56 protein-coding genes and 1 riboswitch are annotated in these 56,385 nt (G+C 67.1%); of the genes, 29 read left to right on the top strand and 27 right to left on the bottom strand.

Annotation, left to right across the window (positions count from 1 at the left end):
* The first annotated feature begins 485 nt into the window (after nt 1-485).
* A complete protein-coding gene (sepH, locus tag OSB52_RS15625) occupies nt 486-1,463 on the top strand; it encodes a septation protein SepH (protein ID WP_235725899.1) in 978 nt (325 codons plus the stop codon).
* Between the two features lie 8 nt (nt 1,464-1,471).
* A complete protein-coding gene (locus OSB52_RS15630; RefSeq protein ID WP_266062712.1) occupies nt 1,472-2,263 on the top strand; it encodes a DUF6928 family protein in 792 nt (263 codons plus the stop codon).
* Nucleotides 2,264-2,285: 22 nt separating this feature from the next.
* Here the strand turns inward: OSB52_RS15630 and OSB52_RS15635 are convergent, their stop codons facing one another.
* Together OSB52_RS15635 and OSB52_RS15640 are read right to left on the bottom strand one after the other, a co-directional pair.
* A complete protein-coding gene (locus tag OSB52_RS15635; RefSeq protein WP_235725902.1) occupies nt 2,286-2,576 on the bottom strand; it encodes a DUF2537 domain-containing protein in 291 nt (96 codons plus the stop codon).
* A gap of 175 nt (nt 2,577-2,751) precedes the next feature.
* Nucleotides 2,752-3,600, bottom strand: coding sequence for a TrmH family RNA methyltransferase (locus tag OSB52_RS15640; RefSeq protein WP_266062633.1), 849 nt, complete (start codon nt 3,598-3,600; stop codon nt 2,752-2,754).
* 110 nt (nt 3,601-3,710) lie between these two features.
* On the opposite strand from OSB52_RS15640, the gene OSB52_RS15645 reads away from it, so the two are divergent.
* Nucleotides 3,711-4,955, top strand: coding sequence for a GNAT family N-acetyltransferase (locus tag OSB52_RS15645; protein ID WP_266062634.1), 1,245 nt, complete (start codon nt 3,711-3,713; stop codon nt 4,953-4,955).
* Between the two features lie 41 nt (nt 4,956-4,996).
* On the opposite strand, the gene OSB52_RS15650 is transcribed toward OSB52_RS15645, so the two are convergent.
* On the bottom strand, nt 4,997-5,464 hold the full coding sequence (locus tag OSB52_RS15650; protein WP_235725896.1) for a MarR family transcriptional regulator: 468 nt from the start codon (nt 5,462-5,464) through the stop codon (nt 4,997-4,999).
* 159 nt (nt 5,465-5,623) lie between these two features.
* Nucleotides 5,624-7,087: an NCS2 family permease gene (locus tag OSB52_RS15655; RefSeq protein WP_235725895.1), complete on the bottom strand. Its 1,464-nt coding sequence runs from the start codon at nt 7,085-7,087 to the stop codon at nt 5,624-5,626.
* A gap of 160 nt (nt 7,088-7,247) precedes the next feature.
* On the opposite strand from OSB52_RS15655, the gene OSB52_RS15660 reads away from it, so the two are divergent.
* Nucleotides 7,248-7,496: a DUF2530 domain-containing protein gene (locus OSB52_RS15660; protein WP_266062635.1), complete on the top strand. Its 249-nt coding sequence runs from the start codon at nt 7,248-7,250 to the stop codon at nt 7,494-7,496.
* A gap of 147 nt (nt 7,497-7,643) precedes the next feature.
* On the opposite strand, the gene OSB52_RS15665 is transcribed toward OSB52_RS15660, so the two are convergent.
* Both OSB52_RS15665 and OSB52_RS15670 read right to left on the bottom strand, forming a co-directional pair.
* Entirely contained in the window at nt 7,644-8,498 is an 855-nt protein-coding gene (locus tag OSB52_RS15665) for an aldo/keto reductase (RefSeq protein ID WP_266062636.1), read from the bottom strand.
* A gap of 28 nt (nt 8,499-8,526) precedes the next feature.
* Entirely contained in the window at nt 8,527-8,922 is a 396-nt protein-coding gene (locus OSB52_RS15670; protein ID WP_266062637.1) for a (R)-mandelonitrile lyase, read from the bottom strand.
* A 98-nt stretch (nt 8,923-9,020) separates the two neighbouring features.
* Between OSB52_RS15670 and OSB52_RS15675 the strand changes: the two genes are divergently transcribed.
* Entirely contained in the window at nt 9,021-9,680 is a 660-nt protein-coding gene (locus OSB52_RS15675; protein ID WP_266062638.1) for a TetR/AcrR family transcriptional regulator, read from the top strand.
* 2 nt (nt 9,681-9,682) lie between these two features.
* On the opposite strand, the gene OSB52_RS15680 is transcribed toward OSB52_RS15675, so the two are convergent.
* The 3 genes from OSB52_RS15680 to OSB52_RS15690 all read right to left on the bottom strand — a co-directional run bounded on the left by OSB52_RS15680 (nt 9,683) and on the right by OSB52_RS15690 (nt 11,520).
* Complete coding sequence (locus tag OSB52_RS15680; protein WP_266062639.1) at nt 9,683-9,880, bottom strand: hypothetical protein; 198 nt, start codon at nt 9,878-9,880, stop codon at nt 9,683-9,685.
* On the bottom strand, nt 9,870-10,283 hold the full coding sequence (locus OSB52_RS15685; RefSeq protein ID WP_266062640.1) for a TetR/AcrR family transcriptional regulator: 414 nt from the start codon (nt 10,281-10,283) through the stop codon (nt 9,870-9,872). The genes OSB52_RS15680 and OSB52_RS15685 overlap by 11 nt, the downstream gene beginning before the upstream one ends.
* A 133-nt stretch (nt 10,284-10,416) precedes the next feature.
* The gene (locus OSB52_RS15690) at nt 10,417-11,520 is read right to left on the bottom strand and encodes an oxygenase MpaB family protein (protein WP_266062641.1); all 1,104 of its coding nucleotides are present in this window, start codon (nt 11,518-11,520) and stop codon (nt 10,417-10,419) included.
* 77 nt (nt 11,521-11,597) lie between these two features.
* On the opposite strand from OSB52_RS15690, the gene OSB52_RS15695 reads away from it, so the two are divergent.
* From OSB52_RS15695 to OSB52_RS15715, 5 genes are all read left to right on the top strand, one after another.
* Nucleotides 11,598-12,389, top strand: coding sequence for an enoyl-CoA hydratase-related protein (locus OSB52_RS15695; RefSeq protein ID WP_235725888.1), 792 nt, complete (start codon nt 11,598-11,600; stop codon nt 12,387-12,389).
* Nucleotides 12,390-12,433: 44 nt separating this feature from the next.
* Nucleotides 12,434-13,183 carry an SDR family NAD(P)-dependent oxidoreductase gene (locus OSB52_RS15700; protein WP_235725887.1) on the top strand — a complete coding sequence of 250 codons (750 nt, stop codon included), beginning with the start codon at nt 12,434-12,436 and terminating at the stop codon, nt 13,181-13,183.
* Between the two features lie 38 nt (nt 13,184-13,221).
* A complete protein-coding gene (locus OSB52_RS15705; RefSeq protein WP_266062642.1) occupies nt 13,222-14,904 on the top strand; it encodes a class I adenylate-forming enzyme family protein in 1,683 nt (560 codons plus the stop codon).
* Between the two features lie 268 nt (nt 14,905-15,172).
* The gene (locus tag OSB52_RS15710; RefSeq protein WP_266062643.1) at nt 15,173-16,318 is read left to right on the top strand and encodes an acyl-CoA dehydrogenase family protein; all 1,146 of its coding nucleotides are present in this window, start codon (nt 15,173-15,175) and stop codon (nt 16,316-16,318) included.
* 4 nt (nt 16,319-16,322) lie between these two features.
* The gene (locus OSB52_RS15715) at nt 16,323-17,000 is read left to right on the top strand and encodes a TetR/AcrR family transcriptional regulator (RefSeq protein WP_266062644.1); all 678 of its coding nucleotides are present in this window, start codon (nt 16,323-16,325) and stop codon (nt 16,998-17,000) included.
* Here OSB52_RS15715 and OSB52_RS15720 read toward each other — a convergent pair.
* On the bottom strand, nt 16,987-17,571 hold the full coding sequence (locus OSB52_RS15720) for a TetR/AcrR family transcriptional regulator (RefSeq protein ID WP_266062645.1): 585 nt from the start codon (nt 17,569-17,571) through the stop codon (nt 16,987-16,989). The genes OSB52_RS15715 and OSB52_RS15720 overlap by 14 nt on opposite strands.
* 70 nt (nt 17,572-17,641) lie before the next feature.
* Here OSB52_RS15720 and OSB52_RS15725 point away from each other — a divergent pair, with 70 nt between their 5' ends.
* A complete protein-coding gene (locus OSB52_RS15725; protein ID WP_266062646.1) occupies nt 17,642-18,493 on the top strand; it encodes an alpha/beta fold hydrolase in 852 nt (283 codons plus the stop codon).
* A gap of 33 nt (nt 18,494-18,526) precedes the next feature.
* Here the strand turns inward: OSB52_RS15725 and OSB52_RS15730 are convergent, their stop codons facing one another.
* The 4 genes from OSB52_RS15730 to OSB52_RS15745 form a co-directional block, all read right to left on the bottom strand.
* Nucleotides 18,527-19,273 (bottom strand): DJ-1/PfpI family protein, encoded by a 747-nt coding sequence (locus tag OSB52_RS15730; RefSeq protein WP_266062648.1) that lies wholly within the window; start codon nt 19,271-19,273, stop codon nt 18,527-18,529.
* Nucleotides 19,270-19,929, bottom strand: coding sequence for a hypothetical protein (locus tag OSB52_RS15735; RefSeq protein ID WP_266062649.1), 660 nt, complete (start codon nt 19,927-19,929; stop codon nt 19,270-19,272). Before OSB52_RS15735 ends, OSB52_RS15730 begins: the two co-directional genes overlap by 4 nt.
* Before the next feature lie 117 nt (nt 19,930-20,046).
* Nucleotides 20,047-21,123: a phosphotransferase family protein gene (locus OSB52_RS15740; protein ID WP_266062650.1), complete on the bottom strand. Its 1,077-nt coding sequence runs from the start codon at nt 21,121-21,123 to the stop codon at nt 20,047-20,049.
* 144 nt (nt 21,124-21,267) lie between these two features.
* Nucleotides 21,268-21,879: a phosphatase PAP2 family protein gene (locus tag OSB52_RS15745; protein ID WP_266062651.1), complete on the bottom strand. Its 612-nt coding sequence runs from the start codon at nt 21,877-21,879 to the stop codon at nt 21,268-21,270.
* 142 nt (nt 21,880-22,021) lie between these two features.
* Here OSB52_RS15745 and OSB52_RS15750 point away from each other — a divergent pair, with 142 nt between their 5' ends.
* Both OSB52_RS15750 and OSB52_RS15755 read left to right on the top strand, forming a co-directional pair.
* Nucleotides 22,022-24,178 carry an MMPL family transporter gene (locus tag OSB52_RS15750; protein WP_266062652.1) on the top strand — a complete coding sequence of 719 codons (2,157 nt, stop codon included), beginning with the start codon at nt 22,022-22,024 and terminating at the stop codon, nt 24,176-24,178.
* Nucleotides 24,179-24,280: 102 nt separating this feature from the next.
* The gene (locus tag OSB52_RS15755; RefSeq protein ID WP_266062653.1) at nt 24,281-25,012 is read left to right on the top strand and encodes a hemerythrin domain-containing protein; all 732 of its coding nucleotides are present in this window, start codon (nt 24,281-24,283) and stop codon (nt 25,010-25,012) included.
* A gap of 10 nt (nt 25,013-25,022) precedes the next feature.
* Here the strand turns inward: OSB52_RS15755 and OSB52_RS15760 are convergent, their stop codons facing one another.
* Nucleotides 25,023-26,165, bottom strand: coding sequence for an acyl-CoA dehydrogenase family protein (locus OSB52_RS15760; protein WP_266062654.1), 1,143 nt, complete (start codon nt 26,163-26,165; stop codon nt 25,023-25,025).
* A gap of 61 nt (nt 26,166-26,226) precedes the next feature.
* On the opposite strand from OSB52_RS15760, the gene OSB52_RS15765 reads away from it, so the two are divergent.
* Entirely contained in the window at nt 26,227-26,814 is a 588-nt protein-coding gene (locus OSB52_RS15765) for a TetR/AcrR family transcriptional regulator (RefSeq protein WP_266062655.1), read from the top strand.
* On the opposite strand, the gene OSB52_RS15770 is transcribed toward OSB52_RS15765, so the two are convergent.
* Nucleotides 26,783-29,557, bottom strand: a complete 2,775-nt coding sequence (locus OSB52_RS15770; protein WP_266062656.1) for a sacsin N-terminal ATP-binding-like domain-containing protein — start codon at nt 29,555-29,557, stop codon at nt 26,783-26,785. The genes OSB52_RS15765 and OSB52_RS15770 overlap by 32 nt on opposite strands.
* Before the next feature lie 38 nt (nt 29,558-29,595).
* Complete coding sequence (locus OSB52_RS15775) at nt 29,596-30,390, bottom strand: DUF3027 domain-containing protein (RefSeq protein ID WP_235725872.1); 795 nt, start codon at nt 30,388-30,390, stop codon at nt 29,596-29,598.
* Nucleotides 30,391-30,491: 101 nt separating this feature from the next.
* On the opposite strand from OSB52_RS15775, the gene OSB52_RS15780 reads away from it, so the two are divergent.
* Both OSB52_RS15780 and OSB52_RS15785 read left to right on the top strand, forming a co-directional pair.
* Nucleotides 30,492-32,456, top strand: a complete 1,965-nt coding sequence (locus OSB52_RS15780; protein WP_266062657.1) for an MFS transporter — start codon at nt 30,492-30,494, stop codon at nt 32,454-32,456.
* A 3-nt stretch (nt 32,457-32,459) separates the two neighbouring features.
* Nucleotides 32,460-33,035: a DUF2771 family protein gene (locus OSB52_RS15785; RefSeq protein ID WP_235725870.1), complete on the top strand. Its 576-nt coding sequence runs from the start codon at nt 32,460-32,462 to the stop codon at nt 33,033-33,035.
* Here OSB52_RS15785 and OSB52_RS24855 read toward each other — a convergent pair.
* Nucleotides 33,013-33,426: a cold-shock protein gene (locus OSB52_RS24855; protein ID WP_287017065.1), complete on the bottom strand. Its 414-nt coding sequence runs from the start codon at nt 33,424-33,426 to the stop codon at nt 33,013-33,015. The two genes, OSB52_RS15785 and OSB52_RS24855, sit on opposite strands and share 23 nt — an antisense overlap.
* Nucleotides 33,427-33,662: 236 nt before the next feature.
* Between OSB52_RS24855 and OSB52_RS15795 the strand changes: the two genes are divergently transcribed.
* The 5 genes from OSB52_RS15795 (at nt 33,663) to OSB52_RS15815 (ending at nt 36,846) form a co-directional block, all read left to right on the top strand.
* Nucleotides 33,663-33,872, top strand: a complete 210-nt coding sequence (locus OSB52_RS15795) for a hypothetical protein (RefSeq protein ID WP_235725869.1) — start codon at nt 33,663-33,665, stop codon at nt 33,870-33,872.
* Nucleotides 33,873-33,886: 14 nt separating this feature from the next.
* Nucleotides 33,887-34,417 carry a flavin reductase family protein gene (locus OSB52_RS15800; RefSeq protein WP_266062713.1) on the top strand — a complete coding sequence of 177 codons (531 nt, stop codon included), beginning with the start codon at nt 33,887-33,889 and terminating at the stop codon, nt 34,415-34,417.
* Nucleotides 34,414-35,502 (top strand): GTP 3',8-cyclase MoaA, encoded by a 1,089-nt coding sequence (gene moaA / locus OSB52_RS15805; protein ID WP_266062658.1) that lies wholly within the window; start codon nt 34,414-34,416, stop codon nt 35,500-35,502. The genes OSB52_RS15800 and moaA overlap by 4 nt, the downstream gene beginning before the upstream one ends.
* Nucleotides 35,503-35,504: 2 nt before the next feature.
* On the top strand, nt 35,505-35,753 hold the full coding sequence (locus tag OSB52_RS15810; RefSeq protein WP_235725867.1) for a MoaD/ThiS family protein: 249 nt from the start codon (nt 35,505-35,507) through the stop codon (nt 35,751-35,753).
* Nucleotides 35,754-36,014: 261 nt separating this feature from the next.
* Nucleotides 36,015-36,189, top strand: a riboswitch (cyclic di-AMP (ydaO/yuaA leader).
* Between the two features lie 6 nt (nt 36,190-36,195).
* Nucleotides 36,196-36,846: a transglycosylase family protein gene (locus OSB52_RS15815; RefSeq protein ID WP_235725866.1), complete on the top strand. Its 651-nt coding sequence runs from the start codon at nt 36,196-36,198 to the stop codon at nt 36,844-36,846.
* Between the two features lie 203 nt (nt 36,847-37,049).
* Here the strand turns inward: OSB52_RS15815 and OSB52_RS15820 are convergent, their stop codons facing one another.
* Genes OSB52_RS15820 through OSB52_RS15840 form a run of 5 tightly spaced genes read right to left on the bottom strand, consistent with a single transcriptional unit; the run spans nt 37,050 to nt 39,182 of the window.
* The gene (locus OSB52_RS15820; protein ID WP_266062659.1) at nt 37,050-37,553 is read right to left on the bottom strand and encodes a DUF6328 family protein; all 504 of its coding nucleotides are present in this window, start codon (nt 37,551-37,553) and stop codon (nt 37,050-37,052) included.
* A complete protein-coding gene (locus OSB52_RS15825) occupies nt 37,550-37,999 on the bottom strand; it encodes a molybdenum cofactor biosynthesis protein MoaE (protein WP_235725864.1) in 450 nt (149 codons plus the stop codon). The genes OSB52_RS15820 and OSB52_RS15825 overlap by 4 nt, the downstream gene beginning before the upstream one ends.
* Entirely contained in the window at nt 37,996-38,496 is a 501-nt protein-coding gene (locus tag OSB52_RS15830; RefSeq protein ID WP_266062660.1) for a MogA/MoaB family molybdenum cofactor biosynthesis protein, read from the bottom strand. Before OSB52_RS15830 ends, OSB52_RS15825 begins: the two co-directional genes overlap by 4 nt.
* Nucleotides 38,489-38,959, bottom strand: a complete 471-nt coding sequence (moaC, locus tag OSB52_RS15835; protein WP_266062661.1) for a cyclic pyranopterin monophosphate synthase MoaC — start codon at nt 38,957-38,959, stop codon at nt 38,489-38,491. Before moaC ends, OSB52_RS15830 begins: the two co-directional genes overlap by 8 nt.
* A gap of 34 nt (nt 38,960-38,993) precedes the next feature.
* Nucleotides 38,994-39,182 carry a hypothetical protein gene (locus OSB52_RS15840; RefSeq protein WP_235725861.1) on the bottom strand — a complete coding sequence of 63 codons (189 nt, stop codon included), beginning with the start codon at nt 39,180-39,182 and terminating at the stop codon, nt 38,994-38,996.
* A 78-nt stretch (nt 39,183-39,260) separates the two neighbouring features.
* Between OSB52_RS15840 and OSB52_RS15845 the strand changes: the two genes are divergently transcribed.
* The 3 genes from OSB52_RS15845 (at nt 39,261) to OSB52_RS15855 (ending at nt 44,710) form a co-directional block, all read left to right on the top strand.
* A complete protein-coding gene (locus OSB52_RS15845; RefSeq protein ID WP_266062662.1) occupies nt 39,261-41,600 on the top strand; it encodes a helicase-associated domain-containing protein in 2,340 nt (779 codons plus the stop codon).
* A 134-nt stretch (nt 41,601-41,734) separates the two neighbouring features.
* A complete protein-coding gene (locus OSB52_RS15850) occupies nt 41,735-42,931 on the top strand; it encodes an RtcB family protein (protein ID WP_235725859.1) in 1,197 nt (398 codons plus the stop codon).
* Nucleotides 42,932-43,042: 111 nt separating this feature from the next.
* The gene (locus tag OSB52_RS15855) at nt 43,043-44,710 is read left to right on the top strand and encodes a DNA repair helicase XPB (protein ID WP_328713204.1); all 1,668 of its coding nucleotides are present in this window, start codon (nt 43,043-43,045) and stop codon (nt 44,708-44,710) included.
* 55 nt (nt 44,711-44,765) lie between these two features.
* Here OSB52_RS15855 and OSB52_RS15860 read toward each other — a convergent pair whose 3' ends face one another.
* A complete protein-coding gene (locus tag OSB52_RS15860) occupies nt 44,766-45,875 on the bottom strand; it encodes an LppU/SCO3897 family protein (RefSeq protein ID WP_266062663.1) in 1,110 nt (369 codons plus the stop codon).
* Nucleotides 45,876-45,928: 53 nt separating this feature from the next.
* Between OSB52_RS15860 and OSB52_RS15865 the strand changes: the two genes are divergently transcribed.
* Nucleotides 45,929-47,131 carry a pyridoxal phosphate-dependent aminotransferase gene (locus OSB52_RS15865; protein ID WP_235725856.1) on the top strand — a complete coding sequence of 401 codons (1,203 nt, stop codon included), beginning with the start codon at nt 45,929-45,931 and terminating at the stop codon, nt 47,129-47,131.
* Nucleotides 47,132-47,159: 28 nt separating this feature from the next.
* Here OSB52_RS15865 and OSB52_RS15870 read toward each other — a convergent pair whose 3' ends face one another.
* The gene (locus OSB52_RS15870; RefSeq protein ID WP_235725855.1) at nt 47,160-48,143 is read right to left on the bottom strand and encodes an LLM class F420-dependent oxidoreductase; all 984 of its coding nucleotides are present in this window, start codon (nt 48,141-48,143) and stop codon (nt 47,160-47,162) included.
* Between the two features lie 109 nt (nt 48,144-48,252).
* Here OSB52_RS15870 and OSB52_RS15875 point away from each other — a divergent pair, with 109 nt between their 5' ends.
* Nucleotides 48,253-48,909: a TetR/AcrR family transcriptional regulator gene (locus OSB52_RS15875; RefSeq protein ID WP_266062664.1), complete on the top strand. Its 657-nt coding sequence runs from the start codon at nt 48,253-48,255 to the stop codon at nt 48,907-48,909.
* A 27-nt stretch (nt 48,910-48,936) separates the two neighbouring features.
* Here the strand turns inward: OSB52_RS15875 and OSB52_RS15880 are convergent, their stop codons facing one another.
* The gene (locus OSB52_RS15880) at nt 48,937-50,583 is read right to left on the bottom strand and encodes a GMC oxidoreductase (protein WP_504925958.1); all 1,647 of its coding nucleotides are present in this window, start codon (nt 50,581-50,583) and stop codon (nt 48,937-48,939) included.
* A 320-nt stretch (nt 50,584-50,903) separates the two neighbouring features.
* On the opposite strand from OSB52_RS15880, the gene OSB52_RS15885 reads away from it, so the two are divergent.
* From OSB52_RS15885 to OSB52_RS15895, 3 genes are read left to right on the top strand one after another with little or no spacing between them, the layout of a single operon-like run.
* Nucleotides 50,904-51,482: a TetR/AcrR family transcriptional regulator gene (locus OSB52_RS15885; protein ID WP_266062665.1), complete on the top strand. Its 579-nt coding sequence runs from the start codon at nt 50,904-50,906 to the stop codon at nt 51,480-51,482.
* Nucleotides 51,472-53,013 (top strand): flavin-containing monooxygenase, encoded by a 1,542-nt coding sequence (locus tag OSB52_RS15890; RefSeq protein ID WP_266062666.1) that lies wholly within the window; start codon nt 51,472-51,474, stop codon nt 53,011-53,013. Before OSB52_RS15885 ends, OSB52_RS15890 begins: the two co-directional genes overlap by 11 nt.
* Nucleotides 53,010-54,710, top strand: coding sequence for an FAD-dependent oxidoreductase (locus OSB52_RS15895; RefSeq protein ID WP_266062667.1), 1,701 nt, complete (start codon nt 53,010-53,012; stop codon nt 54,708-54,710). Before OSB52_RS15890 ends, OSB52_RS15895 begins: the two co-directional genes overlap by 4 nt.
* A gap of 230 nt (nt 54,711-54,940) precedes the next feature.
* Here OSB52_RS15895 and OSB52_RS15900 read toward each other — a convergent pair whose 3' ends face one another.
* On the bottom strand, nt 54,941-56,188 hold the full coding sequence (locus OSB52_RS15900; RefSeq protein WP_266062668.1) for an HNH endonuclease: 1,248 nt from the start codon (nt 56,186-56,188) through the stop codon (nt 54,941-54,943).
* Nucleotides 56,189-56,385: the final 197 nt, after the last annotated feature.

Raw genomic sequence — 56,385 nt, forward strand, 5'->3', positions numbered from 1 at the left:
CCGCGAGCCACCGTCCCGCTGATCGGGTAGCCCGCGAGCCACCGTCCCGCTGATCGAGTAGCCCGCGAGCCACCGTCCGGCTGATCGAGTAGCCCGCGAGCCACCGTCCCGCTGATCGAGTAGCCCGCGAGCCGCTAGGCGAGCGGGCGTATCGAGATCCCTTGCATCGCGCCGGGTCTCGATACGTTGCCTCGCCTAGCGGCTCGGCAACTACTCGACCAGCAGGGAGAGCGGCGGCCCACCGGCGGGGAGGCGCGGCCCACCGGCGGGGAGGCGCGCCCACCGGCGGGGCTGGCGGTCGCCGGTCGGCCGGAGCTCACAGACCGTGAGTATCCCTGTTATCACCTGTAGCCTGTGCCCCATGGGTAACATCTGCCACAACCTTGCTGATCTGCGGTTTTACCGCGTGTCAGACAGTTCGGCAGGCGAGGTCTGGATTAACCTGACCCCAATGCCCGCACTCGTGGTCACCGGAGGAGGAGCAGATGCGTGAGCTTCGCGTCGTCGGCGTGGAGGCCGACGGCACCCATGTGATCTGTCAGGATCCCGAGTCGGGTGAGAAGTACCGGATGGCCGCCGATGAACGGCTCCGGGCCGCAGCACGCGGCGACATCTCACGATTGGGGCAGATCGAGATCGAAATGGAAAGCACACTACGGCCCCGAGAGATCCAGGCACGCATCCGCGCGGGCGCCACCGTCGCCGAGGTCGCGGCGCTGGCCGGCGTACCCGTCGACAAAGTCGAACGCTTCGCCCACCCGGTTCTGCTCGAGCGCGCCCGCGCCACCGAACTCGCCTCGATGGCCCACCCGATCCGCGAAGACGGCCCTGCTGTCTCCACCCTCGGCGAGGTGGTCGGTGAGGCCATGACCGCGCTGGGTCACAACAACCAGGACGTGGACTGGGATGCCTGGAAGGGCGACGACGGCTACTGGGTCGTCCAGGTGTCGTGGCATGTCGGCCGCACCGACAACCATGCGCACTGGCGGTTTCAACCGGGTAGCCATGGCGGCACCGCCGACCCGCTCGACGACCTCGCCGACGAGCTCACCCATCCCGAGATGATCACGCCGCGTCGGCGGTTGACCCCGGTTGCCACCCCCGACCTCGCGCCGACACCCGCGGTCGAGCACGAGCCCGAAGGCCACGACGAGGTCACCTTCGACGCCGACCGACTCATCGATGCACAGCGCACGCGAACGGGCCAGATCCCGCCGAGCCACGACGAGCATGGGACAGTTGCCATCGACTTCGGCACGCCAGACTCCGACTCGACACCCTCCGGTTCGACCGATCAATCCGGCGACGACCGCGAGCCGGACTCGGCGGTCACCACCGCATCCGGTGAGCAGGCCACCGACGATGCGGCGACGAACGGCAAGCCCCGCCGTCGGTCCCGCAAGCCCGCGGTGCCTGCGTGGGAGGACGTTCTGCTCGGCGTCCGCAGCAACGGCAACGGCTGATCGCTGACGTGTCGGCCCGCGCAGTCACTCTGTGGTTCATCGACAGTGACGATCCCATCGCACAACTGTCCGCCGATCCCCTCAACGATGTGGTCGCCGCGCAGAAACTCGCCGCGACGATCTACGGCGACCGGGTGCTGGTCCCCGTCGCCGACACCGATCTCGCCACTGCGGCCGCTGCGGCCGACGCGCATGTCTATGCCGGCTGGTATGGACGTTTGTCGGTGTTGTGCTGTTCTCTCTTCGACACCACCGAACCGTCCACGCTGACCCGGACACTGGCGTCGATCCGGCCCAGTTCGGCCGCGACGCTGCTGGTCACCGACCCCGACCGGTCGGCCGGAGCCTTCGCCCGGTGGGAGCACGGCGAGCTGCGCCGGTCCTTCGCGGCCGACCCGGTGACGATCTTCGAGGACTCCGGCCTGCCCTACCCGTTCGAGCGGCCGTTCTGGGCGGGCGAACACCCCCTTCGCTATGCGCCGGGGGTACCCGCCGAACCGCTCGCGCTGCCGTTCCATCCGCAAGAACTCGCCGAACAGGCCAACCGGGAATGGCTGGGCTTCCGGTTCACCACCCCGCTGGCCGACACCGATCTCGATCCAGCCCGAATCCCGGTCACCGCGTTCGCGATTCACCCCGCCGACTATGTTCCTGCCGAGGAGGACTGGGCTCGATACCAGGGCAATCTGACCGTCTCGGGCAGTGCCGTGGCCGACGACGGCGCAGACGCGGCGTCAGGATCGCCCGCGCCGCCACCCAAACGCCGCGGGCGCCTCGCGCGCTACTTCGGCTTCGGCTGACCCGGTTGCCGGGCGCCGGTGGTCAACGCCCCAGCGCCAACAGCACAATCGACGACCCGAGGCCGGCCAGCAGGCCGATCAGCGCACCCCAGACGATCCAGCGCCATACCGGGCGTTCGCGCAGGTCCCACAACGTCCACCCCATCCCGAGCGCGACGACGAGCACCGCAGCCAAGCCGAGCCAGGTCACCAGCGACCCGATCAGTTCGTAGACGCCGACGAGGAGCAACGTCGCGAACACCGCGCTGATCAGGGTCACCAGCAGCCCCAGCACCCAAGGTGTCGGCTCGTCGACAACCCGATCATCGACCATCGGGCCATCGCTGGTTCGTGGACCCGCGCCCGGTCGACGGACGAGCCGCGACCTGCGCCACCGGGACTCGTCATGTTCGTCCGACCTCATCGCCTCATTGTTCCCGACGCCGCTCGCAACTGCGCGGAAGCCCCCGCACCGCATCGTGATCCCCGAGCACGCTCGCCTGTCGACCTCAGGTCGTCAGCGAGCGTTCACGCTCGTAAAACGCGATCGCCGCGGCCGTGGCCACGTTGAGTGAATCGGTGCCGCGGCTCATCGGGATACGGGCGCGCACATCACTGGCTCGCATGATGGTTTCGGACAACCCCGGGCCCTCCGCGCCGACGAGGAATGCCACCTTGGGGGCGTCAACGGTCTCCGACAGCGGTTTCGACCCCTCTCCCGGGGTCAGGGAAATGGTCCGGAAGTCGTTGTCGCGCAACACCGACAGCCCGCGCGGCCAGTCGTCGAACCGGGCGAAGGGCACCAGCAGCGCGTGACCCATCGAGACTCGCACACAGCGGCGATAGAGCGGGTCGGCACATCCGGCCCCGAACAGAACCGCATCCACGCCGAGTCCGGCCGCGTTGCGGAAGATGCTGCCGATGTTTTCGTGGTCGTTGACGCCCTCGAGGACGGCGACCGTCTGTGCCGATTCGATCGCCTCACCCACCGACAGCGCGTCGGGACGCCGAGCTGCACCCAGCACGCCGCGGTTGAGGTGAAATCCCACCACCTCGGCCATCACCTCTGCTGATGCCCGATAGAACGGCACCCCCTGCACCGACGGGACGGTGAGAGCATCAGTGAGCTCGCCGAGCCGCTTGTCGACGCCGAGGAAGGCGTGCGGGGTGAACCGGGAGGCGATCATCCGCTGCGCCACCAACACGCCCTCGGCGATCACCAGCCCCTTGCCGACGCGCCCGCCCGGCAGGGCAGGGAGATCGGGTCGTCGGTCGACGGAATTGAGGTCACGGAAGTCATCGACGCGCTGGTCGGCGGGGTCGTCGATGTCGATCACGTCGACACAGATGCTGGACACGTGACCAGTCTGCCAACCCGGGCCGTCGTCGCCGGCGGTGGCCCGCCGGCCTGATCGGGAAAGGCGGGGCTGATCGCTCGCACAAACCCGCACTGTGAAACGGTTGACCGGTGAGTATCTCGCAAGCCACCTCGTCCGATCTCACCCTGGCGCGTGCCACCGACGCCGATTGGGACGAGATCTTCGCGACGGATGCCCGGGCGTTCCTGATGACCGATCCGCTGTCGGCGGCAGAGCAGGCCGACTTGCGCGGCAAGGTCGACAACCGCGACGTCGTGCTGGTCCGTGACCCGCAGGGACTGGTGGGGGCGCCGCTGGTGGGCGTGTCGATGTTCTACCGGATGGCGATGACGGTGCCCGGCGGCGGCCAGACGCCTGCGGCCGGTTTGTCGTGGGTGTCGGTCGCGGCCACCCATCGTCGGCGGGGCATCCTGCGCACGATGATCACCGAGCTGTTCGACCAGTGGGAATCCGAGGATCAGGTGTTCGCCATCCTCACCGCCAGCGAGGCGACCATCTACGAACGCTTCGGGTTCGGACCCGCCTGTCATGCGCACGACGTCTCGATCGATCTCGGGGCCGCGAAGATGCGGCATCGGGCCGACAAGCACATCTCGCCGGTGAACTACGCCTCCGGTGAGGACGTGGCTCGCCGAGTTCCCGAGATCCATGCTCGATGGGCGGCGACGCGGCCCGGCGCACTGAGCCGCCCGGCGTCCTGGTGGGAGCCGATTCTCGCCGACCGCCGATCGCAGCGGCCCGCGCAGACCAGCGGCCTGCATTACCTGCTGCATGCCGACGGTTACGCCAGCTACCGGATCAACACCTCGGTGGAGCCCGCGCGGGGTGACATCTCGGAGGTGGTCGCCGTGACCGAGGCGGCACACACCGATCTGTGGCGGGTCCTGGTCGGCCTGGACCTGATGTCCTCGGTGACCGCATCGATTCCCGCCGACGACCCGTTGCCGGAAAAGCTCACCGATCACCGGGCGGTGTCGGTGACCGGGGTGCACGACAAGATGTGGCTGCGCATCCTCGAGGTCGAGCGTGCGTTGCAATCACGCACCTACTCCGCCGATCTGGATGTGGTCCTCGAGGTCACCGACGAGTTCCGCGGCCGGGGCGGTGTGTTCGACCTGTCCGTGCGTGACGGTGCGGCGACGGTCACCCCGAGTACGTCGGCGCCGACGATCCGCATGGACATCTCGGCGTTGGGGTCGGTGTTCCTCGGCGGGACCCCGGCGCGCACGCTCGCCGCCGCCGAACGAGTGTGGGCTGCGGACGCGGCAACGTTGCGGGCGTTCGACCGCGCTTTCGCCACCGATCGGGCACCGTACTCGGGCACCTTTTTCTAGCTGTCCGCAACTGGTAGCGCGGCCCGCTGGTCGGGATTCACTCAGCGATCATCGTCGCTGGTGATGACCTTGTTGATGATCGGCACGACGGCCGCGAGGGTTAAGCGCTCCTCGGGTGTGAGTTCGTCGAGGCGCGCACTGAGCCACTCCTCCCGCGCATCACGCTCGGCGGTGATCACATCGCTGCCCTTCTGCGACAGCGTCACGATCGCCTGCCGCCCGTCGGTGGGATGCGGCTCGCGTTTGACCATGCCCAGGTCGGACAGCGAGGCGATGACCCGGGTCATCGAGGGCGGCTGCACCCGTTCGGCCAGGGCCAGGGCGCCAGGAGTCATCGGACCCTCGTGGTGCAGTGTGTGCAGCGCGGAGAGCTGTGTCAGCGAGACGACCTTGCTGGCGCGCCTGCCGCGCAGCCGTCTGGCGAGTCGGACCACCGCCAGCGACAATTCCCCAGACAGCGTCCGGTCCGAGAGGATGGTGTCTTCGCGAGTGAGCTGTGAGATCGTCATGCCGCCGTGTCCGTTCCGAGCGAGTCAAATCTGAGACCACGTGGTTCCCAACGCTAAGCGTAATTCACTTCCGCGGTCTTGCAACGGGTTAACGTCAGTTTTTGCGAATGCGAACCGGCGTTGTCGTACCAACGACGTACACAACGGGGCTGACCGCGCTCATCCGACGAGGTCGTAGATCGGTCCGCGCGCGAAGTAGGCGAGAAACACCGCGGCGATGATCCACAGCAGCGGATGCACCGACCGCGCTCGTCCGGCCGCCGCATTGAGGACCACCCAGCTGATGAACCCGACGCCGATGCCGTTGGCGATGGAATAGGTGAACGGCATGATCACCACGGTCAGGAACGCCGGCAGCGCGTAGTAGAACTTGGTGAAGTCGACCGTGGTGAGCTGGCCGATCATCATGGCACCCACCACCACCAGCGCGGGTGCGACGGCTTCGAGCGGCACGATCTCGTACAGCGGCGTCAAGAACATGGCCAGCAGGAACAGACCGCCGGTAACGACATTGGCCAGGCCGGTGCGGGCGCCTTCGGCGATGCCGGAGGCCGATTCGACGAACACCGTGTTCGACGACGAGGATGCGACGCCGCCGGCGATGGCGCCAGTGCCCTCGACGACCAGCGCCTTGCCCACACCGGGCAGGTTGCCCTTGGCGTCGGACAGGCCGGCTTCTTTGCCGAGGCCCGTCATCGTGCCCATCGCGTCAAAGAAGTTCGAGAGCACCAGGGTGAACACGAGGACCGAGGCGGCGAGCACACCGATACGTGTGAACGCACCGAACAGGTCGACATCACCGACCAGCGCGAGATCGGGCAGGCCGCCGAGCCCGTCAGGGATCTGTGGAATCGACAGACTCCAGCCGTCCGGGTTGACCGCACTGGACCCGAGGTCGAGGGTTGCTTCCAGGATGATCGAGAGGACGGTCGTGATGACGATCCCGATCAGCAGACCACCGGGCACTCGGCGGACGACGAGCACTCCCATCAGGAGTACCCCGATGCAGAAGATCAGTGTGGGGACGGTGTTGATCGAGTTGTCGGTGCCCAGCTGCACCGGCACCGTGGTGTTCGCGGCATCTGGGACGCGCCGCACGAATCCCGCGTCGACGAAACCGATGAAGGCGATGAACGCGCCGATGCCGGCGGCGATCGCGGCCTTGAGTTCGGGCGGCACCGCGTTGAACACCGCGGTGCGGAATCCGGTGACGGCCAGCAGCACGATGATGATGCCGTCGATGACGACCAGGCCCATCGCTTCGGGCCAGGTCACCTGCGGTGCAATGGTGACCGCCAGGAGGCTGTTGATGCCGAGCCCGGTGGCGATGGCGAACGGGTAGTTGGCGACCAGCCCGAAGATGATCGACATGACACCGGCGACCAGCGCGGTGACCGCCGCGACCTGGACCAGCGGCAGCACGTTACCCAGAACGTCGGCGTTCTTCGGTTCACCGGGGATGCCGCCGATGATGATCGGGTTGAGCACGATGATGTAGGCCATCGTGAAGAAGCTGACGAGTCCGCCGCGGACCTCGCGGGTCAGTGACGATCCCCGTTCACTGATCTTGAAGAAGCGGTCGACGCCACCGGTCGGTTCACTCGGCGGCCGATCGGGTTCCACAGCCGCCGGGTTGGTCGCCCTCGGCGCCGGTTCGGAAGCGCTGGGCGAAGTGTCGGATGATGTCGACGAATGTGCGGGTTCTGGCGACCCTTGTTCTGTCGACGCTGTGCTGGGCTCGCTCGACGGATCGGTGGGCACAGTCGAAAGTTACTCTGAAGCCATGGCCGACGCACGAGACATCCCGGAACTCCCCCGCGCGTTGCGCGCCCCCGAACCGGTGATCATCGTCGGCATGGTCGCGTGGCTCGTCGCCACGGTAGTGGTGTGGATCGGCGGATGGGGCGGCGATCGCACGCTCGCAGTGTGTCTGGTCGGGCTCGCGGTCGGGGTCCTAGGGACGACGATCGTCGCGATCCAACGCGCGGCCGTGCGCCGCGGTGACCGAACGGCCCAGCAGGGCCTCGACTGACGCCCCGAGGGTCTGGACTGACCCGCCGAGAGTCTGGACTGACCCGCCGAAAGTTCTGGCCGCAGCTACAGGTTCCGGCCGCAGTTCTGGCTCCAAGCCGGAACCTGAAACTGCGGCCATAACCTGACGGGCACGCGGACGTGAGGGTCACACGCCGCTGAACACCGGGAACGCGGCGGCATCTCCGTAGTCCTCGATCCGCATGGTGCGCAGGGTGGCCATGTCCTCATCGGAGATGGTGAAGTCGACCTGCGCGTTGCTACGCATGTGCTCGGGGTTGGCAGTCTTTGGTAGCGACACCGCTCCCAGCTGCAGGGTGTAGCGGATGCACAACTGCGGCACACTCACCTCGTAGCGCTGTGCAATTGCCGCAACCTCGTCATTCTTGAGCACCTCACCGTGCCCGATCGGCGAGTACGCCTCGACCAGGATGTTCTTCTGTTCGCAGTAGTCGATCAGGCCTACCGGGGTGTTGCCCGCGTGCACGAGGATCTGATTCACGTGCGGGGCGATGGTGCCCTTGGCAAGGATGTTGTCGAGGTCGCTTGCCTGGAAGTTCGACACACCGATCGCGCGCAGCTTGCCGGCCTGGTGCGCCTCCTCAAGCGCACGCCACGCCTCGAGGTTGCCCTCGGCGTAGTCGCCTCCACGCCAGTCGGCCCACGGCTGCGGGCTGTGGATCAGCATCAGATCGATGTAGTCGAGGCCCATCGTGCGCAGTGAGTCATCGATCGCCGCCGCTGCCTCCGCATGGTCCTTGATCTCGGCGGCGAGCTTGGTAGAGACAAACAGGTCGCCGCGGGCGACGCCGCTCGTGCGCACCCCTTCGCCGACGCCGCGTTCGTTGCCGTAGGCCTGGGCGGTGTCGATGTTGCGGTAACCGATGTCGATGGCCGACCGGACGGCTTGCGCAGCCTTGTCGTCGTCGATGAACCAGGTGCCCAGACCGAGCTTGGGGATCTGCACGTCGTTGGCCAGTGTGTAGGTCTCGTTGAAGATCATGGCTTTTCGCTCCTGTTCTCTGTTCGCGTCAGGCTGTGTACTCGGCGTCGGTGACGTGGTCGAGCCACGTGACAACCTCGCCGCTCTCGTCGGCTTCCTGCGTCGCCACATGCGCCATGAAGCGATCCGGGGTGGCCCCGTGCCAGTGTTCCTCGCCCGGCTCGATGTAAACGACATCGCCGGGACGGATCTCCTGAACACCGCCCTCACGGGTGGCGACCAGTCCGATCCCGTCCGTGACATACAGCGTCTGACCTTTCGGATGGTGGTGCCAGGCGGTGCGGGCACCCGGCGCGAAGCGGACGTGGGCGCAGCCGATCGCCGACTGCTCGTCCGGGTTGCGGATGCCATCGATCTGAACCGTTCCGGTGAACCACGCCTCGGGTCCGGCGCCGGTTTGTCCGCCACTCCGCGTGTACTTCATGCCATTCTCCTCACGACTTAACGGATATCGTTCATCCGGTTACTACCGTATGCGAATAAGCGGATACCGTCAATCCGCTTCACTGCTACAGTGGCTGTATGACGAAAGCGCACTCCTCCCGACCGCTGCGCAAGGATGCATCGATCAACCGCGAGCGATTGCTGGACGCGGCTCGGGAGCTGTTTGCCGAGAAGGGACTCGGCGTCACCCTGAACGACATCGCCCATCACGCAGGCGTCGGGGTGGGTACCGCGTACCGTCGTTTCGCCAACAAGGAAGAGGTCATCGACACCCTTTTCGAAGAGCGACTACAAGCCGTCGAAGCAGTGGCACGCGAAGCTCTCGACGAGCCGGACCCGTGGACGGCGCTCGCCGGCTACCTCCGACGCACCCTGAAGATGCAGTTCGGCGACCGCGGCCTGCACCAGATCCTCGACGACCCCACCCTCGGCGACGCCAGGATCAACGACGTCCGTGTCCGCATCGCCCCATTGATCGTCGAGTTGGTACGCCGAGCAAAGGATGCCGGCGTGGTCCGCGAGGACTTCGAGCCGACCGACGTGACCTTCATCCAGTCGGCAATGGCACCAATAATCGACAGCACGCGTGACGTGGCGCCGGCGGTTTACGAGCGCTACCTGACATTCTTTCTGGACGGAATCCGCAGCGACGACCGGAGATTCACCCCGCTACCGGCGCCCGCACTCAACTCGGAGACGACGCATTCGGCGATGACACGGCGGCGGCGCAACACGTAGCGTCAACCGCCTTCGCCGCGCGTGGTAACCACTTCGGCGATCGCTGTGACGAGTCGGTCGGCCATCTCGGCGAGTTCGTCGCGCTTCAATTCGATTCGCCCATCGAGCCATTCGAGGTAGAGCGAGATCGACACACCCGCGAGCGCCGCGGCCAACACCGACAATTCGGTCGAGTCACGTGGAAGCAGCTTATCGTCCACGCCCCCCAGCGCGGGGATGATTGCGCTCAGGAACGCCGGCGACCGACCGGCTTGATGGACTCCGTAAAACGTCATCCGACAACGGCTCTCGCAACAGAGTGCGCGCTCGACGCGGGTCTTCTTCGAAATACTCGGCGCATATGTCGATGATCTCGCGGATCGACAGCTTCGGCGCGGCCTCGTTCGCCGGGACCAACCGCGCGAGAAGACCCGCCTCGGCGTGGTCGTACACCGCTGTGAGCAGCTCCTCTCGATCGGCGAAGCTCTCGTAAAAGTAGCGCGGACTCAGGCCCGCCTCCCGACACACCGCCCGGAGCGTCACGCTCGGTGCGCCGTGGGTTCCGATCATGTCGAAACCCACGTCGAGAAGCTGCGCTCGGCGTTCCGCGGAACGGTCGTCCATGGTTTGACCGCGCCAGACAATCGGCTCGTCCATGAGCCAATCATGCACGCTGAGGTCGATGGGTTGCAGCCAGGCGACGCTGGTTGCCACTGCGATCCGGGTTCCGCGATGCTCGAGTCGCTCAGCAAGCGAGCTACGACCGCCGGATGGCTTCTGCGTTGTCCTCTCCGATGAATGCATCAACCAACCGCGGACCGAGTCGACCGACGTGGAGCAGGGCGAACGCAGGCAGAGAGGCCAGATAGAGCAGATCCAGTAGCGGATCGGCGATGCGCGGAATGCGGTGCAGGCGTCGGCATGGACGCGGAATCGCGCCATAGGCCAGAAACGTTGTTCCCACCAGCAGGAGGTCGGCGGCCATGGTGCCGGCCGTGTCGGCATCTGTCAGCCTGAACTGGCTCTTGGCCGTACGTAGCTGACTAGCGAAATAACCCTGCCGCTTGCGGTATTTGGACGACTGCGAGCGATAGTAGTGGGCGACATCTCGCGCCGTAACCGGTATCCGATCCCTGGGGACACCCATGAGGACCGCGAGTTCTGCGGTTTCGGCGAAGAACTGGTCCCGATCGCACTCGGGCAACCGGCGCGGGAACCGCCTGTCCCGAAACACGAATCGTTCGTATGCAAGGACAGCCCCGTGCGCGATGGTGACGGACGCGAACAACATGGTGTCGGGGTCGACCGCTGAGTACATCTCGCCGTCGTCGCTGTTGATTCCCTGCATCGGGCGGTGGTACGCGACAAGCCTGTCGGCGCATCGCCGGGCCGTCTCGCGGTCGCCGAAAATGATCGGTAACGGACCGACGACGGTCCGCCGCAGCCTGTCGGTTATCCGACCCCCTTTTGTTGCCGGATCGCCGCGCCAGGCTCGCTGCTTCTTCCGGTTCGTCGGGTACAGCGGATCATGATCGAGCATCACCGATTGAAAATCGACATGGGGTGCCTCGAGGAGATTGGTGACCTGCGCAATCATCAGCGGCACGGGCGTAGCGCCGAGGATCGTCCATGACAGTGACCGACGACCGAAATACCCGTCGTCTTCGACGCTGTCTACAGCCCATGCCCTATGGTGCTTGCGTTGCGGCGCAGCGGATTCGGAGGACCCCCGGAAGTCCCGCAGCGCCGACGAAGGGCTCGACACCCTGCGGATCAAACGATCTGTCAGCCATGGGAAACATGTGTTTCCCATGGCTGCGGCTGCGTCAATACGCAGCCGGCAACAATCACCCCTTGACACGTCTCAAAGAGTGAGTGTACGTTCACTCACTATGAGAGTGCGGTCACGAACCGCGCCGATGGAAGGAGTTGGAGTTCATGAACTACGAGGACATCGAGTACACCGTCGAGGGACCGACCGCGATCATCACGATGAATCGACCACAGCGCTACAACGCCTTTCGGGCCACGACGGTCGAGGAGATGATCAACGCATTCCGGCGCGCCTGGGCCGACCGCGACGTGCAGGCGGTGATCCTGACCGGTGCCGGCGAGAAGGCGTTCTGCACCGGCGGCGACGTGAAGCAACGCGCGGAGACCGGTGACTACGGACCCTCCGAGAGCGGCATGTTCGAGATCGGGAACCTGCACAAGACCATCCGCGACATCCCCAAGCCGGTGATCGCGGCCGTCAACGGCTTGGCCATCGGCGGCGGGCACGTGCTGCACGTACTGTGCGACCTCACCATCGCCGCCGACACCGCCCGCTTCGGCCAGTCCGGCCCCAAGGTCGGTTCGTTCGACGCCGGGTTCGGCTCGGCGTTCCTCGCCCGCATTGTCGGCGAGAAGCGCGCCCGCGAGATCTGGTACCTCTGCCGCCAGTACGACGCGGAAACCGCTGAGCGCTGGGGCCTGGTGAACTGGGTGGTCCCGGCCGCCGACCTGCTCGACGAGGCCAAGAAGGTCGCCGCCGAGATCGCGGAGAAGTCTCCCACCACCATCAAGTTCCTCAAGCAGAGCTTCAACGCCGACACCGACCACCAGGCGGGCCTGTCGAACATGGCGATGAGCGCGCTGGATCTGTTCACCCACTCCCCCGAGGGCCTCGAGGGCGCCACCGCCTTCGCCGAGAAGCGCGTGCCGGACTTCAACAAGTACGTCGGTGCCTGAGCCACACGATCGACTCTGAACAACCCGACCGACAAGGACACACCATGAGCAGCACCAACATCGCGGTCGTCACCGGCGCCGGATCAGGTATCGGACGGGCCATCGCCCTGGCTTTCGCCGAGCAGGGCACCACCGTCGTGGCCGCCGACCTGAACCTCGACGCTGCCAAGCAGACCGCCGAACAGAACACGACGATCGTGCCGATGAGCGTCGACGTCGCCGACCGCACCACTGTCGATGCACTGCGCGACGCGGTCCACGCGGAGGTTGGTGTACCCGACATCCTGGTCAACGCCGCCGGCTGGGACCGAACCGACCAGTTCCTCAACGCGACAACAGAGTTCGCCGAGAAGGTGGTCGCCATCAATTACCTCGGCCCGGTCCACATGGCCAGCGCGTTCCTGCCCGGCATGGTCGAGGCAGCCAAGGGCGACGGCTGGCAGGGCGGACGCGTGATCAACCTCGCCTCCGACGCCGGTCGTGTCGGCAGTTCGGGCGAATCGATCTACGCGGGCGCCAAGGGCGGCGTCATCGCGCTGTCCAAGTCGTTGGCGCGCGAGATGGCACGCCACCAGATCACGGTGAACGCCGTCTGCCCCGGCCCCACCGACACTCCCCTGTTCCAGGCACAGTCGGACAAGCTGAAAGAGGCTCTGGTCAAGGCGATCCCGTTCCGTCGCCTGGCCCGCCCGGACGAAGTCGCGGCACCGGTCCTGTTCTTCGCGTCGGCCGCAGCATCGTTCATCACCGGTCAGGTGATCAGCGTCAGCGGCGGACTCACCATGGCCGGCTGAGCGGCCAACCACCTCCCCCGGATCATCGGAGATCTGCCATGAGCACCAACGACTCCCAGAGCTACGTCTACGACGCCCACCAGTACCGGAGCTTCTTCGAGAACGAGTTCACCTACCTGAATGGCTTTCGCCGTAACGTCACCCGGTATGCCGGTGCGGTCGCGATGATCGACCCGGTCACCGACACCACCTGGACCTACGCCGACCTCGGCCGAAGCGTTGATTCTCTCGCCGCCGGACTGCGTGCCCGCGGCGTAGACGAGGGCGATGTGGTGGCTTATCAGTTGTTCAACGGACCCGAGTTCGCGCAGCTGTATCTCGCCACGCAGGCGGCCGCAACGGTCGGCTCACCGGTCAATTTCCGTCTCGCTGCCGGGGAGACCGCTGTGATCCTCGACATCAGCCGGCCGACGATCTACGTCTACGACACCGACCTGACCGCGACGGTGACCGAAGCGATCTCGCTCGCCCGGCACACCCCGTACGTGCTCGTCGGTGTGGGCGACGGCCAGTTGGTCGACGGCCCGGTGTCGATCCGGTTCGATGACCTGCGCTCGGACGCGGCGGCGCCCGCGCCGAGTCCGTCGATCTACGACGAGACGACTCGCCTGTACACGTCCGGCACCACGGGAATGCCCAAGGCGGTGCCGATGAACAGTGCCATCGAGATCTTCTCGGCGCACGACGTGATCATGCACTTTCCGCTGTCACCGGAGGACCGGACGTTGAACATGACACCGTGGTTTCACCGGGGTGGGCTGTACTGCGCTGGCCCGAATCCGACGTTCTACCTGGGCTCATCGCTGCTACCGATGCGCACCTTCGATCCAGAACGCACGCTCGACTGGGTGGAGCGCTACGCGCTGAGCTTCCTGATCGGTGCCCCTACCAATCTCGCCATGCTCGCCAACGCCCAGCAGGCGAATCCACGAGACCTCTCCAGCCTCAAGGGCATCGTCACCATGGGCGCACCGCTGGAACGTGATGCCGCCCTGCACTATCAGCACGTGCTGACGCCGCGGATCTTCAACGGGTACGGCAGCACCGAGGGGTTCTGGAACACCTTCCTGCGGCCAACAGATCTGCCCGACCACGCCGGAACGGCCGGACGCGCCTGCGTCGACGACGAGGTGCGGGTGGTCAAGGTGCGCGACGACGGAAAACTCGCGAGCCCCGACGAGGTAGTCGCCCGTGACGGTATTGAGGTCGGCGAGGTGATCATCCGTTCACCGAAATGTGCTGCTGCCTATTATGATTCACCGGCACAGGAAAAGGCCAAATATCGCGGCAGCTGGCTGCATATCGGCGACCTCGCCACTTGGGACACCGACGAGTTCGTCACCATCGTCGGCCGCAAGGACGACATGCTGATCTCCGGCGGCGAGAACGTGCACCCCGTGCAGGTCGAGGAAGCGCTCAACGGCCACCCCGACGTGGCCGACTCGCTGGTCGTGGGTGTTCCCGATAAACGTTGGGGCCGACTGGTGGTCGCCTATGTCCTCCCGGCGGAAGGGGCATCGCCGACCGCGGAGCAGCTCGACGACTACTGCCGCAGCCACCCGATGCTCTCGCAGTTCAAGCGGCCCCGCGCCTACCGGTTCGTCGATTCGCTCCCCGTCTCGGCGACCGGGAAGAAACTGCACTACAAGGCAACTGAATCCGCGGCAACCGAGATGACCGCCGGCGACTTCGTGACGCCGACGGCGTCACACGCTGGGTGAGAGGTCAGGGGATCGGAATCATGGAGCGTCACCTGGTTTCGATACGTCCTCGCCTAGCGGCTCGGACTACTCAACCAGCGGATGGCCGAGGCTCGGACTACTCCGTGGATCAAGTTGCGGCAACCGAAGCGCCGCACCTTTACCGCTGGTCGAGTAGCGGCAACCGAAGCGGCGCACCTTTGTCGCTGGTCGAGCAGCGGCGAGTGAGCGCAGCGAACCCGCCGCGTATCGAGACCCCTGCCACCACAAACACACCAGGACACGACACATGACTGCATTGACCCACGACATCGAGCACAAACACTTCCGCGAGACCGTTGCCAAGTTCGTCGCCGAGCAGATCACCCCCGCCCACGAGAGCTGGGAGGACGCCGGACTGTGGGATCGCAGCCTGTTCACCGAGGCCGGCAAGAACGGGCTGCTCGGCTTCCCGGTGCCGGAGAGATTCGGCGGACCGGGTGTCGACGATTTCCGCTATCACGCCATCGTCATCGAGGAGACCGCGACCACCGGTGCGGCCGCGGAGGCCATCGCCTTTTCCCTGCAGAACGATGTCGTTCTCCCCTACCTCGTCGAGATGACCGACGACGAGCAGAAGGCCCGATGGTTGCCCGGCGTGGTCTCCGGCGACACCGTCCTGGGCATCGCGATGACCGAGCCGGGTGCGGGCAGCGACCTGACCGGCATCCGGACCACCGCGGTCCGCGACGGCGACCACTACGTCGTCAACGGCTCGAAGACCTTCATCTCCAACGGCCGCAACGGCGATCTGTTCGTCGTCGCCACCCGAACCTCGGCCGACAAGCACAAGGGCCTGACCCTGCTCGTCGTCGACGCCGACACTCCGGGCTTCCAGCGGGGACGCAAGCTCGACAAGATCGGGTTGCACGCCCAGGACACCAGCGAGCTGACCTTCACCGACATGCGAGTCCCGGTATCCGACCGCCTCGATGAGGAAGGCCAGGGCTTCTACCAACTCGTGCACAACCTTCCCCAAGAACGGCTGTCCCTGGCGGTCGGCGCGGTCGCCGCTGCCGAAGGCACGTTCGCCCGCACGGTGGACTACGTGAAAGAGCGCACCGCGTTCGGGTCGCCGATCTCGTCGTTCCAGAACACCCAGTTCATGTTGGCCGAACTCGCCACCGAACTCGACATCGCCCGCACCTTCCTCGACGACTGCATCGCCGAGCACATCGCCGGCACGCTGAGCGCGGCACGCGCCGCGAAACTCAAGTGGTGGGCAACCGAGCTGCAGGTGCGGGTCGCCGACCGTTGCCTGCAGTTGCATGGCGGATACGGTTACATGCGCGAATACCAGGTGGCGAGGGCTTTCGTCGATGCCCGTATCCAGACGATCTACGGCGGGACCACCGAGATCATGAAGTCCATCGTCGCCAAGGATCTGGGCATTTGAGACGATGACAGCCGTGACGAGGAGCTCAGGAACCACCACATCGGTCGATGTCGCCGAAGCGGTGCGCGCAGTGCGCGCATCGTCGCGGCGCCGTCAGCTGCTCGACGCCGCGGTCGTGGTGATGGGTCGGACCGGATTCCACCAGATGTCGATGCAGGCCCTCGCGGACGAGGCCCAGGTCAGCGTGGGCCTGTTCTACAAATACTTCGGGTCCAAAGAAGACATCCTGCTGGCCGCCATCGTCGACATCCTCGAGGCCTTTCGCGACCAGCTACAACCCGCCATGGACACCGCCGGCGACGACCCGGTGATGCAGCTGATCGCCGGGTTCCGCCAGTACACGACGATCGTCGACGAGAACCGGGATGCCGTCGTGCTCACCTATCGGGAGAGCCGCACACTCGATGCCGCCGGCCGCGACCGCATCAAGGAACTCGAGGTGCAGACTTCGGCCCCGATGCGCGACGCAATGACCGCCGCCATCGATGAGGGCCTGATGTCGTCGGTGGACGTCGACCTCGCCGTGTTCGACCTGATGATGCTGGCACACGGGTGGGCGCTCAAGCATTGGCATTTCGCACCCGATTACGGACTCGACGCCTACATCGCCGCGCAATTGCGCTTCGCGCTGCCATCTCTGCTGGTTCCCGAGAAGCTCGGCGAGTACCTCAGCCGGATCTGACCCCGACCGATCGCAGCGTGCGTGCGTACGCCGCGACACCGCGTCCCGCCGCGGTCAACGGCTCGGACGACCGCATGGTCCGTGCCATGACGAACGCCCCCTCGAGCGCCGCGATCACCGCGACGATCAAGGCGCGGGCGTCGTCATCGCCGAGTCCGCGGGCACGAAACAACTCAGCGCCGTTGGTGATCCACGCATCGAACACTTCGGCAGCAACCTGACGCAACTCCGGTTCCACGTCGGCGACTTCCCCGGCCACCGTGCCCACCGGACACATGTTGGCCCAGTCGGTCTGTTCGATGTCCTCGGCCGCGGCCGCGAAAGCGAACTCGATGCCGTCGGCGATGTCCTCGTGCGGCGCCAGCAACGACGCGACGAGCTCGCCGTATGCGGCCCCCGACTGCCGCAGAGCCGTCGCCGCGACGGCGCGCTTCCCGCCCGGGAAATGGTGATACACCGAGCCGATCGGCGCCCCGGACGCGTCGACGACCTGCTTGATCCCTGTCGCCGCGTACCCCTGCCGCCGCAGTAGCTCCGCCATCGACACCGCGATCCGCTCATCCGTCTGCATCTGGCCATTCTAGAATAGTTGCTCTAGAGTGATCATTCTAGAGCGTCCGTTCTAGTGAGGGAGGATCATCATGGGTCAGGTGCATCTCACAGCAGGTCCGGTCGAGTACACCGAGGTCGGCGACGGCCCGCCCGTCGTCCTGCTGCACGGCCTGTTCATGGACGAGTCGCTGTGGGACGCGACGTTGCCGCTGCTGCCGAACGGATTTCGCTACATCTGTCCGGTTCTGCCGCTCGGTGGACACCGCCGACCCATGGCTCCCGACGCCGACCTCACGCTCATGGGGATGGCGCATCTCCTCGCCGATTTCCTCGACGCCCTCGACCTGCGCGACGCGACGCTCGTCCACGCGGATTGGGGAGGCGGACTGTTTCTCACTGCGATCGGCCGCGACGAGCGTGTCGGCGCCATCGTCATTCTCCCGTGCGAGGCGTTCGACAACTTTCCGCCGGGACTGCCGGGGCGGATGGCGACTCTCGCCTCCCACCTGCCGGGCGGCATCACCCTCGCCGCCCGCCAGCTGCGGATCGGATTCGTTCGACGGACACCACTACTCTTCGGCTGGATGGTTCGACGCGACCTGTCCGACGACCTCGTGCGCCGATGGACCGAACCGTCGCTGACGATCCCCGGCGTGCGCCGCGACCTGGAGAAGTATGCGGCGTCGACATTCGACAAGCGCGGGCTTGTCCGTGACACCGAGGCCTTGTCGGGCTTCGACGGACCGGCGTTGGTGTTGTGGTCGCCCGACAATCGAGTGATGCCGCCCGAGCACGGTCACCGACTCGCCGAACTCATTCCTCGCTGCCGGTATGCGGAAATCGATGATGCCTACGTCTTGTCGATGCTGGACCGGCCGGCCGAGGTCGCCGCGCAGATCGGGTCGTTTCTCATCGAACGGCGCGACACCGCCGACGCATGACCCCCCTCGAGACCCTGAGACGAGGCCAGCCGATCACCGGGTCGGCAACACGGGCCGACGGCGTCGCCGACCCACGCGCGCCTGTCGAATCGCGGCCCGCCACATCACCTTTATTCCCGATGACATGTGCGGCAGAGTGATCGAGTCACGCGCCGGGATCGCGTTCGCGCGAGCGATTGTCCCAGCCGATGCGTTGGCCACGTTGCCCGAGTGGAACGGCGGCTGTGGGTCGTACTCGATCGCGAGCGCGATGGCCTTGGCCCGTTCGGAACCCGCGATCCGCTCGGCGATCCACAGGGCAAGATCGATGCCCGCGGAAACCCCGGCCGCAGTGACGATGTCACCGTCTTCGACGATGCGTTCGTCGGCGCTGGGCGTCGCGCCGAAAGCGCGCATAGCCTGCACGGCCTGCCAATGCGATGTCGCGCGTCGGTCGCGCAACAGCCCCGCGGCACCGAGGATGACCGACCCTGCACACACCGACGCGGTCCAGGTGGTGTACTCATCGACGGCCCGCAGCCACCGGCGCAACTCGGGATCATCGGCATGGATCATCACCGACGTGCTGCCGCCGGGGACCACCACGATGTCCGGACGCGGCGTCTCACGAAACGCGTGGGTGGCACCGATCACCAGGACCCCGGAATCGGTGGTGACCGGCCCGGTCTCGTGCCAGACGAACCGGATGTCGGCGTCGGGGAGCATGCGCAAGACCGCGTACGGGCCGATCAGGTCGAGCGCGGTAAATCCCGGGTAGGTGACCAGCGCGATCTGGGTCACGCCGCCGTTCCGTCCCGAACGTCGGAGCGCCGGAACGGGGTGAGGCGCAGTATGTGCCGAAGTAGAACGCCGAGGAGTGGGCGAAGCAGAGGAGCAGTCCAACGCCACGGAAGGAAGCCGATCCATCGCGGCGACCCTGCGATCTCCCAGGTGACGACGACGGTGCCCGACCGGTCCCCGTCAGTGATGGTGAAGCGCTCGACGAAGCCCTTCACTGCGAGCGGCACCGAGACGCCGGTTCCCGTGAGGGTGAGACGTTCGCGCTCGTCGACCTCGATGACCTGCTCGCACAGTGCCAGGAACGTGCCTGACATCGACCGTCGCTCCCCGGACCGCACGGGGAATGACGCGTCGGCCGTGCGGCCGAGCTCCATCCAGTGCGGTCCGCGTACCAGCGGGAGATTGCTCAGGTACGCGGACTCGGCGACGCGGTCCCACACCTCGCGGCGCGACAACGGCGTCGTCGCCTTGACCGTGACGGCCAACGACGCGCGTTTCGCGAGGTAGTTGTCGACGTCGTCGAGGGCGATCGCCTTCACCCGGAAACGGTCGGGTCGTTTGGCCAGCGCATACAGGATCGCCAAACCGACCAGCGCGATGACACCCAGCGCGACGATCACCCCGATCACCGTCCACATGATCTGCGTGCCACTCATACAGCCCCCGATTCCGTGTCGTGTTTCATATATGAAACCTGAACATACGACTCGTGGGTCATGAGAGCAACGACGCTCGTCGACGAACCCGTCGAGCCCCAATCAGAATTCGACGACTCAGAAGCGGGCGATGAGCTCGTTGAGCCGTCCCTCCACCATGCCCACCGCGAGTCCGAGCGCACCGAAGCGCTCGTTGGTGGTCTGCCCGTGGTAGTAGCGGTAGTAGATCTGTTGCGCGATCACCGCGAGCCGGAAATGCCCGAACGCCTCATACCACCGCCATTTCTCCGGTGTCATGTCGAAACCCATACGGTCGCAATAGCGTTCGACGAACTCGGCCCGGGTGATCATGCCCGGAAGATTGGTGGGCACACGGCGCATCGCCTGCGTCGCGTCGTCGTCGTCGGCTTGTACCCAGTACGCGAGCGACCCGGCGACGTCCATCAACGGATCGCCGAGCGTGGCCATCTCCCAGTCCAGGATGCCGACCACCCGGGTGGGGTCGTCGTTGGACAGCACCACGTTGTCGAGCTTGAAATCATTGTGGATCACGCAGTTGGCGATGTCCTCGGGCTGGTTGTCAGCCAGCCACGCCATCACGGCCTCGTAGTCGGGTACGTCGTCGGTTCGGGCGTTGCGGAAACGCGCCGACCACCCGTCCACCTGCCGGCGCACATACCCGTAGCCCTTGCCCAGATCAGCCAGACCGGCCTTCTCCGGGTCCACCGAGTGCAGTTCCACCAGCACGTCGATGAAGGCGAAGCACAGCGCGCGGGCCTGCTCCGGCGAGAGGGCCACCTCGGGCGGGAACTCCTTGCCCGCGATGACGCCGTCGATCTTGCCCATCGCGTAGAAGTCGGACCCGAGGACCCCGGGATCGTCGCAGAACGCGATCATCGGGGCGATATAAGGCAACACGGTCGACAGCTTCGACTGAATCCGGAACTCCCGACCCATGTCGTGGGCGCCCTTGGCCTTGGTGCCGCCCGGCGCCCGACGCAGGATCACCTCGCGAGTCGGGTACGTCAGCAGGTAGGTCAGGTTCGACGCCCCACCGGAGAACTGCTTGACCGCCGGCACCGCATCCAAGCCGGACGAATCGGCGGCGTGCTCGCGCAGCCACTCGGCCACCACCTCGACGTCGAACGCATCCTCGGCACGCACGTCGCGCGCGCCGGCCACCTGACTGCTCACTGTCGCCTCCTCATCGGTGTTCCTCGGTCCGAGCCGCATCCCGTCACCATCGGCCAACCGTAGCGAACGCTCCCCGACCCGAGTCTCGGCCTTCGCCGAGTTCGGCCGGTCGTGACGACACGGGCCACAACCACGCCCCCGACGTTAACGCGCCGGCCTCGCCGTACGCGGCCGAATTCGACGATGCCGTTGACGTCGCTCACTCCAGCGTCGAGAAAGCCACGCACACAACATGACCCACAGGGCGCCCAGCACCCACCCCGCGAGCACATCGGTGGTCCAGTGCACCCCCAGATACACCCGGGTACAGCCGATGGCGACCGAGGCGAGCGGGGCAATGACCAGCACCAGCGGGTGCGCCCGCACCCAGGGGCTGCAGCAATGCGCAGCGACGGCGAGCAGCCCGAACACCACCATGCTGGACATCGCGTGCCCTGAGGGGAACGAGAAGGTGTCGATGGTCAGCAGACGGTCCGCCACCGGCGGACGTGGCCGGGCGACGAGGTGTTTGATGCCCACCATGAGCGTGTAGCCGCCGACCGAGCCCGCGGCGACCAGCAGCGCCTCCGGCCGATGGCCCCGCGATACCAGCCCGACCGACGCGGCGATCATCACCAGCGCGAGCACCACCGTGCTGCCGAATGCGGTGACGACCAACGCGAGATCGGTGGCGTACGGGTTTCGCGCGTCGACAACGGCGTCGGTGATAGCGCGGTCGATCGGGTTGGCGTCGAGAATCACCAGCTCAGCACCCATCTGCCGACAGTTGGGCCGCGGCTCAAGTCGGGCCCAAGCGGTCCACAAGTCATGCCTCCCACCCTAATGATGTCCACCGACCTGCTCGCTCGTGTCACCGCGGAATCCGTGCACAAGACCGAGCACTCACAAAGGAAGACCCATGCAGACCACCCCCCTCTACCGGTTGGGCCGGGCGTGCGCCGCCCACCCGGTCCGCGCTCTCCTCGGTTTCGTGATCGGCCTCGCCGTGCTGCTGGGTGCCTCATCGGGCCTCGGCGGTCAGACCCAGGAGAACTGGGACGTCACCGGAACGCAATCGCACAGCGGTATCGAACTCCTGCGCGAGCACGTCCCCGGGGCGGGCAACGCCTTCGCCGATGTCGTCGTCCATTCCGATGCCGGCGCCCTGTCTTCGTCCACCACCACCGAATTACGCGAACGGCTCGGACGTATGCCGCATGTCGCGACGGTCACCGAACCTCGGCTCAGCGCCGACGGTGACACCGCGATCATCTCGGTGGGCTACGACGTTCCCGAGACCGATCCCGACCTGATGGGGGACGCGAGCGCCCTCCACGACGCCATCGAGCCAACCCGGGCGGCCGGCGTGCAGGTGGAGATGAACGGCTCGTTGCCCGAGACCGCGGCCGCACCCATCAAGGGTCATGCCGAGATCATCGGCATCACCCTGGCGCTGCTGATCATGGTGTTCGCTTTCGGTTCGGTGGTCGCGGCCGGTCTGCCGATCCTCTCCGCGATCGCCGGCCTGGTAGCCGGGTCGGCTGGTGTGCTGGTGCTCGCCGCCGCCATCGACGTCAGTCCCACCGCCCCGATGGTGGCCAGCATGGTCGGCCTGGGTGTCGGCATCGACTACGCGCTGCTGGTGGTCAGCCGGCACGTGGAGTTCCTGCGTCGTGGCCACGATCCGATCGAGGCCGCGGCCCGGTCGGTGGCCACCGCGGGTCGCTCGGCGGTGTTCGCCGCCACGACGGTGCTGGTCTCGCTGATGGGGCTGCCGCTGGCGGGACTGCCGACGTACTCGTCGTTCGGGTTCGCGACGGCGATCGCCGTGATCGCGATGCTGATCGCAACCCTGGTGCTGGTACCGGCCCTGTGTCGGTTGGCCGGGCGACGCATCGTGCCGCGCAAGACACGGTCGCTGTCGACGGAGCCGGTAGACGACGCCATCGCGACACGTCCGCCGCTGACCGCCCGCTGGGCCGCGCGCGTCGGGTCGCGGCCGGTGGCCGCGGTGCTGATCGCGCTGACCCTGATGCTCGCACTGGCCGCGCCCGCGATGTCGATGCGCACCTGGCCGCAGGATTCCGGAGCGCAGTCGAGCGAGTTGACCACGCGCAAGGCGCACGATCTTCTCGCCACCGAATATGGTGCCGGCGCGAACGCCGACGTGGTGATCGTCGCGCCCACCGATGAGGTCACCCCGGCACAGTTGGCCGCCACGCGCGCGTCGCTCGAACGCGTCGACGGTGTGACCGCGGTCGCCCCCACCACTGCATCACCCGATGGCGCCCTCGACATCATCAATGTCACCATCGCCCACGACCCCGCCGACGCAGCGACCGTCGACGTGCTCGACGACATCCGTTCGAGCCTGCCCGCGGGTGCGATCCTGACCGGCTATACGGCGTACCTCGACGACATCTCCACTCTGCTGCAGCAACGCCTGTGGGTGGTGATCGGATTCGTCGTCGCCGCATCCGTGGTGCTGCTGACCGTGCTGTTCCGGTCAGTCGTGGTCCCGGTGAAGGCAGCGCTGATGAACCTGTTGTCGGTGGCCGCCGCCTACGGAGTGATCACCATGGTCTTCCAGTGGGGTTGGGGCCTGTCGCTGCTGGGGGTGGATCATCCGGTGGCCGTGTCCAGTTGGGTACCGATACTGATCTTCGCCGTCCTGTTCGGCTTGTCGATGGACTATGAGGTGTTTCTGCTGTCGCGCATTCGGGAGGAGTGGCTGGCCACCGGCGACGCCCGCGCAGCGGTCATCGCCGGCCTCGCGAAGACCGGTCGGGTCATCACCACCGCCGCGGCGATCATGGTCGCCGTCTTCATCAGCTTCGCCACCGAGACCGACATCGTGCTCAAGATGCTCGGACTCGGGATGGCGGTGGCGGTCCTGTTGGACGCCACGGTGATCCGGATGGTGCTGGTGCCCGCGACGATGAGTCTGCTCGGCAGGTTCAACTGGTGGCTGCCGGCGTGGCTGGACCACATCCTGCCCCGCATCGACGTCGCGCTCGACGACGACCCGACCCCGGCACCCGGGTCAGCGGCAACGCCCCAACTCACCCGCACCTGAACGCCTCCTGCGGCGCCTTCGATCGTGTCGGCCAAGCCGACCACAACTGTGGCCCTAGCGATGTGTCGCACCCTCAGCTCATCACCAAGAAAGGACATTCCGATGACCGCTCAACTCGCCGGTTCCGACAATCCGACCCAGGTCGTACTGCCCGGACAGGCCGCCGCCCCGGACGGACCGAACGACCCGTTCATGATGTACTTGATGCACTACGCCTTTCGGCGCGACCTCTACCAGTTCGCCCGAACCGCGCCCCGCACACCCGTCGACGATCACGCCACCTGGCAGGCGCTGCACAAACGCTGGGCGCTGTTCCGCGACACCCTGCACCATCACCACACCGGTGAGGATCAGTGGCTCTGGCCGCTTCTGGAGTCGCGCAGCTCGGCGGCCGAACAGCAGACCCTTGCCGAGATGGAGGCAGAACACGGCGTGATCGATCCGCTGTTGGCTGCCGGCGACGCCGGCTTCGCCCGCCTGGCGGCCGGTGCCGACGACGCAGCCCGACTCGAACTCGCGGACACGCTGCGGCGCACCCACGATCGTCTCATCGCCCACCTCGCGCATGAGGAAACGGACGCGCTGGCGCTGGTGCAGCGTCACCTGTCGCCCCAGGAATGGACCGACCTCGAGGCCAAGTTCGGTGAAGACTCGTCGCTGACCGACTTGTTTCGGGTGGCCCCATGGGCGATCAAGGGGCTCGACGGCGGGGATCTCCGGTCGGTGCGGACGCACGTACCGAAGCCGGTATGGCTCATCGCTCGGCTGTGTCTACGGCGCTTCACCGCCGCCGACCGGCGCGCCTTCCGCTACGACCCGGATGCGACCCGCTGAGATGACCGGTTCAGCGGGAGGCCAGCGAGCGTGCGATCACCAGACGTTGAATCTGGTTGGTGCCCTCGAAGATCTGCGTGATCTTGGCCTCCCGCATGAATCGCTCCACCCGGAAGTCCCGGGTGTAGCCGTAGCCGCCGAACACCTGCACGGCGTCGGTGGTGACCTTCATCGCGGCATCGGTGGCGACGAGCTTGGCGGTCGCGGCGGCACGCGAATACGGACGGCCGGCGTCGCGTCGCCGCGCCGCGTCGAGATAGGTGGCACGGGCCGAATCCACCGCCGCCGCCATGTCGGCGAGCACGAACCCGAGACCCTGGTGGTCGATGATCTTTCGACCGAAAGCCGTTCGCTCTCCGGCGTACTCGACCGCCGCGTCGAGCGCGGACTGTGCCAGACCGGTGGCCACCGCCGCGATGCCCAGGCGTCCGGAGTCCAACGCGGAGAACGCGATCGGCAGACCCTCCCCTTCCGCGCCGAGCCGACGATCCGCAGTCACCAGCGCATCGTCGTAGGTGGCCGAGGTGGTGGGCACGGCGTGCAGGCCCATTTTCTCCTCGGGTTTGCCGAAGCCGAGTCCCTCGGTATCGCGTGCGACGAGAAAGCAGCTGATCCCTTTGGATCCCTCACCGGTGCGGGCGAAGAGGTTGTAGACATCGGCGATTCCGCCGTGCGTGATCCACGCCTTTGCCCCGTTCACCCGATACCCACCGTCGACGGGTTCGGCTTTACACGCCAGGGCGGCGGCGTCGGAACCGGCCTGCGGTTCCGAGAGACTGTACGCGCCGACGAGTCTGCCGTTGAGCAGGTCCGGCAGCCACCGCTGCTTCTGCTCATCGGTGCCGTAGTGGAACAGCGGGTGGCAGGCCAACCCGTGCACGCTCACCGCGACCGCCACCGCGGCCCATCGCGCCCCGAGCTCTTCGAGAACCTGCAGGTAGACCTCGTAGGGCTGGCCACCACCGTCCCACTCCACCGGATATGGCAGACCGAGCAATCCGGCCTCCCCCATCTCGGCGAACAAGCCCTCGGGGTACTTTTCCTGCTTCTCGTGGTCGTCCACGATCGTCGCAAGCCGCTTGTCGGCGAAATCCCTGGTCAGGGCGATGAGGTCATGCGCTTCATCACTGGGCAGCAAACGATCAACGGGCATGACACGACCTCCGGGGGAACGAAACCAGTACTACAGTACTCCAGATAGTACTATTTCTGACGTGGACGACACCATCGGCTTCGGCACCCGGCGCCGCGACGATCTGTTCAATCGGTTGCTGACCCTGCTGCTGGCCGAGGGATTCGCGCAGCTGGGCGTCGCGGATCTCGCCACACGCCTACGATGTTCCAAGTCGACCCTCTACACCCTGGCCGGCAGCAAGGAGCAGTTGGTCGTCGCCACAGTGACGCAGTTCTTCCGCACCACCACCACACAGGTGGAGTCGGCGGTGGCCGGTGCGGTGACCGCCCGGGACCGGGTGATCACCTACCTGGTCGCGGTCGGCGACGCCTTGGCCCCGGCATCGGAAGCGTTCATGACGGACCTGCATGCCTTCGGACCGACTCGCGAACTGTACGAACGCAACACGGCCGCCGCCGCGCTGCGCGTGCAGGGACTGATCAGCGAGGGTGTCGCCGCCGGGGAGTTCCGCGATGTGGACGCCGCCTTCGCCGCCGACATGGCGGCCTCGATGATGAGCCGTATCCAGCGCCGCGAGGTCGCAGCGACCACCGGGCTCGACGACGCGTCGGCGTACCGTCAGCTGGCGTCGATCCTCACGGTCGGGATAGCCGCGGCAGATGAGTGATCCCACCCTCGTCGATCCACCACCTGACCCGCTGGTCACTCCGCTCCCCGTTGCGGTGCACCCGAACCCAGAGTTCGTCGTGTAACCGGATGTCTGCGCGGGCCAGGGCGTGACCCCAGGTCGCGGCGAACAGTGTCGCCTCGGCGCACGCCCAGGTGGCCGGAGTTCCCTCATCCAGCACCTCGCCCCGCACCTCATCACCTGCCGTGGGCAGATCGAGGATCTCAGCCAGCACGGCCGCGTCATCGGGGTCGGTCGCCACGCCGGCCAGCACGATCTCGTCCGGACCGAGCACCTGTGTCAACCACGGTCGGTCGAGCACCACGGCCGACGCCACGGCGTGGCCGGACGCCGACCGAACTCGTTCGGGTACCGCGAGTTCGGTCGGATCGATGACCCCGCGGCGGGCGGCGATCACCAGATTCGCGTGCACCGCGGCGGCGACGCCGGACTCTATCTCGCGCGCCGCATCACCCAGATGCGCGAGGACGGTGTCGGCGTCGGCGTCGGATTCGATGACGTCGCCGCCGAGGGCGGCCGCGAGTTCGTCGGCGTGCGGATGGTGCAGTACGTCTCGCACCCCGCTCATCGATGTGTCGGATGGCGCCCGGTACCAGCCGAGCGGATGGCCGTCGATGACGGCATGCTGTCGTAGCCACCACGCGGTGTATCCGTGCCGGTCGGCGAGCAGCGGCGCGGTGCGCCGGTCGGTGGCCAGGAGCGTCAGCGCCTGTGGCCAGCGGTCGTCGTCGATCAGGTCCAGATCACGTACAGCCGCGAGGGTTTCCGGCGGATCCACGAGGGTCTCCCACCACTGGTCTTCGTCGGGGAGATCGTGATCGGGGCCCACCGGCAGCTCGTCGACGACGGTCAGAAACCCCCACCCCACACCGAGTGCGCGCAGCGGTTCGACACCCACCCGATCCACGAGATCGTCGGCGACCCTGCCGAACGGTGCGTCGTCGACGAGGACGGCGGCCAGCGGACTCCCGGGTAGCAGCAGTTCGTCGGCGGCCCGCAGTTCGCCATGCTGATCTGGCAAGGGCAGCGCAGCAAGCCACTCCGGCACCGATCCGGGCGGATCGGCGGCGAGCAGGGCCAACACCTCCCCGGCCACCACGGCCAACTCGTCGTCGTCGCCGTGGTCGATCAGTTGCCGCAAGGCAGGATCAGCCAGGGCGTCGCTCACCGTCAACGTGGTTGCGCCCAACCGTTCGAGCAGCGGGTGACGTGCCTGTGCGTCGACGGTCGGAACCCAACGCAGCGGGGTGTCGATGCCGTCGGCGAGGAACAGCCCGCGGGCACCGACCGACACCCGTCCGTCGGAGCGTGGGATCGGCAGCGCACCGAGTTCCTCCGCATCGGCGGCGGTCGTGACCAGCGGCGACAGCGCCGCATAGAGATCGCGCCACCACGTCGAGGATCGTTGTGTGCCGGTGAGTCGTTCGGCGAGGTCGGCGAGTCCGATCTCGGTCACCCCGACACTGCGCAGGCGAGCCAGGTGGCGACGCTCCGAAACGTCGGGATGGGCCAGGTCGCCCATCAGCGGCGCGAGCACCTCGGCAAGGTCTGCGGTGAGGTCACCGAAGACCACCGATCTGCCGGGCACCAGCTCGTCGCCCGCCGCCCCGGGTAACCAGGCCTCATCGGCGAGGTCCGCGAGCACCGCCGCGCTCAGCGCGGCATCGTCGCGGTTGCGTGAATGCGCGGGCACCGGGATGAGTGACGGGCGGACCGATGCCGGCAGTGCCCGCATCAGGTCGGCGTAACCGTGTGCAGCCGTGGCGATGTCGGCGTCGGGGTGAAGGTGGCGCCGGTCCGGCGTGAGGTGTAGGCCGGTGATGGCCGCGGCGGGCAAGGTCAGTTCGATGTCGGTGGGAGTCGGTGCGCGCAGCACGTTTTCGGTGAGGGCCGAGGGCGTCTCGGCGAGCGCGCCTGCGTCATCGATCTCGACCAACCATCGGGTGTGCAGGCCGGTCTGCAACCAGTGATGGACGCGCGTTCGGCGAGGTGACGTGATGGTGATGGTGATGTGTTGCGTTGCGGCCCTTCGTGACGCTCGACTGGCGCCTCGCTCCTCAGGCGTCGAGGGTGGGGTCGGCGCCATCTCGATCGTGAAGGCGGTGTCGCCGACGGTGATCTGACCTAGCCCGGGCAGTTCCAACAGCAGATCGGCGGCCTGCGCACGCGCGGCCCCCACCAGGTCCGCAGCGGAATTGCCGTCGCTGAGGTACAGGACGATCTCGGTGTCCATCCCGGGGGCGGGTGGCTCGTCGACGGGCCACGCCAGCCGCAACAGGGGCGGCCGCCGCGAACCGGTCGCGACGCGTTCGTCGGCGAGGACCTGCGCGGTGCGAGCGCGGTCGAACACGAAAGACCCGGTGGTCGAACGCACCTCGACGCGATCGGCGACAGCCGCGGTTGCCGTGAACCCGACGCCGTAGCGCCCCACGCTCTGCGCACCCGCGACCTTCGCCGAGACGCGCAGGGACAGCAGCGAACGCACGCCATCATCCGAAACCGGGGCCCCGGTGTTGGCGACATGGACCGTGCGTTCGTCCGATGACCAGATCCGGACCTGACCGGCAACGTCGGCGGTCATCGCCGCATCGGCCGCATTGGCGACGAGTTCGGTGAACAGCCGGTCGCGGTAGCCGACGGTGACGAGATCGTCTTCGGTGGTGGCGTCCTCGACGTACCGGGTGGCCGATGACCGCCACGCCGATACGACGGCGGATCGCATCTCGTCCAGGCCGAACCGGTCGGCCCGGGCACCCTCGGTCAGGAGGTTGCTTCCCCGCCGGCGTCTGCCGCCGTCACGTGCACGATCTCCAGGACGCCGTCGTCGAACGCATCGTAGGCGGGTGATCCCTGGCCTCGCGGGGCCGCGACATCGGAGTGGGCGCCGCACCCGTAGTCGGCGGCGACCACCTGTCCATCGGCCGAGTACTCGTTGGCGCAGACACCGAATGCCGGTCGAAGCGCGCCCGCGATCGGCAGATAGAACCCGCACGTCGCGCAGTTGAACTGCGCCGCGGCGGCCATGTCACTGTGCGGACCGAAATCTCCGTCGTGCCATCGTTGCGCCGCCTCGTCGCGGCCCTCCGGGCTGAGCAGTCGCCGGCGACCCAGTCCGATCTCGCCCGCGATCTGCCCGATGTCGTCGGGATCGGTGCTGTCGTCGTCGAACCGGAACTCGTCGGCGGTGTCGATCTGATTGGGGACCAGTCGGTGGTCGTCGGGTTCTGCGGCCAGCACGTCGCCAGGCGTCAGATCACCCGCGGCGATCCGCTCGTTCCACGGCACCCAGTTCGGCGCCAGCAGCGACCCCTCGCCGGGCAGCAGGACGATCTCGCTCACGGTGATCTCGTCGTGGCCGGGCGCACCGGCCACCACGACGCACCACTGCCACCCGCGGTAGCCAGGCAGGTCCGCCTCGAAATAGTGGGCGACCGCCCACTCCCCCTCCGGGGTGCTCTCCAGGTGCCGTCCCGGTTGCTGGCCATCCTCGACGAGCGCGGCGCGCGCCACGTCGGCGGCGGCGAGCAGCCGGTCACCGTCGAATACAAGAGTCACCCCTCCAGTGTGCAACACGAACCCGCGCTCGCGGCACGGACCCGCCTCGCTGGTGGCGACCATCCGCGACTCGACGGCCACGATGAGGAACAATTGTCGGTGTGAACCGACCCAGTCCCCACTCCCCCCGCCGGGACGACGGTGACCCGACCCGCTACCAGGGTCGCGACGGCTTTGCGGGCAACGGCCACGATCGGCGCAGTCCACGACAGCATCCGGGTACGGCGAACTACCCCGCCGACGACGGCCGTTCCGGACGTGCGACCGGCCGCGGTGCTGCGCGGGGGGCCAACGATCATGCGTACCTCCCGCCCCGAACCCACAACCCGCATCTACCTCCGCTCGACGACGAGCACCCCGCCGCCGCGGGCGCCGAGCGCACACGGGCGATGCCGTCGACGGCGTCCACCGACCCGCGGATGCCCAAGAAACTGACCGTGGCCCGGGTTGCGGCGATGCGCAGCCGCGAGCTGACCGGGCGCGGTGTCGGCAAGATCTATCAGGCGGCCACCGCCGACGGCGCCGATCGATCCGGGATGACGGCACTCACGCTGCCCGTCATCGCGAACTTCGCCGTCGACGCGGCGATGGCGGTCGCCCTGGCCAACACGCTGTTCTTCGCCGCGGCGACCGGGGAGTCGAAGACCAATGTCGGGCTGTATCTGGCGCTGACGATCGCGCCGTTCGCATTGATCGCCCCACTCATCGGGCCGTTGCTGGACCGGCTGCAGCACGGTAGACGCATCGCCATGGCCACCACGTTCGGTTTGCGCGCGGTGCTCGCGTTGCTGATCATGGCGAATTCGTCGTGGGACAGCGCTGCGCAGCAGTTGCAGTACGACCCGTGGGTGCTCTATCCGTGCGCGCTGGGTTTGTTGGTGTTGTCGAAATCGTTTGGTGTGCTGAAGTCGGCCGTCACCCCCAGAGTGGTGCCGCCGTCGATCGATCTGCCCCGGGTGAACTCCCGGCTCACCACATTCGGTCTGATCGGCGGGACGCTGGTCGGCGGGGCCGTCGCTGCGGTCTTCGAACTGTTGCTGGGCAAGGTGCTGCCGTTCCACATCCCCGGCGCCATGGTGTGGTTGGCCATCATCGCGGCGGTCGGCGCGTGGCTGTGCATGCGTATCCCGTCCTGGGTGGAGGTCACCGAGGGTGAGATCCCCACCACGCTGACCTACCACGGCGAGCCGGCGATGTCGCGGGCCCCCGAACACGATTCCGGCGGAGCCGGCGGATTACGCGGTGCGCGGGAGACGGCCAACGAACTCGCCCAGAAGATGCGGCAACCGTTGGGACGCAAGGTGGTCGCCGGCCTGTGGGGTAACGCGACCATCCGCATTCTCACCGGCTTCCTGACGCTCTACATCGCGTTCTACGCCAAGGCCCAACAGGATGTGCACTCCGACTGGACCCAGTTGGTGCTGTTGGGTGCGGTGGGCGCGGCGGCCGCGGTGGGCAACATGCTGGGCAACGGTCTCGGCACCCGACTGGAGCTGAAGAACCCACCGACCATTGTGGTCTGGTGCACCGCAGCCTGTTTCGTCGCGGCGGTACTCGCCGCCATCTTCGGCAGCATCGTGATCGCGACGGTCGCGGCGTTCGTCGCCTCGGGCACCAGCGCCATTGGCAAGGTGTGCTTGGACTCGTCGATCCAGGACGACCTCCCCGACGAATCGCGCGCATCGGCGTTCGGTCGGTCGGAGACGGTGCTGCAGTTGGGCTGGGTCTTCGGCGCGACGCTCGGCGTGGTGTTGCCGACCACGCTGTGGATCGGGTTCACCGTGGTGGCCGTACTCCTGGGCATAGGTCTGGTGCAGACGGTGCTGACCAATCGCGGTTCCTCGCTGATCCCCGGCATCGGCGGACGTCGACCCGACTACGCCGAACCGACGGTGGCCTTCGCCGCGATCGGCGACCCAGACCGGCCGTGGCGCCGGGGCAGCCACGGCTCGCCCTCGACGGCACCGACCCGCGCGCACCGGGCACCTCACGATCCTCGCCGGCCCGATCTCGACCCCGGCCGGACAACCCCTCCGACCAAACCCCACCACACAGGACGGCACTAGACGGTGAATCTCAGCAGTGCAGACAAGAAGGTCATGGCCATCATCGCGGCGGTGGTCGTCGCGTTCGTCGTGATCGTCGGCGGGGCCGTCGCGGTTCTCACCAAGGACACCTGGTCCGGCGATCACCCCGACGAAGATCCGTATCTGCAGCTCGCGGTGGGTGATCGCCTGGTGCGCGTGGAGCCGACCCGGATGTGTGATGTGTTCCTGCGCAACTGCGAACCAGAAGACCCCACCGCGATCGACGTGGCCCGGGTGCCGGTGCCGGTCGGCGAATCGATGATGTTGTCGGTGTCTCAGGACATCGCCGAATGGCCGTGGAACCTGGTCGTGCAGTATCTCACCCCGAGCGGGCCCGACGGCACGATCGTGCCGATGCGGTCCAATTCCACCTACACCACGGTGCTGCACTCCACCCCGGACCGGATCCTGATCGCGATCGAGGTGCAGCTGCCGTCGGTCGTCTCCGCCGGCGACGACACCGTCAGCATGCGCGGCTATCTCGCCGCGGACACCTCTCCGGAGGGCATGCAGTTGCCGGGCAGCGGCGCGGCGCTCAGTGCTCCAGCTCGCGGGTGACCGCGCGAACCACCTCGGAGATCCGCTGGGAGGTCTTGCGGTCGGGGTACTTGCCCTTGCGCAGTTCCGGCTGCACCGCACCTTCGAGCAAGGTGATCAGATCCGCCACCATGCCGTGCAGTTCATCGGGGGTGTGCCGTTTGGCGTCCTTGCGGGCCGCCTCGCGGGTGTTCTTCGCGACGCTGGGTGCGGGATCGAGCACAGCCACCTTGAGCGCCTGCGGTCCGCGGCGGCCGGCGGCCATCCCGAATTCGACGCGCTGCCCGGGCTTGAGCGTCTCCACGCCCTCCGGAAGCGCGGACGAACGGACGTAGACGTCCTCGCCGCTCTCTTGCGACAGGAAGCCGAAGCCCTTCTCCGCGTCGTACCACTTCACCTTGCCGGTCGGCACTGCGCTCACCCTCATCTGCGTTTTCGGACGTGTCATGACAAAAGCGCCCCTCACCTGACCCAGCAGCCGTCCCGAACCCGGGCCGGCCCTCCATCAGATGAGCAGAGGCGCCAATGAGGCACAGTCTAGCCAACGGCCGGCCCCACGGTCACATGGAATACCCACGACCGGCCGAGCCGAGCCGGCTTCTCGACGCACGCCGCCACCAGACGGCGCGGTGTTCTACCGTGGAGGACATGCAGAGTCACTCCACTCCCCGCCTCCTGCAGGCGGCCGGGGTCGTCTTCGCGATCGGGCTCGCCGCGATCGTCGCGTTGTTCGTGACGCCGCTGGTCACCGACGGCGACACGGCGCCGACCTTCGTGTATCTGCTGACGATGTGTGCCCCTGTCGGATTCATCCTGGGCATCGCGTTCGCGCTGCGATCGGGACGGAGGGCGCGGTGAGGGTCGACTCCGTGATGCCCGTCGCCGACGATCTTCGTCCGGCCGCCGATTCGGACACGCTCCGCCAGGCCTACGGCTGCTTCCCGTCCGGAGTGGTCGCGGTGGCCTGCCGGCTCCCCGACGAGAACGGTACCGCCGCTCCGGCCGGGATGGCCGCGAGCGCGTTCACCACCGTCTCCCTCGAACCGCCGCTGGTGTCGCTGTGTGTGCAGAACACGTCCACCACGTGGCCGCGATTGCGCACCGCGCCGGCCATCGGGGTCAGCGTGTTCGCCCGGGACCAGTCCGACCTCTGCCGGCAGCTCGCCGGGCCGGCGGAATCCCGGTTCGACGGCATCGCCCCGATCCGCACGGACGACGGCGCGGTCTTCATCCCGGACGCGGCGGCCAGCCTGTCCTGCTCGTTGTTCAACGAGATCCCCGCCGGCGACCACACCCTGGTGTTGCTGCGTATCGAGGCGCTGCGCTTCGACCCCGGCGTGGAGCCCCTGGTCTTCCACGCCAGCACCTTCCGCTCCCTGGAAGCACTTCGGGACGGCCGATGACCATCGTCGGACTCGGGCTCCCCACCACCCCGTCGGATCGGGTGGAGCCCACCGATGCGCCCACCACTGGCCCGCTGCGCGACCGCTTCGGCCGGGTGGCTACCGACCTACGCGTGTCGGTGACCGACCGCTGCAACCTGCGCTGTACCTACTGCATGCCCGCCGAGGGTCTCGACTGGCTGCCCACCGACGAGGTGCTGCGCACCGACGAACTGATCCGGGTGATGACGGTCGGGGTCCGGGATCTCGGCATCCGATCGATCCGGTTCACCGGTGGCGAACCGTTGCTGCGCCGCGACCTCGAGGATCTGATCTCAGCGATGTCGGCGCGCCCAGAGCGTCCCGAGATCGCGATGACCACCAACGGGCTCGGTCTGGCCCGCCGGATCGATGGCCTGGTGGCGGCGGGGCTGGATCGGGTGAATATCTCGCTGGACACGGTGGATGCGACGCGGTTCGCCGAGATCACACGACGCGACCGGCTGCACGATGTACTCGCCGGCCTCGCCGCTGCCCGGTCGTCCGGGCTCAGCTCGGTGAAGGTCAACGCGGTGCTTGCCGATCACGACGACCTCACGAGGCTGCCCCAGCTGGCTCACTTCTGCCTCGACCACGGATATCAGCTACGCATCATCGAGCAAATGCCACTCGACGCTGATCATCGGTGGGACCGCGCGTCGATGGTGACCGCCGATGAGATCCTCGCGAAGCTCAGAGCCCACTTCTCGCTGCGCCCCGATCCCCGACCGCGGGGTAGCGCCCCCGCGGCCACCTGGCTCGTCGACGGCTTCGACGTCGACGGTTCCCCGGCGCGCATCGGGGTGATCGCGTCGGTCACGCGGCCGTTCTGCGGTGACTGTGACCGCACCCGGTTGACCGCCGACGGCGCGCTACGCAATTGTCTGTTCGCGCAGGGTGAGACCGACCTCCGCGAGATCCTGCGCGGAGGGCTGACCGGCCACGACCTCGACGACGCGCTCGCCCGTCGCTGGCGTGGCAACACCTGGGCCAAGTCGGCCGGACACGGCGTGAACGATCCGGGATTCCTGCAACCGAGCCGGCCGATGTCGGCCATCGGGGGCTGACCGTGCACGTGACCATCCGCTATTTCGCTGCGGCGCGCGCCGCCGCCGGAGTGGAGTCGGCTGTCCTCGACGTGGACGACGAGGCGACTCTGGGTGATCTGGAGGCCGTGCTCGGCAAGGACAACCCCGACCTCGGGCGGGTGCTCGAACGGTGCTCGTATCTGCGGGATTCGGTGGCGCTGTGTGACCGCGGGGCCCGGCTAGGTCGGTGCGACACTCTCGACGTGCTCCCGCCGTTTGCCGGTGGCTGACACCACATCTCGTGTGTGAGCTTAGTCACATAACGGAATGATTACGACTAGGACACGACTCGACCATCAGGCCGTGAGCAGGCAGGACGCGAAATCTGAGTCGAAAGCTCCACTCGGACGCGGAAAACAGCCTTGCCAACAACGTGATTAGCAATGCGAGAAGTCGTAGTGTGACTCAACGACGCCCTCGGGGGGTCACGAGAAAGTAACCAAATGCATAACGTCGCATCGGCCGCGCCGAACCTCGCTCCACCGATGAGACGCACGAGAACGACATCTAGGAGCGAGGACGGGGGACCCACCTCCCGCAAGGGAACGGATGCCGATACGACGTCCTTGGGGTCAAGTCCCGCCAATGACAAGCGTCAACGGCGGGGCCGGGCACCTCTCGCCCGAACCCGACAGCTGACTTCGTAGGCGCGTGGAGAGAGGAAACGCAGCAATGTCCGGACGTCATCGCAAACCGACGACAGCCACCACCACCAAGACCTTCGCGAAGGTCGCGCTGACCGGGGCCGTCCTCGGCGGCGGCGCCGCTCTGCTGGGAACCGGAACCGCCAACGCGGCCACCGACGCCGAGTGGAACCAGGTCGCGCAGTGTGAATCGGGCGGCAACTGGTCGATCAACACCGGCAACGGCTACCACGGCGGCCTGCAGTTCAGCCCGAGCACCTGGAGCGGCTACGGCGGCGGCGAGTTCGCGCCGACCGCCGATCAGGCCACCAAGGAGCAGCAGATCGTCGTGGCCGAGCGTGTGCTCGCCGGCCAGGGCAAGGGCGCATGGCCGACCTGCGGCACCGGGCTGTCGGGCGCCACCCAGCGCTCCGCACCGGCCGCACCGAAGCCTGCTCCGGTCCTGCCCAAGCTGCCCGAGCTGCCCGCTCCGTTCGATTGGGCCACCGCCCCCGACGCCGGGAGCACGGCGGATGTGAACAAGCAGATCGACCAGGCGCTCGGCCAGGCAATCGACAACAACCAGGTCACCCCCGAGGTACGCGACCTGTGGAAGGCCGCCAAGCAGAGCGGTTACGAGCTCACCCCGGATCAGATCGACCTGTTCAACCAGCACAAGGATCAGCTGCCGAATCCCTGATCGACAGCTGAGCACAGCCCACACGGGTCCCTAATCGAAGGGCCCCGCACGACGGCCACGCGCCCGTGCGGGGCCCTTGTCCATTTCTCGGGCTGGTGTGCCCCACCCACCACGGAGACGGTGCCCGATGGACGCGAAACGGCGCCCACTCGACGGGACGGGGCATGCGCCGATGTCGGCGAGATGGAACGGTCGAACTCGGGTCAGTCGTCGCCCAGGCGTCGGCGCTCGTTGAACGGCAGCACCACCCACATACACACGAAGACGACGACAGCGATCACCGCTGCCGCCAAAGCGGCCCATCCGCCGAACACGATGGCGAAGATCACCGCGAGCACCCCGGTCAGTGCCATGCCGAGGAAAGTGATCCCGATCAGGGTCAGTCGATGCGCTCGGTGCACCAGTCGATCGATCGCATGCCGGCGGAACAACAGTCGATGCAATGCGACCGGTGAGATCAGCGTGATGGTCGACAACACCGCGCACACCAGGCTGATCACGAAGATGTACTGCTGGCGCGAGGTGAGTTCCTCGAAGCCCTCCTGGAACGGGACGGTGAGCATCAGGCCGGTCAGGATCTGACCGCCGGTCTGCACAACCCGCAATTCCTGCAGCAGGCTCGCCCAGTTGCGGTCCAGCCGCTCGGTCCGGGTCTCGTTGCGTTCGGCGTCGCGCGGCGGTGTGGTCTGGTCGCGGTCGGCGGTCACGCCGACCCCACCCACTCGTCGGAGCCGTCGCCGAAGTGCTGATGCTTCCACACCGGCAGCTGTGCCTTCACCTGATCGACCAGTTCTGAGCAGGTCTCGAACGCGGCCCGACGGTGGTCGGCGGCGACGGTCACCACGAATGCGACGTCGCCGATCGCCAGGTCACCGACCCGATGTGACACCGCGACCGCCCGAACCCCCGCCGTCTGCGTCACGACTCCCTCAACCACCTGCCGCAGCACATCGGGAGCGGTCGGATGTGCCGAGTAGTCGAGTCGGGTCACCTCGCGGCCGCCGTCGTGATTGCGCACCGCACCGACGAATCCCACGACGGCGCCGGCACGTCCGCCGGCTGCCCGGGTGACGAGGTCCTCGTGCTCACCGAGTGCGATGGGCTCCGCAGCGAGTGCAGCCCGCACGACCTGTACCGGCGCGAAGTCGCTCACTTGTGATCGCCTCCTCGGATCTGGTCGAGTGCATGGTCGAGTACCCCGTCGAGCACCGACAAACCATCCCGAACTCCGCCGGGCGACCCCGGCAGGTTGATGATCAGGGTGGACCCGGCGACACCCGCGAGACCACGCGAGAGCACCGCGGTCGGCACCTTCGGCAACCCCGCCGACCGGATGGCACCGGCGAGGCCGGGAACCTCCAGATCCAGTACGGCCCGGGTCTCCTCGGGGGTGCGGTCGGTGGGCGACAGTCCGGTACCACCGGTCGTGATGATCACATCGGCATGAGCGTCGACGCCGGCGCGCAAGGCCGAACCGACCGGAGGCCCGTCGGAGACCACTCGGTGTTCCTCGACCACAAAATGTCGCGCGGTGAGCCACTCACTGATGATCGGGCCGGTTCGATCGGGATACTCACCGCGACTTGCACGGGTGGACGCGACCACGATCCGGGCGACCCGCGGATGGCCGCTGGTGGCGGGGTCAGTCACGGTGCCACGGTCCGGATTTACCACCGGTCTTCGCCAACAGACGGATATCGGTCATGCTGGCCCGGCGGTCGACGGCCTTGACCATGTCGTGCAGGGTCAACCCGGTCACCGCGATGGCGGTCAACGCCTCCATCTCCACACCGGTCTGACCGCTGGTGGACACGGTTGCGGTGACGTCGATGTGGTCGTCGCCGATCGAGAAATCGACCTCCACCGACGACAACGCCAACTGGTGACACAGCGGGATGAGTTCGTCGGTCCGCTTTGCCGCCATGATGCCGGCGATTCGCGCGGTCGCCAGGACGTCCCCCTTGGGCAGCTTGCCGTCGCTGAGCAAACCGATGACCTCTGCCGTCGTTCGGAACCTGCCACCGGCGACCGCACGCCGCGTGGTGGCGGCCTTACCCCCGACATCGACCATACGCGCCGCGCCGGTCGAGTCGATATGACTCAGACCGGTCATGTCGGGCGATCGGCCCTGGTCGGACACCCGCTTGTCAGCGGTTGACGACGGTCTTCGACTGCACGAAGGGAAGATCCTCGAGCGGGATCGGGAATTCGACATCGCCGAACGGTGAGAGCGCACCCGAGATGTGGGTGGCGAACTCCGATACCGCATGTTCGGCGGCGTCGCCGTTCCCGTCCTTCGGCCAGCCGTTGTCGACATACTTCTTCTTCTCAGCCACGCGCTCATTGTGCCATGCACCCCGGTGCGCCGTGCCGGCGAAACCGGAGCGACGTCGGCGCTCAGTAGAATCAGCCGAATGAGTGCGGATGACCAGGGACTGAGCCTGGCCGACGATCTGGCGCTGCGCAGCGACGACGAGCTGTTCGAGTTGCTCTCCGCCCGCCCGGATCTGGCGTCGCCGCCACCGGCGGGCACCGGGGTGCTGGCGTCGCGCGCGCTGGCCGCCGCGTCGTCGGCGCTGGTCGGCGAAGACCTCGACCTGCTCGACGTGGCGGTGCTCGAGACCATCATCGGGCTTGGTACCGGGTCATCGGGCCCCATCCCCGCCCCGACCTCGGTCGACGCTGTCGTCGCGGCGCTGTCCGGACGCGCCGACGACGACGAGATCATCGCGCGCGTGCATCACCTGCGCACGCGTGCCCTGGTGTGGGGACCCGACGACGCGATCGTGTCCGGCGCACACGCGCCTGCGGCCCTCCCATGGCGGGCGCACCACCTCACCGGGCCCCTGGCACGGCAAACCACCGAGCAGCTGCAAGCCCGCCTGGACGGCCTCGACGAACGTGAACGCTCCCTCCTGGAAACCCTGTCCCGGGGACCCGCTCTCGGACGCAGCCGCGACGCAGCACCCGACGCCGATCCCGACCAGCCGGTGGCCCGGCTCATCGCCGACGGTCTGCTCGCCCGCGTCGACTCGCAAACCGTTGAGTTGCCACCGATGGTCGGGCAACTCCTGCGCGGCGAGCCACCACTGGCCACCGCCGATCTCCGCAGACCGGCCCTGCACGATGCGGCGGCGAAGAAACGGTTCTCGCACGCCGCCATCGACGCCGCGGCCGGCGGCGAGGCGATCGAACTGATCCGGCATACCACCACGCTGATCCGCGCACTCGGGGCAACGCCGGCGGCGGTGCTGCGCAGCGGGGCCCTCGGGGTGCGCGAGTTGCGCAGGCTCGCCAAGGTGACCGGCCTGGAGCAACAACGCGTCGCCTTCGTCGTGGAACTCCTCGCCTACCTTCGGCTGATCGACGCCGGGTTTCCCGAACCGGCACCGCCCACCGACAACGGTGAACTCGCCTTCGCCCCGACCGCGACGGTCGACGCGTGGCTGCACCACACGCCGGACCGTCAGTGGGCGGCGCTGCTCGGGGCATGGCTGGACATGCCGCGCCGGGCGTGGCAGGTCGGTGAGCCGGACCGCGACGGCAATGCGCTCGCCGCCCTGTCGGGCGAACTCCACGACTCCTACGCCCCGCTGCAACGGCGCGCCATCCTCGAGACCCTTGCCGACGCCACCCGATCGCTTCCCGTCGGCATCGATGCCCTGGTCAGCGCGTTGCACTGGCGGCACCCGCGACAGATGCGCCGATACCCCCGACGGGTCGTCGAGGAGACGCTGCGCGAGGCACGCGAGCTCGGGGTGGTCGCCCACACCGCACTGACCGGGGTCGGACGCGCGGCGATCGACCCCGGAGAACCCGACAACGCGGAGTCACGTCTGCTCTCCGCGATGCGGGTGGCACTGCCCGAACCGGTCGACCACTTTCTCGCCCAGGCCGATCTGACCCTGACCGTTCCCGGGCCGATGACCCCGGACCTCGCCGAACAGGTGGACCTGGTGGCCGACCTCGAATCCGGGGGTGCGGCCTCTGTGTACCGCGTGTCGGAGAGCAGCGTGCGCCGCGCACTCGACGCCGGACGCAGCAGCAGCGAGTTGCTCACGATGTTCACCGCGCACTCCAGCACGCCCGTCCCCCAGTCCCTGACCTATCTGATCGAGGACGTCGCTCGCAAACACGGACAGTTGCGGGTCGGGGTGGCGTCGGCGTTCGTGCGGTGCGAGGACGCCACCACCCTGGCCGCGGTGCTGCGAAGCAACGCCGCCGAACACCTCGCGCTGCGGGCCTTGGCCCCGACCGTCGCGGTGTCCCAGGCGGATGTGCGGGAGGTGATCGACCGGTTGCGCGAGGCCGGATTCGCTCCCGCCGGTGAGGATTCCAGCGGAACCCTGGTCGATCTGCGGGAACGCGGCTCGCGGGTGAGTGTCACCCGGGCGCGCCGCCAACCGCAGCCGCGACGCCCGGTGGCATCGCCGGAACAGCTGCGTTCGGTCATCTCCCGGATGCGTTCGCAGGACCGCGCGGCGTCGGCGCGCCCCGCGGCGGCCGATCCGTCCGCAGCGCCGGTCCGCGCCTCCGGGGGCGGCGAATCTGCCACGGCGCTCATCCAATTGGCGCTGCGGGTCAACCGTCGGCTGCGGGTGGACTACGTCGACGCGCAGGGTTCGGCCAGTCGCCACGTGGTCACCCCACGCACCCTCGGCGCCGGTCAACTCATCGCCATGGATGCGGGAAGCGAGGAGGAACAACGCTTCTCGTTGCATCGCATCACCAGTGTCGAGCTCCTCGAGAGCTGACTCACCGGAGAACCGGGACACCACGCCGAAATTCTCTCGACCGGGCCGACCCACCAACGTACGGTGAGTGCGCCGCCCCATCGAAGGGCGAGCCCGTCGCGTACCGCGGCAGGCCCCCGCGACCCAGGATCGTCATGAACACCCGCTTCCCCGTTGCCCTTTCGGGCGCTCGTGCGTCGACTCTACTGTGGACCGACGAGGAGTCGATCGAGCACGAGGCGCGCAACCAGCTGCGTCGCGTGTCCGCCCTGCCCTGGGTGCACGGGGTTCGTGTCATGCCCGACGTCCATGTCGGCAAGGGCGCCACGGTCGGTTCGGTCATCGCGATGCGCGACGCCGTCTGCCCGGCGGCGGTCGGTGTCGACATCGGGTGCGGAATGGCCGCGGTCCGGACCGACCTCGTCGCCGACGACCTGCCCGACGACCTGTCCGGGCTACGGTCGGCGATCGAGTCGAAGGTGCCGGTGGGATTCACCTCGCACGCCCGACCGGTCGATCTGCGCCCGTTGCAGGTCGGTGGCGGCTGGGGTGATTTCTGGCAGCGGTTCGACGAACTCCACGACGGCGTACAGAAACTGGATGGCCGGGCGCACAAGCAGTTGGGCACACTCGGCGGTGGTAACCACTTCATCGAGGTCTGTCTGGACGACGACGACGCGGTCTGGGTGATGTTGCACTCCGGATCGCGCAACATCGGCAAGGAACTCGCCGAACGCCACATGTCGATCGCGGCGAAGTTGCCCCACAACGCCGATCTACCCGACCGTGACCTCGCGGTGTTCCTCTCCGGCACAGCCGAGATGGATGCCTACCGGCACGATCTGGAGTGGGCGCAGGAGTACGCGGCACGCAACCGCCGGGTGATGCTCGCGCTGGTGTGCGCGGCCGTGGCGGAGACCTTCGCTGCCCGCACCGTCCGGTTCGACGACCCGATCAGCTGCCACCACAACTACGTGGCCGCCGAGTACATCGACGGCCTCGAGTTGTTGGTGACCCGCAAAGGCGCGATCCGGGCCGGCCACGGCGAGCTCGGGCTGATTCCCGGGTCCATGGGCACCGGGTCTTATGTGGTCCGCGGGGTGGGGTCGGCGGCGTCGTTCTACTCCGCGTCCCACGGCGCCGGTCGACGGATGAGCCGGTCCAGGGCACGCCGAACGTTCACGACCGAGGACCTCGTCGCGCAGACCACCGGCGTCGAGTCCCGCAAAGATGCCGGAGTCCTCGACGAGATCCCGGCGGCCTACAAGGACATCGACTCGGTGATCGCGGCGCAGACCGATCTGGTCGAGGTGGTCGCCCACCTGCGTCAGGTGGTGTGCGTAAAGGGCTGAGTGCCGATATCGGCTCCTGACCTGCGCTCGAGGGATATCCCCCTCGGCGGGCGTCGGGGGCCGACCTCGGCACCACTGACAGGAGTTGCGCCGATCTGGACAATGGATCGGGTGACCGATGGACCTTTGATCGTGCAATCTGACAAGACGCTGCTGCTCGAGGTGGATCACCCCGGCGCGCCGGCAGCGCGCGCGGCGATCGCCCCGTTCGCCGAACTCGAGCGTGCACCCGAACACATGCACACCTACCGGGTGACCCCGCTGGCGCTGTGGAACGCCCGCGCCGCGGGTCACGACGCCGAGCAGGTGGTGGACGCGCTCGTCACCCATTCGCGGTACGCAGTGCCGCAGCCGCTGCTCATGGACATCGTGGACACGATGGGCCGGTTCGGTCGGCTGCAGCTCGTCAAGCACCCGGCGCATGGACTGACGTTGGTCAGCCTCGACCGGGCGGTGCTCGAGGAGGTGATGCGCCACAAGAAGGTCGCGCCCATGTTGGGCGCCCGGATCGACGACGACACGGTGATCGTGCATCCCTCCGAGCGGGGTCGGCTCAAGCAGATCCTGCTGAAAGTGGGCTGGCCGGCGGAGGACCTGGCCGGCTACGTCGACGGTGAAGCCCATCCCATCGACCTACAGCAGGACGATTGGCACCTGCGCGACTATCAGCAGCTGGCCGCCGACTCGTTTTGGGCAGGCGGTTCCGGTGTGGTGGTGTTGCCATGTGGTGCGGGAAAGACCATGGTGGGCGCGGCTGCCATGGCCAAGGCCGGTGCTACAACGCTGATCCTGGTGACCAACACGGTCGCGGGTCGACAGTGGAAGCGCGAGCTGGTCGCACGGACCTCGTTGACCGAGGAGGAAATCGGCGAGTATTCGGGCGAGCGCAAGGAGATCCGTCCAGTCACCATCGCGACCTATCAGGTCATGACGCGCAAGTCGAAGGGCGAGTACAAGAATCTCGATCTGTTCGATTCGCGCGACTGGGGTCTGATCATCTACGACGAGGTCCATCTGCTGCCCGCACCGGTATTTCGTATGACCGCCGACCTGCAGTCACGTCGTCGGCTCGGACTCACCGCGACCCTGGTGCGTGAGGACGGACGCGAGGGCGACGTCTTCAGCCTCATCGGCCCCAAACGCTACGACGCCCCGTGGAAGGACATCGAGGCCCAGGGGTGGATCGCGCCGGCGGATTGCGTCGAGGTGCGCGTCACGTTGACCGACGAAGAGCGCCTGCAGTACGCGGTCGCCGACTCCGACGAGAAGTACAAGCTGTGTTCCACCGCCCACACCAAGGTCAACGTGGTGAAGTCGATCCTGGCTCGGCACAAGGAGTCTCAGACCCTGGTCATCGGCGCCTATATCGACCAGCTGGAAGAACTGGGCCGCGAACTCGACGCACCGGTGATCCAGGGATCGACCAAGAACAAGGAACGCGAGGCCCTGTTCGACCGATTCCGGTCGGGCGAATTGCAGACCCTGGTGGTGTCCAAGGTCGCGAACTTCTCGATCGACCTCCCGGAGGCGTCGGTGGCGGTCCAGGTGTCGGGCACCTTCGGTTCGCGGCAGGAAGAGGCGCAACGGCTCGGCCGGCTGCTACGACCGAAGAAGGGCGGCGGTCAGGCCCACTTCTACTCGGTGGTATCCCGCGACACCCTCGACGCCGACTATGCGGCGCACCGCCAGCGTTTCCTGGCCGAACAGGGCTACGCCTACCGGATCACCGACGCCGACGATCTGCTCGGACCGACCATCGGCGAGGAATCCGCGAGCTGATCGGTACCGGATGAGGTCCGGTCGAGGTCCCCGATGACACAGGGCTCGACCGGCCTCAGGGTTCGCCGAGGCAGTATCCGAGCGGGTTCGGCAGCGCGAAGTACACACCCAACTGGGTGCTGGCACATGTCGGCTGGCCCTGGGTTCGACTCTCGACCCGCAAGATCTCGGTGCCGGCCGCCTTGATCGCCCCGCATTCCACCTGCTGGTAGTCCGAGAGGCTTGCGGTCGGCAGCCCCCCGACCGGGATCTGATAGCACTCGCCCTGGGTCAGATTCGGGACCAGGCACAACTGCTCCCCGGTCTCCTCACCGTCGCGCAACCAGTACAGCCGCGAGTAGTCGTCGTTGGGGCAGGAGCCGCCGCTGATCTTCTGCGCCACGTAGAAGGTGAAGGCGCCCTCGGATCCGCAGTCCGCCTTGGCAGCGCTGATGTTGTCCTCGGCTTGGCTGCCGCTGATGGTGACGCAGTCGCCGACGGCGACGTCGTCGCTGTCGGTCACCGCATCGCGGGTCACGAACACGACGAGACCGATGATCACCACCAGCAACAGCAGGACGATGCCGATCACCCACCACAACCGCTTGCTGGACCGCTTACCCGATGCGGGTGACGGGTAGGCACCTGCCGGATACGGCTGGCCCGGATACGGCTGCTGGCCGCCAGAGTAGGGCGGTTGCTGCTGCCCCGGAAAGACTTGTTGTCCCGGATACGCCTGTTGTCCCGGATATGCCTGTTGTCCCGGATATGCCTGTTGACCGGCGTCGGGCTGCTGCGATCTCGGATAGGGCGGTTGTCCACCCGCCTGCTCACCCGCGGGGTACTGCTGCGCGCCCGGGTACTGCTGCGCGCCCGGGTACTGCTGTGCGCCCGGGTACTGCTGTGCGCCCGGGTACTGCTGGCCGCCCGGGTCCTGAACTCCAGGGTTCTGCCCACTCGGATACTGGCCGCCGGGGTACTGGGTACCGGGCGGATAGGACGGCTGTTGCGGCGATGGATATTGTCCGGCAGCAGATTCCGCGCCCGGATACTGTTGGGCGCCCGGATACTGTTGGGCGCCCGGATATTGTTGCGCGCCCGGCCCCGGCTGCACGGGCGATTCGGTGCCCTGATTCTCCGGGCCGTCTGTCGAATCCGGATGGGGTGGTCCCGGCGGCGTTGTCATAGTGGCAGATGCTACCGCTGCCGACGCGGACTCGGGGCGATGCTGTCAACCCGATGACCGACGGGTGTGCCCGCGCCACCGAGTATGTCAGCCTGGACTGCGTGCGCACCGTTTCCCGCCTTCGTCCCTTCGGCACCACCGTCTTCGCCGAGATGTCGGCGCTGGCCGTCGAGCATTCAGCAGTGAATCTCGGCCAGGGCTTCCCCGACACGGACGGTCCGGCGTCGATGCTGGCTGCGGCTGCGCGGGCGATCGCCGAAGGCCACAATCAATATCCGCCGGGCATCGGCGTGGCCGAGCTTCGCCACGCGGTCGCCCGCCACCAGGATCACCATTACGGGCTCCGGTACGACCCGGACACTGAGGTGCTGATCACTGTGGGCGCCACCGAGGCGATCGCCGGTTCGGTGGTGGGACTCGTGGAGCCCGGCAGCGACGTGGTGATGATCGAGCCCTACTACGACTCCTATGCCGCCACCGTCGCGATGGCCGGCGGCAACCGACGCACCGTCCCGCTCGTCGGCGACGCGGACGGATTCCGGCTCGATCGTAGTCGGTTGGCCGAAGCGTTCACGCCGCAGACATCGATGATCCTGGTCAACTCGCCGCACAACCCGACCGGTACGGTGCTCGCCGATGATGACCTCGCCGAGATAGCCCGGTTGTGCGTTGCGCACGATGTCGTCGCCGTGACCGATGAGGTCTACGAGCACCTGCTGTTCGACGGACGCGTGCACCGGCCGCTGGCCACCTTCCCCGGCATGCGGGAACGTACGTTGCGCATCTCAAGTGCGGCAAAGACGTTCAACTGCACCGGGTGGAAGGTCGGCTGGGTCAGCGGACCCGCCGACCTGGTGGCGGCCGCACGCGCAGCCAAGCAGTTCATGTCCTATGTCGGTTCGGGCCCGTTCCAGCCCGCGGTCGCCCATGCCCTCGACCACGAAATGGATTGGGTACGAGCATCTTCGGCCGAGCTGGCCGGCAAACGCGACCTGCTGTCGGCCGCGTTGCGCGATGCCGGGTTCGATGTGCATCGCAGCGAGGCGAGCTATTTCGTCTGCGCCGACCCGCGTCCGGTGGGTTATGCCGACGGAATCGAGTTCTGTCGCATGCTGCCCGAACGGATCGGCGTCGCGGCGGTGCCGGTCAGCGCGTTCGTCGACGACAAGTCCACATGGCGTCATCTGGTCCGATTCGCGTTCAGCAAGCGGGAGGACGTGATCGCCGAGGCGGCCCAACGCCTTCGACGACTCTGAGCCCGGCATCAACGCGGGGCCCGGGGCATCAACGCAAGGCCGGCATCACCTGGTGCTCGAACAGTTCCAGACTGCTGGTGTCGTGTGCGATGTCGGGGAAATAGAAGATTCCGTACGACATCCCGGCCTCGGACAGTCCGGACAGGTTCTCGATGACCTGCTCCGGCGTACCCACTGCGGGCATCCCGCGGAAGGCACTCATGGTCGCGTTCGCCACGTCGGCCGGCACGAATCCTGCCAACCGCGCCTGGAGCGCGTCCAGCCGCTGCGCCACCTCGGCGTCACTCTCGGCGATGATCACGTTGTAGTTGGCCGACCTGACGATCGAGTCGTAATCACGTCCCAGGTCGGCACAATGCTGTTGCAGCACCGAGGACTTGTGGGCGAAGCCGTCCGGCGTCCCGTCGAAATTGGTGTAGTCGGCGTACTTCGCCGCGATCCGCAAGGTCTTGCGTTCCCCGCCACCAGCGATCCACAGCGGGAGTCGCCCGGCCTCCGGCTGCGGAGCGCAGATGGCGTCGTCGACCTGATAATGCCTGCCGTCCAACGTGGCTCGGCCCAGTTCCCAGGCCTGTTTCATGATCTGCACTCCTTCGTCCAGGCGTGCAAGACGCTCCCCGGCCGACGGGAAACCGTAACCGTAGGCGCGCCATTCATGCTCGTACCATCCTCCCCCGATACCCATCTGCACCCGACCACCCGAGATCAGGTCGGCGGTCGCCGCAACCTTCGCCAGGTACATCGGATTGCGATAGCTCATCGCCGTGCACATCTGCCCGATGTCCACTCGAGAGGTGGTCGCGGCGAACGCCGACACCAGCGTCCACGCCTCGTGGGTCGCCTCGTCGGTCGGCAACGGGACGGTGTGGAAGTGGTCATAGACCCAGATGGAATCCCATGCGCCGGTGTCGGCACGGCCGGCCAGGCCCGACATCACCGACCACTGGTCGGCCGGCGGTATCCCGGTCAGATCGAGTCGCCAGCCTTGGGGAATGAAGAGACCGAAGCGCATGACCACACGCTACCGTCGTGAGGGCGCGGCCGGCCACGGTCGCACACCCTAAACTGGGACGAGAGTCCGACAGCGGGGTCGGTCGGGGGCAGGCAGGAGAACGAGTCCGATGACAAAGGGCCGCAGCGAGCAGGTGGCGAACACCCGGGGTCTCCTGCTCCGCACCGCTGAACGACTGTTCGCCGAACAGGGCATCTCGTCGGTCTCCAACCGCCAGATCAGTGAGGCCGCCGGGCAGGGGAACAACTTCGCCGTCGGCTACCACTTCGGCGGCAAACTCGAACTGGTGCGGTCGATCCTCGCTCACCACAACGCGGCGATCGAGCCCATCCGGCGGACGATGTTGGCCGACCTCGGATCGACGGTCCAATTGCGCGACTGGATCAGCTGTCTGGTCCGCCCGCAGACCGACTACCTGGATTCACTGGGTGCACCAACCTATTTCGCGCGATTTTGCGCGCAAATCACCACCGACCCCCAATACGGTCGAACGCTGTATGAGCAGGCCGATATCTCCGACGAGCTGATCACGTTGCTCACCGGGCTCTATTCGGCGCTGCCCGCCCTGCCGCCGTCGGTCCTCGAGATCCGCGACACCATGGCCCGGAACATGATCGTGTTGACCCTCGCCGACCATGAGCGGGCGTGCGCCGATGGCGCCGCGACCCGCTCGTGGTCTGAGGTCTCCGATCAGGTCGTCGACGCTCTGGTCGGCATGTGGCTGGCGCCGGTCGTCGGACCATCCGACGACTCGTCGCCCGCCTAGTTCTCGCCTTGTGCCCCGCACGAAAGCTCAGATGATCGACCCCACATCGCGCGCCACGATCTCGTCCAGCGCCCGCTCGGCCACGGCGGCGATCGTCATCGACGGATTGCATGCCGCGGTGTTGCCGGGGATCAACGCACCGTCGAGAACGTACAGACCGCGTTGACCGTGCACGCGACCCTCGAGGTCGCACACCGGCCCCATGTTCGCCCCTCCGAGCGCATGCCACGTCGAGGGCACCACCGCGTTGGTGTCGGTGAGGATCCCGGTGGGCCCGGCGATCGCGGCGGCCGTTGGGTGGATGGCACCGTTCTGAATCCGCGCGTCGCCCTCGTGTGGCCACCAGAGTTTGGCCTCCCCGGCAGCAGAGTCGTAGGCGAAGTGCCCACGCGCATCGCTCACTCCGAAACCAACCATCATCGTGCTGTGTGAGTCGAGACCGAAACCGGGTATGGCGGCTTGGATGACCGTATGGGCGCGGTCGGGATCAGACCAGTTGAGGCTGCCGTACACGACCGGGCCACCCTGCACTGCGCCGAAACCACCCGATGGGTCCGACCACAGGTAGATTCGATCGGCGTTGGTTCCCCACCCGTGCCCGAGTCCGTCGGGCAGGTCGCCGATCAATCCACGCGCCGACGCGCGCACCAGCAGTTTGGTGGTGTTGAGGCTGCCCGCGGCCATCACCAGTGCACCGGCGGTGAGGATCTTCTTCTCCCGCACGGTCCCGTCCGACGCGATGCGATCCACATGCACCGTCCACCGGCCGTCGCGTGCGCGAGCGACATCGGTCACCTCGTGCTGCGGGCGCACATCGACCAGTCCGGTGCGCTCGGCCGCGGCGAGGTAGGTGACGTCGACGGAATGTTTGCCTCCGTTGTTGACACCCATCGCGCCGGAACCGTCGGTGTAGGACGGCTTCATCTTGCCCTCGATCTCGGCGAGCGCATAGTCCCAGTCGATCGGCATGGGGATCTTGGACACCGGAAGACCGGCGGAGCGGGCATGGCGGGCGAAGGTTCGCACCGCGCGGTAGTTCGGCGTGTTGATGAGTCGGTCCGGCGCGGTCTCGATCTGCAGCATCCGCGCCACGCGCGGGTAGTGGATCCGATTCATCGTCGCCCAATCCAGCTGCTCTGGCAGCTGGGTGTTGAACACGTCCTGCGCCGGCTGCAACGTCATCCCCTGATAGACCAGTGAGCCTCCGCCGACGCCAGCCGCACACAGGGCGGTCATGTTCTGCCCGATGACCGTTTCGACCAGCCCAACATACGGGTCGAAAGGCATTGGCCTACCAAAAAGTTCCGGTTCCGAGCGATACCACAGCAGGCGTTTGTCCGGCTGGGTCGGATTCGGGAAGGTGGTGGCGTTGGGGCCGGTGCGCCATCGTCGACCTCGCTCCAGCACCACTAGCGGCACGCCTGCTTGCGACAGGCGAAGTGCGGTGACACCGCCTCCGAAACCCGACCCGATCACCACCACCCGGTGATCTTCCCGCGTCACTTTCACTCGGCGCACAGGCGCCGAGAACACTTGCCCCACATTCGATGAGGTTGCCGCGGCCGCCCCCACGGCCGCCACCCCACCGAGAAATGATCGACGTGCGATCACGTCAGCCCCCCTCGAGCGTCTCGTCCTCGTGGGCCCACCTACGCGCGGCGGGCCGGGAGACATTGAAACATGTTTCAGTCATCCGACTCAAGGCTACGCGAGATCGCACGCGCTGACGCCGCTCGCTCGCGCGATGCCGCTGGAGGCACGCCATGCGGGCACGCGCATGTCCGGGAACATCACGACCCACGGGGGTCGGAGGGATAATCCAGATCGTCGCCCGCTGCGGTGATGTCGGCGGACACTTTCCGACGGCGCCAGGCCCGGCGGCGGCCTGGCTCGGCAGTTCAACGCGGAGATCGACGAGCACAGCAGCGCCGCCGAATCACGGAACTAAACAAGCAGTCTGGACTGTTTGTGATTTTCGCACTACCGTCACCGACATGACCGAGCACGAACCCGCTCCTACGCGAACCCAGGCACAGCGCACCGCGGCCACCCGCGCCAGGGTGCTCGACGCCGCCATCGACTCGCTCGTCGAGCTCGGCTATGCGCGCACGACGACGCAGGAGGTCAATCGGCGTGCCGGGGTTTCGCGCGGCGCTCTACTCCACCATTTCCCCACCCGTGAATCTCTGGTCGTCGCCGCCGTCGGCCATCTGGTCGAGGCCCGCATGACCGAGATCCTGCAGCGCCCGCGCACCGGCGGCGAAGACATCTCGGTGATCATCGAAGCCTTCAGCGGACCTCTGTTCGACGCGGCGCTCGAGCTGTGGGTGGCCGCCCGAACCGACGACGCATTGCGCACCGCCATGGCGCCCCTCGAGCAAAAGGTCTCCGACGCGCTCACCACGGGCAGCGAAGAGCTTTTCGGCGCGCGCTACACGCCCGATCAGATCGCATTGTCGGTGGAGCTCGCGCGTGGCCTTGCGGTCTCACGCATCCTGCGCACCCCAGACTCCGACCGCGCCTTCACCGACCGCGTGCTCACCACTTGGAAGGACATCCTCGATGCCCAGTGATCCCACTCCGATACCTCGCTGCGACCGGCTACCCGACCGCGTCGACGTCCTCGTCGTCGGCGCCGGATTCGGCGGCCTGGCAGCCCTGCATCGCCTGTCCGTCGACCACCCCGATCTGAACGTTCTCGCTGTCGAGCGCGCCGAGGGCGCGGGCGGGGTGTGGCGCGCCAACGACTATCCCGGAGCCGCGTGCGACGTCCCCACTTCGCTGTACTCGCTGTCGTTCGCACCGAATCCCGACTGGTCACACACGTACGGGCGCCAGCACGAGATTCGCGACTACCTGGTGGGCGTTGCGGCCCAGTTCGATGACCGCATCCGTTACCGCTGCGCGCTGCTGGATGCGCAGTGGGATGACGCCGCAGGTGAGTGGTCGGTCACCACCGAACTCGGTGGTCTTCGGTGCCGGTTCCTGGTGGCTGCCCCCGGCGCGCTGTCGGCGCCGGGAGTCCCCGATCTGCCGGGGTCAGAGACGTTCGACGGTCACGTATTCCACAGCGCGCGCTGGGATCACGAGCACACCTTGTGGGGCCGTCGGGTCGGGATCGTCGGCAGCGGCGCCTCGGCGGTGCAGATCGTCCCGGAGATCGTCGACGAGGTGGAGCACCTGGTGGTCTTCCAACGCACACCCGCGTGGGTCGTGCCGCGCCTCGACCGCCGCATCGGACGAGCCGAGCAGGAACTGTACCGACGCATTCCCGCGGCGCACCGCCTGATGCGCAGGATGGTCCATCTCTACCGCGAGTCCTATGTGATCATGATGGCGCGGCGTCCGGAGTTGCTGCCGATCGCCACGGCGATGGGTAAGGCACAGCTGCGGCTCCAGGTGCGCGACCGCACGCTGCGGCAGCGACTGACCCCGCGATACACCATCGGGTGCAAGCGCATGCTGCTCACCAACAAATGGTTTCCCGCGCTGCAGCGACCCAACGTGACGGTCACCGGCGCGCTGACGGCGTTGTCCGACGGTGGCGCGATCGACGACTCCGGAACAACGCACGAGGTCGACACACTCATCTATGCCACCGGTTTCACCCCCACCGAACCACCCATCGCCCAGCACATTCGCGGGCGCACCGGCGCCACGCTCGCCGAAACCTGGGCCGGATCGCCGTCGGCCTACCGTGGCGTGTCGATCCACGGGTTCCCCAATCTCTTCTTCCTGTACGGGCCCAACACCAACCTCGGGCACAGCTCGATCGTGTTGATGCTCGAACCACAGGCGCGCTACGTCAGTACCACGATCGCCCACCTGCGCACCGCCGGCATCGACACCGTGGAGGTGCGGGCCGACGCCCAGCATCAGTACAACTCCCATCTCGACGACGAACTCGCCGGAACGGTCTGGAACACCGGCGGCTGCGCCAGTTGGTACATCGACTCGTCCGGCCGCAACTCGGTGATGTGGCCGACGTTCACGAACACCTATCGACGGCTGATGTCACACTTCGAGCCGCTCGATCACCGTCTGGGTCGTCGCCACGGTGCGACTGCCGGCCAATCGGCGCGCGAAGCTGAGGTCGGCCGATGACGACTCGCGACGACCACTACGACGTCCTCATCGTCGGTTCGGGATTCGGCGGCTCGGTTGCGGCGCTGCGCCTGGCGGAGAAAGGCTACCGCGTGGCGGTGCTGGAGGCGGGACGACGATTCGCCGACCATGAACTCCCCAAGACGAGCTGGCGCATCCGGGACTATTTGTGGGCACCGGCACTCGGATGCTATGGCGTACAACGTATGCACCCACTTCGCGACGTGCTCGTGATGGCCGGCGCGGGAGTCGGTGGCGGGTCGCTGAACTATGCGAACACCCTGTATCGACCGTTGCCCGCGTTCTTCGACGACCCGCACTGGGGCGCCATCACCGACTGGGCGAGCGAACTCGACCCGTACTACGACCAGGCGGCGCGCATGCTGGGCGTGACCACTTTTCCCGACACCACCGCCGCCGACGAGGTGATGGCCCAAGTCGCCGAGGAAATGGGCGTCGGTGACACCTTCGTCCGCACGCCGGTCGGTGTGTTCTTCGGAGAACCGGGCAGCACCGTCGCCGATCCCTACTTCGGCGGTGCAGGACCTGACCGCACGGGGTGCACCCAATGCGGTTCATGCATGACAGGGTGTCGGGTGGGCGCGAAGAACACTTTGGTCAAGAACTACCTACATCTGGCGGAAGGCCTCGGCGCGCAGATCATCCCGATGACAACGGTCGTCGGCGTGCGACACCAGACTGTGGGCGGTTACGAGGTCGACACTCGTCGGACGGGCGCGAAAGTCCGTCGCCGGCGACGCACCTTCACCGCCGATCAGGTCGTCTTCGCCGCTGGCACCTACGGCACCAACAAATTGTTGCTGTCCATGCAGCGCTCCGGCAACCTGCCGAGGCTGTCGGGCCGCCTTGGAAAGGTGGTGCGCACCAACTCCGAAGCAGTCCTAGCCGCCACCGCACGCGACACCACCACCGACTACACCCGCGGCGTCGCGATCACCTCATCCTTTCACCCCAACGACCACACCCATATCGAACCGGTCCGCTATGGCAAGGGCAGCAACCTGATCGGCCTGCTCCAGGCGATCCTGGTGGACGGCGACGGCCGCACACCGCGCTTGCTCAAGGCGATACTCGCGATGGCCGCGCACCCGGCCACCACGGCACGGTCGCTGTCGGTGCGCCGTTGGTCGGAACGGACCATCATCGCACTCGTCATGCAGACCATCGACAACTCGATCGAACTGTTCGCGGCGGGCACCGGGCCGGTGCTTCGAAGCCGGCCCGGCGACGGTGACCCGCCACCGAGATGGATTCCCGAGGGGCACACCGCCGTCCGGTCCGCCGCCCGACAGATCGACGGAGATGCGGGCGGTTCGCTCGTCGACCTGCTCAACATCCCGATGACGGCACACTTCCTCGGCGGTTGCGCCATCGGCGCCTCCCCTGAGGACGGTGTGGTCGACGCCTACCATCGCGTCTTCGGATATCCGGGACTGCACGTGGTAGACGGTTCGACCGTGTCGGCGAATCTCGGAGTCAATCCGTCATTGACCATCACCGCACAGGCCGAGCGCGCAATGGCGCTGTGGCCCAATGCCGGAGAATCCGACCCTCGCCCACAACTCGGATCGGACTATGTGCCCGTGGAAGCGGTCGAACCATATCGCCCGGCCGTGCCACCATCGGCGCCGGGTGCACTCCGTCTGCCGATCACTCCGGTGCAGCGGTGGGCGTGATCGGCCGGCCGGCCTGGATACGCCGCCCGACCTGACGGATCGGGGCGTACGGTGTCGCGTATCGCGCACCACGAGGGTTGTTGTGCAACCGATGTGGCCGTCGGGTACGCGACACCGTTGCGGCGCCGTTGTTTCACGCTATGGAGTTCTCAAGGGACGGTTGCGGTCCCGACCGGGATCGGGTGCGTGGGAAGACTTGGCTGCGTGACCTACTCGCCGGTCAGCGTGGCTCAGGCGGCGGCGGGTAGGTTGTCGAGGTTCATCGTGCGTCGGTTGTAGGCCGGTATCGGCCGACGTGTCGGGTCGACAGCGACGGGTGGGATGAGCCAGGGATGTCGGTCGTGACCCATGATCACCTCCCACCCGTTATGGTGGATGTCGGCATGACACGACGGGCACAGCAAACATCCGTTATCCAACACCGTGATTCCACCATCAGCCCAATGCACAATATGATGGCCCTGGCAGCGGGAGGCCGCCACACCGCATTTGATGCAACACTCGTCGCGTTTGTGCAACGCTTTACGCAGATGGGCTGGGAACAGGCGTTTGTCTTTACTCATCTCCATCGGCACCGCCTCACCATCGACGATCGCGACCGTCGCGGTGGTGTCACACGTCAGGGTGCGCAGCATGGCTTCGGAGATCGACCCCAGGAACGGCAGTTCGGCCAGATCAGGAGTATCGGCGGGCACCGACACCAGCATCTGGTGACGCGGTGCCGAGGCCGCATCGCCGCTGCGGGCAGCGATATCCAGCAACGCTTCGAGGGCGTCGGCATGCCGGCGCTCGGTGGAACGCGCATCCGGTGAACCGTCAGGTTCAGGGCGCGGAGCCGCCAACTCTTCCATCGCAGCCGAGAATTTTTCGCCGACCTCGGTGTTGAGGTCGGCGCGCACCTGCAGCCGTCCGTCACCGTCGACATCGTGGGTGAGCGTGTTGAGGTTGCGGTCTTCGGAGGCGGGTAGCCCACCGGTGTCCTCAGCGGCCTGGTTACCCAGACGACGGGCACGTTTGCCGATGTCGGCGGGGGTGGCGCCGGAAAAGAAGTGGGCGAGAAGTTCGGTCACGATGTTTAGACGCGCCACATCGTCGATCGGTTCCGCTGATCTTTTCCCGACATGATCGACACCTTTACCCACCGCGTCGACATGCTCGGCGGAGATCGCCCCATCAGCGGCGTGCGCGGCCAGGGTCGGCAGTTTCTCGCGGGCGGTCGCGATGCGGATCAGACGGGTCGCCACCGCCGGCGCGAGCCCCATCACGATCAACAACTCGCTGAGTTTGCGGCCGTGGTCGCGGGCCACACCCAGTCGGTCCAGATGGCCGACCACCGTCGCGGCGTGATGGTCGATCAGATTACGCAACGTGACCAGTGTGGTCATCGCATCGAACGCTGCCCGACCCGACATATCGTCGCCCAAGTGCAGGTCACGAACAGAATCAGTGATGGTGGTGAGATCCCCCGAAGCTCCCATGACTCCACTATGGTCGAACACCAGTTCGACGTCAAGGAAATTCTTGAAAATAGTGCAGAAGATTTTTGTGCGGGTGGGGTGGTTTCGATACGCGACGGGCTCGCAAGCTCGCACGCCGCTACTCAACCAACGAAAAGGGGGCGCGGCACGTAGGGCGGGCGCCGCTACTCAACCAGCGACAGGGGCGGCGGCACGTA

This window comes from Gordonia aquimaris (assembly GCF_026262595.1).
Classification (GTDB): Bacteria; Actinomycetota; Actinomycetes; order Mycobacteriales; family Mycobacteriaceae; genus Gordonia; species Gordonia tangerina.

Excerpts from the sequence above, each read along its gene's own strand:
- sepH (WP_235725899.1), top strand. The coding sequence starts at position 486 with ATGCGTGAGCTTCGCGTCGTCGGCGTGGAGGCCGACGGCACCCATGTG.
- OSB52_RS15635 (WP_235725902.1), bottom strand. The coding sequence starts at position 2,576 with ATGGTCGATGATCGGGTTGTCGACGAGCCGACACCTTGGGTGCTGGGG.
- OSB52_RS15650 (WP_235725896.1), bottom strand. The coding sequence starts at position 5,464 with ATGACGATCTCACAGCTCACTCGCGAAGACACCATCCTCTCGGACCGG.
- OSB52_RS15660 (WP_266062635.1), top strand. The coding sequence starts at position 7,248 with ATGGCCGACGCACGAGACATCCCGGAACTCCCCCGCGCGTTGCGCGCC.
- OSB52_RS15665 (WP_266062636.1), bottom strand. The coding sequence starts at position 8,498 with ATGATCTTCAACGAGACCTACACACTGGCCAACGACGTGCAGATCCCC.
- OSB52_RS15670 (WP_266062637.1), bottom strand. The coding sequence starts at position 8,922 with ATGAAGTACACGCGGAGTGGCGGACAAACCGGCGCCGGACCCGAGGCG.
- OSB52_RS15675 (WP_266062638.1), top strand. The coding sequence starts at position 9,021 with ATGACGAAAGCGCACTCCTCCCGACCGCTGCGCAAGGATGCATCGATC.
- OSB52_RS15685 (WP_266062640.1), bottom strand. The coding sequence starts at position 10,283 with ATGGACGACCGTTCCGCGGAACGCCGAGCGCAGCTTCTCGACGTGGGT.
- OSB52_RS15695 (WP_235725888.1), top strand. The coding sequence starts at position 11,598 with ATGAACTACGAGGACATCGAGTACACCGTCGAGGGACCGACCGCGATC.
- OSB52_RS15700 (WP_235725887.1), top strand. The coding sequence starts at position 12,434 with ATGAGCAGCACCAACATCGCGGTCGTCACCGGCGCCGGATCAGGTATC.
- OSB52_RS15705 (WP_266062642.1), top strand. The coding sequence starts at position 13,222 with ATGAGCACCAACGACTCCCAGAGCTACGTCTACGACGCCCACCAGTAC.
- OSB52_RS15710 (WP_266062643.1), top strand. The coding sequence starts at position 15,173 with ATGACTGCATTGACCCACGACATCGAGCACAAACACTTCCGCGAGACC.
- OSB52_RS15715 (WP_266062644.1), top strand. The coding sequence starts at position 16,323 with ATGACAGCCGTGACGAGGAGCTCAGGAACCACCACATCGGTCGATGTC.
- OSB52_RS15720 (WP_266062645.1), bottom strand. The coding sequence starts at position 17,571 with ATGCAGACGGATGAGCGGATCGCGGTGTCGATGGCGGAGCTACTGCGG.
- OSB52_RS15725 (WP_266062646.1), top strand. The coding sequence starts at position 17,642 with ATGGGTCAGGTGCATCTCACAGCAGGTCCGGTCGAGTACACCGAGGTC.
- OSB52_RS15735 (WP_266062649.1), bottom strand. The coding sequence starts at position 19,929 with ATGAGTGGCACGCAGATCATGTGGACGGTGATCGGGGTGATCGTCGCG.
- OSB52_RS15745 (WP_266062651.1), bottom strand. The coding sequence starts at position 21,879 with ATGGGTGCTGAGCTGGTGATTCTCGACGCCAACCCGATCGACCGCGCT.
- OSB52_RS15750 (WP_266062652.1), top strand. The coding sequence starts at position 22,022 with ATGCAGACCACCCCCCTCTACCGGTTGGGCCGGGCGTGCGCCGCCCAC.
- OSB52_RS15755 (WP_266062653.1), top strand. The coding sequence starts at position 24,281 with ATGACCGCTCAACTCGCCGGTTCCGACAATCCGACCCAGGTCGTACTG.
- OSB52_RS15760 (WP_266062654.1), bottom strand. The coding sequence starts at position 26,165 with ATGCCCGTTGATCGTTTGCTGCCCAGTGATGAAGCGCATGACCTCATC.
- OSB52_RS15770 (WP_266062656.1), bottom strand. The coding sequence starts at position 29,557 with ATGCGATCCGCCGTCGTATCGGCGTGGCGGTCATCGGCCACCCGGTAC.
- OSB52_RS15795 (WP_235725869.1), top strand. The coding sequence starts at position 33,663 with ATGCAGAGTCACTCCACTCCCCGCCTCCTGCAGGCGGCCGGGGTCGTC.
- OSB52_RS15800 (WP_266062713.1), top strand. The coding sequence starts at position 33,887 with ATGCCCGTCGCCGACGATCTTCGTCCGGCCGCCGATTCGGACACGCTC.
- moaA (WP_266062658.1), top strand. The coding sequence starts at position 34,414 with ATGACCATCGTCGGACTCGGGCTCCCCACCACCCCGTCGGATCGGGTG.
- OSB52_RS15815 (WP_235725866.1), top strand. The coding sequence starts at position 36,196 with ATGTCCGGACGTCATCGCAAACCGACGACAGCCACCACCACCAAGACC.
- moaC (WP_266062661.1), bottom strand. The coding sequence starts at position 38,959 with ATGACCGGTCTGAGTCATATCGACTCGACCGGCGCGGCGCGTATGGTC.
- OSB52_RS15845 (WP_266062662.1), top strand. The coding sequence starts at position 39,261 with ATGAGTGCGGATGACCAGGGACTGAGCCTGGCCGACGATCTGGCGCTG.
- OSB52_RS15850 (WP_235725859.1), top strand. The coding sequence starts at position 41,735 with ATGAACACCCGCTTCCCCGTTGCCCTTTCGGGCGCTCGTGCGTCGACT.
- OSB52_RS15860 (WP_266062663.1), bottom strand. The coding sequence starts at position 45,875 with ATGACAACGCCGCCGGGACCACCCCATCCGGATTCGACAGACGGCCCG.
- OSB52_RS15865 (WP_235725856.1), top strand. The coding sequence starts at position 45,929 with ATGACCGACGGGTGTGCCCGCGCCACCGAGTATGTCAGCCTGGACTGC.
- OSB52_RS15870 (WP_235725855.1), bottom strand. The coding sequence starts at position 48,143 with ATGCGCTTCGGTCTCTTCATTCCCCAAGGCTGGCGACTCGATCTGACC.
- OSB52_RS15875 (WP_266062664.1), top strand. The coding sequence starts at position 48,253 with ATGACAAAGGGCCGCAGCGAGCAGGTGGCGAACACCCGGGGTCTCCTG.
- OSB52_RS15880 (WP_504925958.1), bottom strand. The coding sequence starts at position 50,583 with ATGTCTCCCGGCCCGCCGCGCGTAGGTGGGCCCACGAGGACGAGACGC.
- OSB52_RS15885 (WP_266062665.1), top strand. The coding sequence starts at position 50,904 with ATGACCGAGCACGAACCCGCTCCTACGCGAACCCAGGCACAGCGCACC.
- OSB52_RS15890 (WP_266062666.1), top strand. The coding sequence starts at position 51,472 with ATGCCCAGTGATCCCACTCCGATACCTCGCTGCGACCGGCTACCCGAC.
- OSB52_RS15895 (WP_266062667.1), top strand. The coding sequence starts at position 53,010 with ATGACGACTCGCGACGACCACTACGACGTCCTCATCGTCGGTTCGGGA.
- OSB52_RS15900 (WP_266062668.1), bottom strand. The coding sequence starts at position 56,188 with ATGGGAGCTTCGGGGGATCTCACCACCATCACTGATTCTGTTCGTGAC.